We start from the raw sequence: 57,671 nt of genomic DNA on the forward strand, positions 1-57,671 counted from the left end.
TTTCAAAACCCTTGTTTAAATCAGATATGACTGAAATTTAATGGCTTTGTAAAATATCATAAACTTAATATAGTTAGTTTGTATAGCAAAATCTAAAATTTTTTTACATAAAAAGTGCCTGTTCTTTGGTTGGAAAACCAAAGAACAGGCACTTTTAGATTAATTAACTTTTAAGTATTTACTAATTTTACTTTGTTTATATCATCCCCTGAGCTTTAACGCGCGGCTGGCTATCAAGTTTATTCAGGGCAGACAGATAAGCTTTGGCACTGGCAACAAGAATATCAGTATCGGTGCCCTGCCCACTTACCAAATGGCCTTCACGAGACAAACGCACGGTAACTTCTCCTTGGCTTTCTGGACCGGCAGTGATGGCATTAACTGAATACAGTTGTAAATCTGCGCTGCTATGCGCTTCAGACTCAATGGCTTTGAATACGGCATCAATTGGTCCTGAACCATGTCCACTAGCACGTTTTTCGTTTCCATCCAGATTAAAGACGATTTCTGCCACCGGTTCTTCACCAGTTTCACTGCGAATACTCAGTGATACGTATTTGTAGCGATCAGGAGTACGGTTTACCAATTCATCAGATACCAGTGCATGCAAGTCTTCATCAAAAATTTCACGTTTTTTGTCAGCTAGTTCCTTAAAGCGGGCAAAAGCAGCATTCAGTGCTTCTTCACTATCGAGCTCAATACCCAGCTCCTGTAGTTTGGTGCGGAAAGCATTGCGGCCGGAAAGTTTACCCAAGGTCAGCCGGTTAGTACTCCAGCCAACTGATTCAGCAGACATAATTTCATAGGTTTCACGGCATTTCAGTATGCCATCCTGATGAATGCCAGATTCATGCGCAAATGCATTGGCACCAACAATGGCTTTGTTCGGCTGAATCGGATAACCAGTAACAGTAGAAACCATTTTCGAGGTTGGTACGATTTGCGTGGTATCAATATTGGTTTCCAGCTCAAAAACATCGTAGCGAGTTTTCAATGCCATAACCACTTCTTCCAGACTGGCATTGCCAGCCCGTTCACCCAGACCATTGATGGTACATTCCACTTGCCGTGCACCGCCGCTTACTGCGGCCAGTGAATTGCCAACGGCCAGCCCCAGATCATTGTGGCAGTGTGCCGACCAGATAACTTTATCACTACCCGGGGTTTTCTGAATCAGTTCGCGGAAGAATGCTTCTGTTTGAAATGGAATGGCATAACCAACTGTATCAGGGATATTGATGGTAGTTGCACCTGCCTCAATCACCGCCTGACAGATTTCTGCGAGAAAATTGATATCACTACGCAGTGCATCTTCACAGGAGAATTCTACATCATCGGTATATTCACGCGCTATTTTCACTGCCTTAACCGCAGTTTCCTTAACCTGCTGCGGTTTCATACGCAATTTATGTTCCATATGCAAGGGGCTGGTGGCGATAAAAGTATGAATACGTTTGCGTTTTGCTGGTGCAACTGCTTCGCCGGCCTTGCGTACATCACGCTCATTAGCGCGTGACAGAGAACATACGGTAGCATTTTGAATAATTTCAGCAATGCTATGAATGGCATCAAAATCCCCCGGGCTGGCAGCAGCAAAACCGGCCTCAATCACATCCACACCCAGTTTTTCTAACTGGCGTGCAATGCGGATTTTTTCTTCTTTGGTCATGGCCGCTCCCGGCGACTGCTCTCCATCGCGCAGGGTTGTGTCAAATATAATGACTCGATTATTGGTAGTAGTCATTCTTGGTCTCTCCAAGGTAGCGTTCTTGTATTGCATAAAGGCATTGATATCCAGAGGCTTGTCCTGCTTCTCAGCCATCAGAATAATTTTTTGTAACTGATTTAATGGCAATGAACCTCGCTTACGCCATTTATAGATAGCAGCGGTAGAGGCGGCACTATCTGGATAATGTTGTTTAAGTGCTTCGGCCAAAGCGTTTACACCACCAAAATAGGCAACTAAACGGTCTATATTCAACTGCATAACCGACCTTTTGTCCAATTTATTCATTTCATCAAGCTACAATATATTTTATTGAGCTAATATACGTAAAATTGGACAATAAAACAAGCTAAATTTATTTCTTTCTTTTATTACACACACTGAATTTAGACATTTTGTACAACAAATTGGCATAATAATTTATGCAGGCTTTAATAATTCAATGCATATAATTAAACCGCCGGATTATCTTGAGCAGGATAAACGGCGGCTATATGGCGGATAATCGTGTTTTTAATTGGCTAAATCTCCTTTCAGAGCAACACCAGCAATCACTCCACCCGCATGACATTCATATACTTTTGAACTGGCCATACTGTTTTTCTTATAATAGCTGACAATATTGGTTACTTTAGCAGCATTATGAGCTGTAGCCTGTTCTTGCAACTGTTTAACTGCTGACAAAAATGCCCAGCGACAGGCAGCTTCGTCTGATTTACCGACACTATTGGTTTTACGATTGGTAATCAGACCAGGCTTCACTACATGGCCTGAGCTTTTAGCAAAATAAAGTTTTACATTTGGATTCAGCACTTGAGCTGCTTCCGGCGCATTAAGTGCATCCTGAATGGGCAACATTAATTTGTCATCACGCGCATAGGCAGCAGATATACAAGCCAGCAGTGCTACCAATGCGATTGATTGAGAAAACTTCTTCATTCTTTACTCCTTTAATAAATAAAAAGTGTACTACATGATGAACCAAGACTGCCTGATTCTGCTTGCTTCTGCCGATGTATCCGGCCAGTATAGCAGTCTGAAACTGGATCAGGCAGACAAACAGCGTTTGCAACAGTATCCACAATTAGCCCAGCGTATTGACTGGCAAAGTAGCCGTTTTTTAAAACAGCAGCTTTCTGCTTCCTATGCTCAATTTTCTCTCACCCACAAAAAAGGCCACGCTGGCCTGATTGCCTGCTCCTCAGTACAGCATATACCGGGCATTGATATGGAGTATGCACAAGAACGCGATTTTCTGGCATTGGCACAGCTTTGCTACACTGCTAATGAACAGCGGTGGCTGACGCAGCAATCTGATTTATCCACCGCTTTTTACCAGTTATGGACGCTTAAGGAAGCGTTTATCAAAATCAGTCATGGGCAATTAACTGACATGCGTCGGTGGTGTCTGATACCAACTGGATATGATGCAATCCATATTCCAGCTTTAAATCCTCCGGTGCAGGCTTATAGCTGTGTCATTGATAAACACTGGCATATTAGTGCAGTTTATCCTGCTGGCTGCTCTGTAGCAGCACAAAACTGTACTTATGGATTTGGCCGCTGGCATGATTATGTTTTTAACTGGCATCGGTGGCCGGTTAGCCCAGCCGTTTAAATAAGAGAGAAGAATTTACCCCGCCAAACGCAAAATTATTATTCATGACAAATTCGGTATCGATAGTACGTGCGCTGTTGACAATATAGTCCAGTTCGCCACAACGGTTATCAATCTGGTTCAGGTTCAGGGTGGGTGCAAACCAGCCTTCATTCATCATCTGAATTGAGAACCATGATTCCAGCGCACCACAGGCACCCAGTGTATGCCCCAGATAACTTTTTTGTGAGCTGATGGGCACTTGTCCGAAAACATCCGCAGTAGCAAGGGTTTCGGCAATATCACCCTGTTCTGTTGCCGTACCGTGACCATTAATGTAGCCAACCTCAGCAGCCGGCAGATGTGCATCCTCAAGTGCCATTTGCATGCAACGGCGCATGGTAGTGCGTTCCGGACGGGTAATGTGAGAACCATCGCTGGTACAGGCAAATCCAACTATCTCAGCATAAATTCTGGCTCCACGGGCTTTGGCCATTTCATATTCTTCCAGCACCAGAATACCTGCCCCCTCTCCAATAACCAGCCCGTCACGACTGGCATCATAGGGACATGGCGACCGTTCTGGCGTATCGTTGCGCAAACTGGTGGCAAACAGTGAATCAAATACAAAGGCTTCAGAAACGCATAGTTCTTCTCCTCCTCCAGCCAGCATCATATCAATCTTGCCATACTTGATTGCTTCATAAGCATAGCCGATAGCCTGATTGCCGGATGCACAGGCACTGGAAGTAGGAATCACCCGCCCTGTTAGGCCAAAGAAAATTGACAGATTGGCAGCGGTAGTATGTGGCATGATGCGCACATAGGTATTGGCATTAAAATTCGCAGAACTGCCATTGAGGACAAGTTCACTGATGTCACGAATGTCCTGCGGGCTGCCAGTAGATGAACCACAGGCAACGCCCATGCGCCCGTCTTTTATTGATTCGTCCCCAAGCAATCCTGCATCTGCCAGTGCGTCTTCCGCTGCCTGGGTACACATCTGGGCTACTTTCCCCATGCTACGTAGCTGCTTGCGCGTCCAGTGCGCTGGCGGGCGGTAGCCGAGAATGGGCGCAGCCAGTCTGGTATTCAAGTCTTTATACCGTTCCCAACTGTCCATGTGGACTACTTTATTTTTGTAAGCCAGCAAGCCAGTTTTTACTGTCGGCCAGTCATGCCCCAGTGCGCTGACACCACTCATGCCTGTAATCACAACACGTCTCAACATAAACCTCCATTCACAGCCAATACCTGCCGGGTAATGTAAGCGGCCTGTTCGGATACCAGAAAAGCCACAGCATGAGCCACCTCTTCTGCCTGTCCCATCCGATTCATGGGGATGGCTTTGAGAATCTCGGCAACAGGTACATGTTCATCAATCATTTCTGTTTCAATCAAACCGGGCGCCACGCAATTGACGGTAATTTTACGTTTGGCCAGCTCTACTGCCAGTGCTTTGGCTGCACCAATCAGGCCAGCTTTAGATGCACTGTAGTTTACCTGACCCCGATTACCGGTTATGCCCGAAACAGACGCAACACAAACAATTCGCCCTGCTTTACGCCGGCGTATCATCGGCATCATCAGTGGATGCAGAACATTAAAGAAGCCATCCAGATTCGTACCCAATACCTGATCCCAGTCTTCATTACTTAGCGCAGGAAAAGCATTATCACGGGTAATACCCGCATTCAGTACCACACCATAATAAGCACCATGCTGTTCTATATCGGCCAGTAAAGTTTCCTGACAGGCCTGCCGGTTACTGATATCAAAAGTCAGTATGCGGCTGCGGCCACCAAGTGCGGCAATCTCTGCCGCCACTTTTTCAGCCTCTACACGCTGGTTGCGACAGTGCAGCACAATATCCCAGCCGGCTCGAGCCAACGTCAGAGCTATGGCTTTGCCAATACCGCGGGCAGAACCGGTGACCAGAATGGTTTTATCGTTATTCATCATCATGCGTTAATATATTCTCATTAGGGCTGTATACATTGAGCGCAGCCTCAGCCAGTAGCTGGTTTGGCGTGCGGGTTTCATCACATAGCCATAGCTGGCTATCAAAAACGCCAAAACCATTGGCATCCTGTAAAGAGGCCTGAATCTTAACCACCAATATAGCCGGTACGGGTAGTGTGGAAAAATAAAGCTGTAACTTTCTTGTTCCGAGTAAAAAGCCCAGCCGCACCGGTTCACCGGCATCACAAGCTAACGCTCCGGCCCAGGCGGCAACGCCTTGAGCCATGATTTCCATGGCTGCCCAAGATGGTAAGCAACCATCAGTAACCAGTATCTGCTGTGGTTTTACGCAGGCATAAGCTGTCAAACTTTGCTCATCGTAAGCGGCAATTTCATCCAATAACACCATCCTGCCACTGTGTGGCAGTAGAGCAGCTACATCATAAATTGGGGTTTGCATCATTACTCCCCATAATCAATGCTGTGTTATTGCCACCAAAAGCAAATGAGGTACTTAATGCTATGCGCGGACAGTCAGCAGCAAATGTTTCCTGAAAACTGGTCAGATGAATGGGTGCTAATGCCGGGTCAATATGCGCATTAGCCCGGTGCGGTGGTAACTCGCCAGCAGGATTGGTTTGCTGACTGATTACTGTCCATAAAAAAGCTGCTTCAAGGGCACCGGCTGCACCAAGTGTATGGCCGGTTAGTGCCTTGGTTGAAGCACAGGAAACTTTTGCACCCAATTCGCTGTGAATTGCCAGCGCTTCCATGGCATCATTCTGAATAGTACCGGTACCGTGCAGATTAACCCAGCCTACGGCACTTGCCGGTAACTGTGCTTTTTGTAAGGCCTGCTGAATCACCTTTCTGGCACCCGTAGCATCAGGTCGCGGGCTGGACATATGATAGGCATCACTGCTGGAACCATAACCTAATAATGGCAATCCCTTAGTCGAATCACGGGTCATCACGAATACAGCAGCCGCTTCACCAATATTGATACCATTGCGTGCAGCCGTAAATGGCTGACACTGCCCGGGTGATAAGACCTGTAATGCATGGAAACCATTAATGGTTAGCGCTGACAGCGTATCTACTCCGCCACAAATTACCGCATCACACATATCCATACGCAGTAAACGGGCTGCACTAATCAGTGCCCGTGCACCAGAAGTACAGGCCGTTGAGATACCATAATGTACATTGCTTAACTGATATACATGAGCGACAAAGTCTGCTGGCGAAGACATTAACTGCAGAGCCTGATTGTAACCACTGTTCGCCCAATCCTGCCGGATAAAACCGTGTTCAAGCGCAGCTCGGTTCTCATCACCACCTGTTGTTGATGTTCCCAGCACCACAGCTACACGGTCGGCACCATATTCGGCAATTGTGGTCTGGATATCGTCCTCAATCTGAAAAAGCGCATGCCATAACAACTGATTATTGCGGCTACAGAAATCAGGCCTTAAATCAGCCGGAAAAGGTCGCAGAGGTGACTGCACTGTACCGAATAAATACGATTGGCCACTTACCCAGTAATCGCTACTGGTGAGATAGCTGCCTTTCCTAGCTAACAGCGCACTGATATGCTCATGCACACCATAGCCCAGTGCGCTGACCATTGCCGGACGGCTTAAAAAAACCGGCTTAATCATTAGCCATCTCCCTGATTTGCCAATGCTGATTATGCCAACTGATATCAGCAATAGCACCGTCGGCACTGGAAGAAATCCTGACATCATTCAGCGTAGCGGGTACAGGCCAGTGATGCTGCTGGCCAAGATAGGCATAAACAGCAGTAAATAACTGCCGCGCTTGGGGATTGGGCGGCAGAAAACCATCGTTATGCCACTTACCCTGTTGCAGAATCTGTCTAGATACTGGTGCCCCCAGACTATCTACCTGTACAAAGCGCCATTGTTGTAGCGTCAGCGGTTCAATTAACAGCAGACTGTTGCTTCCATCTGCATCGGTAACCTGTAGGCTTAAAGTCTGCTTTAATACAGGTAAGGTATCAATTACTGGAACACTGTGGCAGCCATTTAAACCAAGCATCAATAGCAGCCAGATAAAACCTTTCTTTAATATCATTTAGCTTGACCACATATTTCTGCTAGCACAGCCAGACGGCGTTCGGAATTGGTTACATATGGATTGGTTTCATCCCATGCATAGCCAGCAAGAATGGAACTAATCATGCGTCTGATGTCAGGATTAGTATGTTCAGCATAGATTACATCCTGAAAAGCGGTACTGTACCAGCCATTGACATAGGTTTTAAATGTGTTGATACCCACCTGTAATGCCTCAGCATAATCCTGCTGCCAGTTTACTGCATCTCCTGAAAACTGCCGGTGCAATATATCCGCAGCCAGTTTGGCTGAATGCATGGCAATTGTCACCCCTGAAGAAAAGACCGGGTCGAGAAACTCGGAAGCATTCCCCAACAAGGCAAAACGCTGCCCATATAGACTTTTGACATTAGCAGAATAATTACGCAAAGTTCGAAATGGTACATCGTTATGCCATTGTGCATTAACCAGAATACGCTTGAGCATCGGCACTTCACTAACAAATTTTTGCAAAATTGCCTCTGCACCTTCTGCGCCGTGATTATTCAGACATTCCGGTAAACCCACCACACCAATAGAGGTACGGTTATTGCTGAATGGAATAAACCAGATCCATACATCACGCAAATCCGGATGAGTACATATCAGAATCTTATTGCGGTCAAATGCCGTATCAGTGACATTGTCATCAATATGGGTAAAATAAGCCATGCGCTCTGGTAATGAAGAAGGCTGTTCCAGATTCAGCAATTTTGCTAGTACCCGTCCATAGCCACTGGCGTCCAGTACAAATTGTGCCTGAATCTGATAAGGTATGCCCTGTGCATCCGTTACTGACAATACGGCCGCATCCTGCTCAAATTCAATACCATTTACACTATGCTCAAAACAGACCTTCACACCCTGCTTTTGCGCTTCACTGATAAGAATATGGTCGAAACGGGCACGCGTTACCTGAAAAGTTGTGCCCGGACCAGATGAAAATTTATCCGTAAAATCTATAGTGGTATAGCGATCACCCCAACTGAATGCAGCACCATTCTTAAATTGGAAACCATCCTTAACACCTGCATTAACCGCTTCCAACATCCCTGCTTCAGCGATAAATTCCATACAGTGTGGCAGCAGGCTTTCACCAATCACAAAACGAGGAAAAATCTGCTTTTCTAATACACAAACACGATAGCCTTTTTTATTCAATAAAGAACTGGCGATGGCGCCGGCCGGTCCGGCACCGATAATCACTACATCAAACTGATTCATTATACCCCCCCTTGTTGCTAGCTCTGGGCAGTAAGGCCAGTGCCAGTATCATGCTAAAAAATACGCCGAAGGCAACACTGCGACCAAAGCTGGCAATAGCCGGCGTCGCACTGAAACCAAGAATTGCAAATGAAATTATTGTCGTTGTTGCGGCCAGTAACACACCGGCCAAACGTTCTGCAACAGCCATCTGTTTGATTGACACATAAATGGCATAGTCCATACCAATGGCCGTTACCAGAAACAGACCAAAAATGGCAAACAAAGATAACGACCAGCCTGCATAAGCAAATATTGCTAAACAGAACAATGAAGACAGAACGGGTACGGCCAGCAGCTGCATACCTTTACGCCAGCCAAAAACATAAGCCAGTAACACAATGGCTACCAGATAAGAGGCCACTTTCAAGGCGATGGCTTGATTGCGCGTATGCGTAAACAACTGATTTAATGCTTGTAAATTATTGACAAAATAAATACCGTTATTTTTATCAGCCAGCTTTTGCAAGGCAGCAACATGACTTACCCCAGACAGGCTGACAATAGCCGCCACCTGTCCATTGGCCATCTTGCCCAGATATAAATCCTGCCAGGCTGTAGCCAGATCATTGTCAAGGCTCTGGGAGATGGTTTGCAGAGGCTGTTGCTGCAAACCGGACAAGTATGCCTGAATACTGTGTTCAGCGATTCCCAGACGGATTAAGTCCTGCCAGTTATCAGCATTGGCCATCAGGCTACCTACGTCCTGCTGGCGTTGTTTTTGTACGCTAAGCGGCGTAATCCACTGATCCAGAGATTGAAAACCAGTTAATTGCTTTTGCGCCACCAGAGTCTGTAATGATTGTCCCAGAGCATGGCTTTTGATTAACAGTTCATCGTCATTATCTGCCTGTAGTACAAAATACTGGCCAGCAGGCATGGTTTGGGTAAGTACACCAATTTTCTGCGCCTGTGCCAGCCATTCTGGCGACAGATTCACCCACTGGCGGATATCATCGTGGGTATCTAATCGTAACAGGCCACCGGTCAGCAGTAATAACACTATCAATAGTGGCCATCTTTTCTGCACCATCACCTGCCGGCAACTGATAATCAGGCTGCCCAGAGCCAGCATGGCATGCAAAGCCCGCGGATGAATGCGCGCCTGAGTAGTAGTAAAAAAAGCTGGCAAACACAGCAAACTGAATAAAAATGCACTAATCAGCGCAGCCGCAGAAAATATCGCCGTTTGTTGCAGTATCGGCAGCGGCGTAATCAGTAAAGCCGCATAACCCAATAGGGTAATAATCAGGCTCAATAAAAAGGCTTTACTGGCCATATGCAAAGCCTGCCAGCGCTGCCATTGCTGCTGAATGACTCCGCTGGCCAGCCAGTGCAAGGGGAAATCCAATAATACCCCCATCAGACTGGTTCCAACCACCAATGTCAGAATATGAATATGTCCGCAGAGCGCCACAGTTGCCGCCATGCCAAACAAGATACCCACAGCCAGAGGCAGCAATAAATACAAAATACGCAGGCTGCGGAAAAGCAGCAGCAGCAGCAGAAAAGTCAACCCCATACCCAGTATACTCATATACTGACTTTCTCGTTCTCCGATGGTTTTATTTTCTGCGGCAAAAATAGCGCCACCTGCCATCAGTACTTGCACATTTTGCTGTGCCAGAGAAGCCTGCGTATCATGAATCAGCGTAAGCAGACCATCAGGTACGTTAATCAGACCGGCTTTTTCCGGTAATCGCGCCCGTAATAAAATCCATGTTGTATTGCCATCATCAATATTCAGCCAGCCAGTTTGAACATTATAAAAAACCGGTCCATCCTGACTGGCCTGATGCATGATGATGTTACCCAGACCCAGCCAGTCCTGCTCAATAGGCAATACACTGCGTTCTGCAAACGGATTAACCAAAGCCTGTGCCTGTCTGGTAAAAGCATCTTTGGGCTGATTCATGATATTGCGCCAACTGGCTTCTGCTACCACTGCCAGACGCAACCTCTGCATATTGGCCTGCAAAGCAGCCACATCGGGTTCAATTTTGCCGGTAACAGTCTCAAATACACCGCTGGCCTGCCATTTTTTCTGAAGCATGTGTGCCGCAGCCATCGCTTTATCAGGCGAATCACTACCCAGTAACACCACAATGTCACGGTTCATGCGCTGGTTCATGCGCATTTTAGCTAACTGCTGTGCCTGTATGTTTTGCCCATCTGCCGGTAACAGGCTGGTCAAATCCGTATCCAAACGATTCTGTTGCAGCCAACTGCACAGTAATGCAGCCGCCACGCAAAGAATCAGCAGCAAATACAGCCACGCCCAGATGCGTTTACGGTAAAACGGCATTTTGTTCAAACCTGTTCAGGGCAGCATTGACCTTCAGGGCAGAAAATATAATCTCGGTACGGTCGCCCTGCACTTCAGACAGCGTGATTTTTTTTACTACACTATCACCCTGAATATCGATTCTGGTGAAAATCTGTTTCATCAATACGCTTTTCGGTAGCAGGTGCAATTGCCAGTTCTGGGCTGTGCCTTCTAATTGCAGAGTAAACTGGCTTTGTAAGCCACTGGTTTGCCCAGCAAGCAAATCGAGAAACAGCTTTACCTGATTTTTTTGCGCACCGGCCGACTGCTTGCTGGCCATCCACTGATTATTCGCATTGAGCTGCTCAATACCGGACTGGCGCACCCGCATGGTATCGGTAAAAGGTTTGTTCATCTGCCATAACAAACCGGCTTTTGGTACCAGCACAAACTGTCCTTGCGCTATAACCGGCTTGTTGGTACTGCGCAGATAACGCTGCTGGGTGAAATCGCCCTTAATACTTTGCGGTTGTTGTAGCTGGTTTTGCAAATCGGTTAAATCAAATGCCCATAAAAAACCACTTAACAAGCAGCACCAGCATACTAATAAACATTTTTTCAACATATTAATCTTCCCCTTCCAAGCCATTTTGCATAGCCTGTCTAACTGCCTGTAACCAGCTTTCCGGTGTCTGAAACTGGGTTTCCCGCGTGGCCATACACACGGCCACCTGCATACTGGAAGCTTTAGTTAGTTTTTCGCCACTGCGACAATCGCTGATGACATAATCAAATTTTAGGCAGCTCTCATATTCTTTTAAAATAACTTCAATGCGGATTTTTTGTCCGAAAACAGCCGGCCGCACATACTTTAGCTGCAATTGCACAATCGGCCAGCCATAACCATTAGCTTTCATGACATTGTAATCATAACCAATGGCACTTAAAAAAGCGCAGCGTGCCACTTCCAGATATTTGACATAGTGTCCATGCCAGACAATATCCATTGAATCAACATCAAAGAAAGGTACTTCCAGTACCGTACTGTGACGCAACTGCCTATGCTGCCCTGTCATCCTGATTCCAAAAGTCGAAAAAATTAAACCACTGTCTTGGTGCCTTGATGCAATAAGCACCCAGCAATTGAGCATACTGTCGAACATACTGCTCAATACACTGTTCCCGATGCTGCCGCTGCCAACGAACACTGGTAGCAAAACGCTGCAAGTACAAATGGTATTTACCCTGCTGTTTGATACAAAACAGTGTATTAACTGGTACTTTCAACAAGCCTGCCAATAACCACGGCCCTTGCGGCCAACGTGCCATTTGCTGTAGAAACGGTACGGCCACGGTTTTCTCTCCCCGTACCGGTACTCGGTCAGCAGCAATAGCCAGCCATTCACCACGCTGCACGCGCTCATTTAATTCCATCATCATTTTTGCATCCAATGATGTCACCTGAATCAGGCGAATCCGACAAGCACCGGCATCTTTTAATGCCTGATTGAATTTCACTGCATGACTGCTGTGAATCAACACATTCAAAACCAGATTCTGATGCTTTCTGACCAGAGCACGACAAATTTCTGTATTCCCCAGATGCGAACAGACAAATATCTGCCCAGTAGTCCCTGCAACTGGCTGTTCAATATCCTGATAAAGATCATCTGTGTCATGAATAATCAGGTCTTCATAACTGATACGCCCCTGCCAGACCGCAAAGCGGTCTACAATAGCCTGAGCAAAAGCATAAAACTGCCGGAAAACCGAACCTTTTCTGGCTAAAACTGGTGCCAGTTCAGTACAGCTTTGTGCAAGCAAATATTGATAGCGAGCCACATTACGGCGTGCTGCTGCCGCCGTCAGATAAAAATACGCTACCACCAGACAAATTATCGGCGACAAAATCCACGTCGGACAGTATTTAGCCAGATAACGGGTAAGCAACAAAGCTGTGTTACTGCCGCGTTCCTGCTGGTTTGCCCAGTGATGGATGGATTTAGTCATGTATTTTTCCTTTGCCTGCGGCGCCACAACAGGCTGGGTGCATGCAATAACATATTGATAAATAAACGCGCATGCATTTTGGAAATCAAGATATTGTCTTGCCAGACACGGAAATGCGAAATGCCATCAGGCGTATAAGTCACTGGCGTATCAATCCAGAAAAAAGCACAGCCACGCCAATGCAGGTGTACCAAAAGCTCAACATCAAAATCCATGTGATTGCCTATATGTTCGCTATCAATCACATCAATAGTCGGCGCCAGTGGATAAATGCGGAATCCGCACATCCCATCTCTGATATCCAGTGATAAAGTATTTACCGCCAGCCAGAAATTAGTAATCTTGCGACCATAAAGCCGTGCTTTGGGTGTATCGGCACCATATACCGGCCGGCCACAAACGACTGCCTGTGGCTGTGCTATGGCTGCTGCCACCAATTTTTGCGTATCTGCCAAACAATGCTGGGCATCAGCATCTACCTGCAATACATGAGTATAGCCATGCAAGGCAGCATACTTTATCCCATCCTTTACCGCTGCCCCCTTGCCCCCATTCAGGGCACGGTATATCACCTCAATATCAGGCTGTGCTAATTGTTGTAGTGCCGTTGTCGCTGCATCATCAGAACCATCATCCACAATCAGGCAATCTATTCCGAAAGCCTGCATTGCCTGTGCCACCTTACCTACGGTATGCACATGGTTGTAATGCGGAATCACTGCCAGCAATTTCATAATACATGACTCTCCCTATCAGGAATCACCAGCCGGCCAGAAGAAATTTTTTTGTCGTGCATGGTGCACTGAAAGGATATTTTCCGGCGTACACAATCACGTTTAAATACCAATTCCACAATATCAGCCGGCCGCAGAAAATGCTGGAATTTCAAGTTTTCCATCTGCAATGGTGCCTGAACTAACCATGAGCACTGTTGCAGTAACTCTATAATCCATTTTATCTGGATAACCCCCGGTACCAGATGAAAAACATCGAAATGGCCTCTGAAATACACCAGATCAAGTGGAATCTGTATGCGTAGCCAATATTCATTGTCTGCAACAGCTTTTTTATCTAAAACAACAGGATGGGTAACAGGCTGTAAAATAGCCTGTTGTACGTCAACTGGATTCAGCTTACTTTGGGCATTGCGGGGTAAAGCAGTTGTAAATCGCCAGTGACGCGGCAGCGCAATCTTTTCCTGACTTCCAGCCAGCCACTCTTTCAACTGAAGGATAACCTGTTTGCGCCCCTGCTCACGCCAAGCCTGAATACCGGCATTATTCAAAGCCACCCATGCGGCCAGATGAGTGCCCTCAGGATGCTTCAAAATGTGAATATCAGCCACCCACTCATGAGTCATGAGCTTATTTTCCAGTTGCATCAGGGAAATGCGTTTATCAGCCAGTTTAATGATGCGATCCAGCCGTCCCAATAGTTCAAAACCGTTTTCGTACTCAACTATTGCATCAGCCAGAATCTGTTCTGTCGTACAGCGCGGTGACTGAATAGCCAAGCCATTCTCATCAACTCTATGGCTGACATCCTGAAAAAACTGCCAGTAAGGCTGGTCACTTCGATAGCCTACTGCACCAGTTTCAGTACTACCGTAGATTTCTACTACATTAGGACAGATATGTTCGAGTAGAAAAGCCTTACTGGTTTGTGCCAGTACACCACCAGCAGAAATAACCGCAACGACATGTCCTTGCGCTAGAGAAATATCATGGGATAAGCGCAGAGTATGCAGCAGAGTGGGACTGCTAACCCAGATAACATTCCTGTAAGTCTGACTGGTCACCAGCAGCACTTCAGGAAAAAGCAGACGCTGCCGGTAAACAGGCAAGCCCAGATACAGACTGAGCATAATACGAAAACTTAAGCCATACATGTGCTGCACACTGACGCTACCCAGCACAACCGGCCGGTCTTGAATCATTGCACTCGGCAGTGTTGTGGCCAGTATCTGTGCTTCAAGGCATAACTCGTGCCAGTTTTTATTAATCACTTTGGCCACACCTGTAGAGCCAGATGTTTGCAGGACAACAGCAATATTATTCACAAAATGACAATTTGCTTCTGCGCAGCCAAGTGCAGCCCACCTTGACGCTGGCAATGCAGGTATAGCAAGTTTATCTGTAATCTCATCAGTCAGATAAATATCTACCGTCTGCTCCAGCCACAAGCAGTTATCATCAGACAGACTGGCCGGCAGATAAACATCAATATCTGCCTGCACACAAGCCAATAAAGCAATGGCAAAATAAGCAGCATCATCAAAATACAGGCCAGCACGCTTCACCGACTGATCAGATAAATACTGACTTAATGCGGTTATTTGTTGCATAGCCTGCTGCCAGCTCAAGCTGTCTGCACCAGTAGCAAATAAAGCCTGACTATGGGTACGTTCTGCCCAGAATTGTTCTGCCATCATCATATTTATATTTTTAATCTTAGCCGTCGGTACAGAAATTCTCCGCCAAACAATATTCCCATCAGCAGATAAGAAATCACGCCGGTATACACCGCCCAAGCGTGCCAGTATTGACCCAGAATCAGGCCTGAAGTAAACAGAATATTCATGCAGAAAAAACCACACCATATCTGCGTAACCCGTCTGGTATAGCGTACTCCGGTGTCAGGCAGGTCTGGATGCTGTAAACGGGCAAGACGTTCAATGATTGACTGCCGGCTAAACAAGCTGGCAGCAAACACCAGCAACAGCAGCATACTCACCATGACCGGATACCAGTACATGGCGGTAGTCGAATGCAACCAAGCCAACAGTACAAACACAAGCATCAGCGCACCCGACAATAATTTCTGTAATGTTTTTTTGTTAAACAAAGCCCGTAACAGCCAGATGATAGCCATCAGTACAGCAACCGGAATTACCCCAGTATATTTCTGGCCAAAATACCAGATAAACGGATACAGGATACTAACCAGAATAAGTACTGCATTAATGGCTGCATACAGCCTAGGCATTGTCTGCCTGTTTGGCCTTGTTCATCACTGCCTGAATCACATCAGCCACCGTACGCACGCTGCGAAAATCTTCTGCCTGTAATTTGTGCCCGGTCTGGCGTTTGATGTAATCAATCAAATCAATGGCATCAATACTGTCAATTTCCAAATCCGTAAATAAATCGGCTTCAGGCTTGATTCGCTCTGGTGCAATTTCAAACAGATTTTCCAATGCGTTTGCCAAAATGGCATAAATTTCCTGTTCAGTCATAAGCCGGCTTTCCCTTTTAAATAAAAACAGGTTATCTTCAGTGTTTACTTTGAATATAACTGGCTAATGAATTGACACTGAAAAAATGCTCACGCAGCTGACTGCTGTCGTTTTCCATTTGCAGGCCAAATTTTTTCTGGATTGCCAGTCCCAATTCCAAAGCATCTACAGAATCCAGCCCAAGGCCGTCATCACCAAATAAGGCCATATCATCACCGATATCATCTACTGTGATGTCTTCCAGCCCCAAACTGTCAATAATCAATTCTTTAATTTGAATAACTAAATCACTCATTCACTGCTTTCTTTTACTGCATTCATGCTGGAAATATTCCTGCAATTGCTGATTAAGTTTTCTTGCCGCTATGGGCAAAGGTTTGTGTTGTAACCACTGTTGTGGATCGATATCATCACCAACATAAAAATCATAATGAATTTTCTGTTTCGGCACCTGATACCAGGGTTGGTGCTTTTTCAGTGCCGGCGGATTCATCACAATCACTACCGGCGTAATCACACGGGCACTGCGCAACCCAATAGACACAGCGCCGCGATTAAAATTTATTTTGTTATCCCATCCAGTACGCGTACCTTCAGGAAAAATCAGCAGACTTTGCCCATCACGCAATACTGCATCTGCATCTTCAACAACTTGCAGCGATTCATCATTCGGTAAGAATCCACAGGCAAGTATTGGGCTTTTCATTACTGGGTTACGCAACAGATCTTTTTTAACAATACAATTAAGTGTGGGCACTTTAGCCAGCATAAACACCACATCCAGTAATGACGGATGATTTACCAAAATCAGTTGTCCGGGCTGTCCAAGGCGCTCAAAACCATGGTAACGAACAGTAATGACACCTGTAACACTTAAATAACGGATAAACGCAGCCCAAATATGCGCAACCAGCCGCCGTGCCCGTATCTGACTGGCCATACTGTTTTTTGCTGATGGCAAGATATAAGGCAACAGAATAATTTTAAACAGCAGCCCAAATACACCAAAAATCACAAAGCCCATTGCCGTTGCACACCAGCGCCACATCCAGTTGCACCAACCCATCAGCCAATCCGCCACTGCCAGACTCCCTGTTCAGCAGGTTGCCTGCGCACAGTCTGCGCGGTTACCTGTTGTACAATCCAATCCAGCGTACTACTGTAATAATTCAGTGTACCGGCCAGTGGTTTATCTGTATCCTCTGCCATCATCGGACTGTAGGTCAGACTTGCCTGTTCACCTGCGGTGAGGATTAACCCCAATGCCAGTGGAAATGGCGCACGCACTGCTGCTACGTTATATTCAGCCGCAATGGGTTCTTCCACTACTACCACCAAAACCTGCGATGCACCCTCTTCCAGCAAACCTACCGCTTCGGTAATGCCCATTTCCAGACCATTATATCGCGCGCTTAAAGCTATACATTCACTCATGTCCGCACGCATCAGCGACCACTGACCGACAATGGCATTATGCACAGACAAAGCAAATGAAGTCGGTGATAACTCTTCCTGTCGTATCAAGCTTTGCCACAATTGAAAACTGCGGTTAATCTCACCATCATGAGAAACAAAAACCACCGGACAGGATATATTTTCGGGCAACAGCGGCCATGACGCTGCAAACATCAAACGGGCAGCTGAGCTCAAACGACGTCTTTTCATGGCTGGTAAAAAAGAAACATCAATATCTCTGGCCGTTAAACCATTGATGTTCCTTCCCTGTGCTACCCATTGCTGCCAGTCTGCTAACGTCTGGTGAAAAGGACTAACCGCACGCCAAGCAGATATTGCAAACTTCATATATCCGTACAAAACATAATAAACTTAACATTATATGTAAATATATATCATCTAACAATTAAATATTTTCTTTAAGTGTTAATATAGTTCCTTTGAACTTACTATTAATATATATATTTAATTAAAAAAATGATCTATTAACTTTAAAAATATAATTAAAATCTATAGCATATAATAATATTATTGCACAATGCCATAATGTATTTAGCATGATTAAAATTTAACATAATTTAACCATACATGACTTCTGTATTTATGACTGAAATCGATAACAGAACACTGATCTATATACTTTTTCAGCAAAGCAGCAAATAAAGAATAATTTTGGGTGGGGGATACATTAACTTTCCCCAGAATAAGCTCTGGCCGCATTACGTTATATATCACCTTACGCGGCACTTTCATGTTTGTCTGTACAAATACCGGTAAACACACTGGCAATTATTACCAGCGATAATACAACGTTATTATCGTTGTGCTTACCTAAGCTAAACCGAAATATTCTATCGCGAAGCAAAACGTTATCGTCCTTCTGCCGTTCCATCCTTGACGCGAATATCGATTTTCGCGCCTATACCAGAATATAATTAAACAGACACAAGTATTTATTGCTGAACATCATATAGAGAGCAGGAATGAAGCGCATCTGAGATTTACCGGCTGAGCACAAAAGTCGCTGCCACTTCCTAAATACGCTAGGTTCAATAGGTCATACTATTTATGACAATAAAATAATAAATTATCTGATGCAACAGGCACAGATTTATCAGTATGCACCGCTTCTGATAACTGGATTAATATCCGTACAGTTCATATTTGTCTGGCAGGAAAACACTACTCCAGTGCATAGAAAAACTGAGCATCATGGGCTGACAGACGATGGTTAATCGCAGCTTCATAGCCTGAAAGCCATCTTCTGACAAATGAATCTCCCCTATTTCACACCAGCAAACCGAAGAAATGTCTCCCTGTCCTACCAGCCTTGGCTACAGTATTGCCGCCACAATACAGCAGGAAATTCACCTGCTACGGCAACAGACTGCGCAGCTGACACCATGCCGCCAGATTTAGCTTTTTCTAGCATAAAAATCAGCTATTGTTTTACCCTTATAAATAAACTCATTGTTTACTGCTAAGGTGCGCTAACACTGCCCTAACGGCATCATTTTCAGTTACAGACATTAATTATTGCTAGCTGTATTTTCAGCACTTATTTTTTAGTCCAGCCAGATTGCACTTAACATACGTCCGGTTTGCCCGTCACGCCGATAGGAAAAATAACGTTCGCGCTGTAAAACCGTACATTCTGTGCCGCCATAAACCTGATGTACACCCGCATCAGCCAGAGCTAGCCGCGCCAGCGCATAAATATCTGCTAGATAATGGTCATTACCAATATCGGTAAAGGCTGCCTGTGCCTTGGGCTGGCGCAGGCAAAATGCTTCCCATACTTCTATGCCAACCTCAAAGGCTTCCGGCCCGATTGCCGGCCCCAGATAAGCAAGGATTTCCAGTGGATTGACCTGCATGGCCTCTACCGTATTCTGTAATACCCCATTTGCCAGCCCACGCCAGCCGGCATGCGCCGCAGCCACTACAGTACCGGCACGGTCGCACAGCAATACCGGCAGACAATCCGCAGTCATAATGGCACAGGCTACTGCTTCGCCCTGACGGCAGAAGCTGGCATCGGCAGCTTCTGGCTTTCCAGTCTGCATTGCTGTTAATGCCGACACCGCATCGGTTACTTTAACACTGTGTATTTGATTCAAATAGGCCAGCGGTTTTGCCACCTGCTGCTGCACCAGTGCACGATTATGCTGTACAGCCTCAGAATGATCACCGACATGTGCACCAACATTTAATGCAGCAAATGGCGGTCGGCTCACGCCGCCCTGACGCGTAGAAATCAAGGTGTGTACATTAGCCGGTGCCGGCCATTCTGCCTTAAAAAAGGATTTTTTGTCCTGAGTCAGACCAAGTGCCTGATTCATGTCCCACTGGTTCATCGTACTGCCCTATTCGCGTACATAAATAACATCCACATCATAATCATCGTCATCCCAGTCTTCATCTTCCGCCTCAGTACCCAGACGCTGCTGCCACTCATCCGCGGTTTTAATGGCAGAATCCATGCCTGCCTGTAAACGCAGTACGGAGAGCAAATGATAAATATCACCCGGCAATGGTGCTTCAAACTGTATGGTTTCTTGTGTTTGCGGATGAATAAAGCACAGCCGATAGGCATGCAGTGCCTGACGCGCCAATGCTTTAACCGCTGCCTTGACTTCAGCTGTAGCCGGATGGCGCGGGTTGCCGTATAGCATATCTCCGGCCAGTGGATGGCCAGCAGCTTTCATATGCACGCGAATCTGATGGGTACGGCCGGTTTCCAATTGGCATTCGATATAACTGAAATCAGCATAACGCTCCAGTACCTTTACATGGGTAATGGCTTCCTTACCGCCAAAAGGCACAACGGCCATACGGGTGCGATTATGCGGATCACGCCCAATCAGGGTTTCAATTTTGCCATCAAAGGGTACGATGCCATCGGCTACCGCACGATAGGTACGTTTTACCGTGCGTGCCTGTAACTGGCGTACCAACTGTGTTTGCGCTGCCACAGTTTTGGCTACTACCATCAGGCCACTGGTATCCTTATCCAGCCGGTGCACGATTCCGGCTCGCGGCACCTGTGCCAGCGCCGGACAATAGGCAAGCAGCCCGTTGAGCAGCGTGCCCTGCCAGTTGCCCGCAGCTGGATGTACCACCAATCCGGCAGGTTTATTCAGTACCAGTACACAATCATCTTCATATATAATGTCCAGCGGCATGGGTTCGGGTGTAAAGGCTAGCTGGCTCTCATCCTGCTGAATGGCTACCTGTATGGTTTCACCACCGATTAACTTATACTTGGGTGGCACTACGCTACCGTTAACGGTAACATGGTTATCCTTTATCCACGCAGTCAGGCGGCTACGGGAGAATTCCGGCGCCAGTTTTGCCAGCGCTGCATCCAGACGCAAGCCGGCCAGTTCATTAGGTACTGTCCAATTTTTATAACTTTGTGCACCATCATCTGCCGCAAAGGGCAAATCATCGTTATAATCGTCATCATTCTCTAACAAAGAAGTGTCTTTCATGAAAAATTTGTTTTCGGCGGTGGCTTTAGGCTTGTTACTGAGTGCCTGTGCCAGCACAAGTACGGTCGATAAAGATTCCCAGATTACCCAGGACTGGTCTGTTCAGCGTCTGTACAATGAAGCACATGACGAGCTGATGCATCGTAATTATACGCATGCTGAGAAATTATACGAAATTCTACAGGCACGCTTCCCTTATGGTTCCTATGCGGAACAAGCGCAGCTGGATACAGCCTATGCTTATTATAAGGACGATGAAAACGACAAGGCACTGGCTGCAATTGAGCAGTTCCAGCGCCTGTATCCGCAGCATCCAAACATGGATTACGCGCTGTATCTGAAAGCACTGATTCAGCTGAACGAAGACAAATCCTTTGTCAACAAACTGGCTAAACAGGACTGGTCTGACCGTGATCCGAAAGCCAATCGCGAAGCCTATACTACCTTTGCTCAGCTGGTGCAGTATTTCCCTCAGAGTAAATACGCCGATGATGCCCGTGCCAAAATGCAGAAACTGCTGGAAGCGCTTGGTGGCAATGAACTTTCGGTGGCGCGCTATTACATGAAACGCGGCGCCTGGTTAGCCGCAGTAGGACGAGCACAGACAGTGGTTTCCCAGTACCAGAATACACCCAATGTAGAAGAAGCACTGGCAATCATGATTTCAGCATATGCGAATTTGGGAGAGCAGAAGCTGAGCGATGATACAAAACGTGTACTGGCACAGAATTTCCCAGATAGCCCTTATTTGCAGACACCATGGCAGGATCATAATGCCATTCCGTGGTGGCGTTACTGGAAGTAATTGCTGCGACAATCAGATATATTGTCTCAGACAGGCTAATCTTACGTTACGCTATCAGGCCAATATCAGTTGTATTGGCCTGATATTTTTGCATATTTTGCATATACAGTATTCACTATACTACCGGCAAGCTGCGCTGTACACAGACTTTAACCTCATATGAGCTAATAGTTTTTAGCACAAAACTCTATATTACGAACAATAAATTAAAACTAAAATATCAAGAGAGCCATTTAATGGTTTAAAACACCAAATACAAACTACCAAAACCTTTTTGTGGATAGCATATGAAAGCACTGATTTCAATTGACTACACCAATGACTTTATCGCTACCAATGGCGCGCTAACAACCGGATTGGTGGGACAATCAATTGAAGAAGAAATGGTGGATGTGGCCAGGACCTTTATTGAACAAGGCGATTTTGTGGTATTTGCCATTGATGCCCATCAAGCAAATGATCAGTATCATCCAGAAAATAAATTATTTCCGCCGCATAACATCATCGGTACAGAGGGGCAGGATTTATATGGTTCATTAAAACAACTGTACACAATAAACCAATCTAATCCACAAGTTTACTGGTTAAATAAACGTCATTATTCAGCGTTCAGTGGCACTGATCTGGATTTACGCCTGCGTGAAAGAAACATCACAGAAATACATTTAACTGGTGTCTGTACCGATATTTGTATTTTACATACCGCAGTTGATGCTTATAACCTTAATTATAAAATAGTCATCCATCAACATGCCGTTGCCAGCTTTGATACCACAGGACACAACTGGGCTTTAAAGCATTTTCAAAACACTTTAGGAGCAACCATAATCTGATTATTCTGATTAGCTCTTAACTCATCTTACTATCGATAAGGATTTTTGTCGTTCGTGGGTACTTTGTGTAACTACCTTCTAAAAGAATACAGCCTTAAAGTAGAAATTTCTCCATCAATCCACGAGAATCTAAATATGAAAAAATGGCTGAGCATCAAATTATCTTTAGTTTAAAAAAGCGCAAGCCGATGTTGCGGGTAAAGAACTATGCCGTAAATATGGAATGGGCAACTCAATTTTTTATAAATAGCGAAAAAAACACAACGGTATGAAAAGCTCGGATATCAATCGTTTCAAGGAGCTGGAAATTGAAAATCGTAAACAGATAATCGCCAAGCTGAGCTTAAAATCCCTGCTTCAAGAGGAAATCATAAAAAAGCTGTAGTGCCTATAACGACACCTAAAGCTTGCACGCAGGAACGACAAGCAAGCCATCTTCCTACTATTGCTATCAGCAGCTCTATTACAGGCTTAAGTAGCTGTGCTTGTTACTTCTCAGGGTAAAGCATAAAAACCGCATCTCCTATGTAGTCCACAGAAGTTATCCACACCCAATAAACAAAGTGAATGCTGGTCAATGGCTTTTATGAGTGGCCGCAGTCGAAATCAACATCATTTTAGAACTTTCAAGATAATAAATAATTTTAATCGAGAAACATTATGCATTGATATTGCAGTCATTTCACTGGCGGAGAGAATTGCCCCTCAATAAACTGTCTCAATCTATAGTTATCCATTAAAAATTCGGATGGATAACAGGCCAGAATTTAGCGGAAAACATTTACTAGCCGGGCAAAATCACGTGATATAACCATTAATCATATTCAATCAAGCAACCCATATCAAAATGGCATATTGAATGATTTAATCGTACGTATCCGACAGAGGTATTAGATTTATATCTTTTTAATAATCTGGCACAAGCAAGGAAAGAAACCGAGTAAGGGCTAACGATTTATAATACCAATTGAATATAAAACATTAAATTGAAATCGTAATTTTTAGTTATTTTGCATACTAAATATGGGATATTTATATTGGAGCAGGCCAGAAAATATATTTTTATACTTTTGGCAAATATTCACGTGCTAACCAGCGAATCTGCATCTGTGCATCTGGTAGTAATTGTTGTAATTCGGCTACCGCTGTTTCAACCAGTAACCGCCCGCACATGAAAATATCAATGGCAGCATAGTGGTGTTCCGGCCATGTATGAATGCTGATATGTGATTCCGCCAGTAACAGTACACCAGTTACGCCACCGCTGCCGCCAAAGGTATGAAAATGGCTGGTCAAAATATGCGCCTGCGCCACCTGTGCCACCTGAAGTAATACCTTTTCAATAGCAATAGCATCCTGCAACCAGCTACTATTCAGTTGATATACATCTAGCAGACAATGTTGTCCTATAGCATGATTAAGCTGCATTATTTATGCCACCGACCGCCGCTACCATAATAGCCGCCATGTGAAGAATTTACTGAGTTTGATTGATTATTAAATACAGCATAATTGCACCAAGTAAATATGATGACAATCAGGGCTGCTAAATAAAGGTTATATTTTTTGGCACTATCTGTAGATTCAAATATACCCCATTCCCGATAAGGAATTTTTACAAGCAATCCGTAAGTGATAAAATGAAATATTAATGGCGTGATGCCAAAATCATTATTAGCCAGCCCTCCTACAAATATCATAAAAAATATCGGAAAATTCAAAACAATAAATAAGGCCATCCAGAAGCTGGCAGTACGAACATCAATGTCGGGCTTCATGACAGTTTGCAAACGCCATTTTCTGATATTGCCTATAGTGAAATCTTTTGCCTTGATGCTTTGATGTTCGCGGACAATTTTAACGGCCTTATCAGCTGACAGTGGTTTTGCCTTGATGCTGATATTTTTATTACCCTGAAACCATGCGGCTACCAATGAGGCCGGAATACTGCTGACAACCGACCACGACTGTTCATTAGGGGTTAGCGTTGTGGATAATTTACGCTGTTCACAGCCATAATCGACGTAATACATACTGTCGCCCGGTGCTACCTGCCAATAAAAAGCACCAGCAGCATAGAGAACCTGAGCAGCATAATCATAAAGAAAAGGAATTTCGTCCTTTCTAAAATCAATTGGCTCTAATGGCCTGTTTAAGGTAGGCCAGTCATCGAGTGTTGAAGCCAGTGCCCATTGATTGTTTTCCAGCTCCAGCAGCCATAAAAAACCTTTTTTTGGGGAATAGAGCAGATATTCCGTCCAGCCAAGCGTTTCTGCTTCAGTTTCCTCATGCTCGGCTACCTGAATATATAAAGGTACGTCCTGCATGACTTTATTAACAGGTACTTCATACAGCACCATCGCGCCCAGTACCCACCAGCTTTCATTGCCAATCCGCGCTCTGCTGCCGATTTTAATGGTTAGGTGGCGCTCCTGGTGCTGGCGCATTTCACTAGTTGAATGCAGCTGGGCTGTTTCTTCCCCCATGTCCAGCTGGCTACGGCAATACTGGCACACAACATAATCAGCAACGCCACTTACCCAGCGGACTTCACCACCACAATTGGGGCATTTACCTCTTTTGGCGCTGCCCTTAACATGTCCGGCACGGGTGCGAATTTGCTCGGGAGTACGGGTATTTTGCAAACGCAGTGATTCTAATGCTATACCCTTACCGGCAAATACCTGTGGCTGAACCTTCCCGTCTGAATAATCCAGCGTGATAAAAGATGCACCATTGCGGCAATCGGCTACCTGAGCAGTTTCAGACTGAGGTAAGGGTATAGGCAACTCCCCCTCGGCCGCATACTGGCCACGCTGGATATTCCGGATATCTGCAACGGCATAACGGCGTTCTTTGTATTCGAAAAAGGTATTACCAATTTTCAGGCTGCTGAATTCAGGCAAGGCACGAAGATCAGACAGTGCTGGTTGCAGACGAGTGAAAACAAAGCGGTCGTTGGCTTCGGAAAGCCACGCACTGCTACCATCATGCATCAGCGCATGCCACTCATTCCACGATCCGGCATCGTAATTAACCTGCATGCGCCCGATCAGAGTAAATGGTTTGCCCTGCCACACACCGGTGGTACCGATTTGCAGTGGCGACAAATCATTTAAAACCGCAGAATGGCGGCCAGACTGAACCAATTTATTCTGATTAATTAATAAAACAGAATGACAATAACCACAAACAGCAGTTACCGCGGTGGCTGAATGAATGCCGATTTCAGCCCCGCAACTGGGACAGTTACTATGCAGTAGATAGGAAGAACTGTTCATACAGCTAATTAACCAGTGATTTTTTTGATAATCTCAGCCTTGGCTGTATCGTAATCATTCTGGCTAATCAGGTTTTGCTCCAGTAGGGTTTTCAGTTGTGCCAGTCTGGCAGTCAGGTCTGTGGCAGCAGTTTCAGCACCACCAGCAGGTGCAGCCGGTGTGGCTGTGGCACCGGTAATACCTGAGGTCATGACATTGGCTATATTCATTCCTGCCGCCAGCCCAGCGCCGATACCGGCAACACCGCCCTCATTCTGGGCAGCCAATGGGATGGCCTGTGCAGTCTGATACTGAGTATAACGTGCCATATCGCCAACTATACCCATACCCATGCGTTCATCCAGACGCTGTTGCAAGCTTTCGGGCAGGGTAATACTTTCTACGGTAAAGTTTTCCAGCTCCAGCCCGATGGCGGCAAATGCCGGTTGCAGCAAAGTAGTCATCTGCTGTGACAACATTAGCTGATTGGCGGCCATATCCAGAAAAGGAATATCAGAACTACCAAAAGCACTGGCTAACTGGGTAACGGCCAGATTACGCAACTGCTCTTCCAGTGTTTCAGTGCGATATTCCTCACATACGCCGCTTACTTCGCGAAAAAACACCGCCGGTTGGGCAATACGGAAAGAATACATACCAAACGAGCGCACGGAAACGGCGCCAAAATCACTGTCGCGAATGGTAACCGGCTGTGCTGTGCCCCAGCGTCTGGATAGCTGCTGGCGCATGTTGAAAAAGTACACATCGGATTTGAATGGCGACTGAAATAATTTACCCCAGTGTTTCAGGTTGGTGAGTAACGGCAGGTTCTGGGTATTCAGAGTAAACGTGCCGGTGCCAAACTGGTCAGCAATGGCTCCTTCATCCACAAACATGGCATTCTGGGATTCCCGTACTATCAGGGCAGCGCCATTCTGGATTTCCTGATCCTGTAACGGGAAACGCCACATTAATACCTCTGGGTCAGGATTTTCCCACTGGATAACGTCAATAAATTGTTTCTTGATGAAGCCACCCAAACCATTACTACCAAAAATTGAATTCAGTACCATTGTTCGTATCCAGATTTAAAAATTTGATTATTAACTTAATGCAGCAGCATTGAGAATGCCAATAGCTACAGACAGGCCAAAAAACAGAATGCCAACTGCGATATTATTGTTTGCCAGTTCCTGATTAGCTTTGGGAATAAGCAGGGTAGCAATAAAATACACCAGAATCTGCACAATCATGGCTGCCACGCCCCAGATAATGAAACTGATCAGGCTTACTGATTGCAGCATGCTGGAAATCAGGGTGATGCAAAAACCGATCATGGCACCACTAAGCGAAGTAGCACAGGCTATGTTCCCTTGCTTGATTAATTTTAGTTCGGCCATAGGGGTAATGCGCAGGTAGAAAACAATAAACCCAATGAGCAAAAGCAGGGCAACAGCGAAGTATTTTAAATACTGCAAGTACTGCCACAAGGTAATTGCCATATTTCATTTTCCTGATTATTTCTGCTCTTAAACATACCGTATAATAATAGTTTTGTATAGTATGTTTTTTACTTTAACCAGCAATAAATTAACAATTGAATCTGCACAGATTATCCTGTAGCCGGAGTAGCTTGGATTCAGGCTGTAATTAGGGGCTAGCAAGGCCGCTTTACAGTAACGGCAGGGCTTACTTGTGAAACTGGTACAAATCACTGTACCTGCAATATTAGAAATCAATAAAGGATAAATTGTGAATCCTGCATTAATTGTGTCGGTGTTTGTGGTAGCCAGTTGCGGGCTGGCCTATGAGTTGATTATGGCGGCACTGGCTAGCTATCTGCTTGGGGATTCGATACTTCAGTTTTCGTCGATCATTGGTGTATATATGTTTGCCATGGGTATTGGCGCTCATCTGACTCGCTATATTCATGACAGAGATGCATTAAGCCGCTTTATTGATATTGAAATTCTGGTGGGCATTGTCGGCGGTATTTCTGCGCTGCTTTTATTTGTGCTGTTTGGTTTTTCCGCTGCTCCGTTTCGTTCGGTACTGTATGGGCTGGTGCTGATTATTGGCATCATCACCGGTATGGAGCTGCCGCTGGTGATGCGAGTGCTCAATTTGCGTGAGGTTGAGTTTAAGGAAGTAGTTAGCCGAGTACTCACCTTTGATTATCTGGGTGCGCTGGCTGTTTCGCTGCTGTTTCCGCTGATTCTGGCACCGAAGCTGGGCATGGCCAGAAGTGCTTTGCTGTTCGGGATTCTGAATACGGTTGTGGCGCTATTAACTGCACGCCTATTTAAGAAAGATTTGCGCCGTTATCGGCACTTGTGCCTGCGTGGCAATATAGTACTGCTTATTCTGCTGCTTTTTTTCTGTTACGCCAATCAGATTACCAACAAGGCTGAAGAGCATTATTTCGGTGACCCAGTGGTGTATAGCACGGCTTCTCCTTATCAGCGGCTGGTAATTACCAAGTGGCATAATGATACCCGCCTGTTTATTAATGGTAATTTGCAGTTTTCTTCGGCGGATGAAGCACGCTATCACGAGGCACTGGTGTTACCAGCGATGGAGCAGAATCCAAAGGCTGCCAATATTCTGATACTGGGCGGCGGTGACGGGCTGGCGGCGCGGGAAGTGCTGAAATATTCACAGGTTAAACAGGTTACGCTGGTTGATCTGGATGCCAGCATGACCAAAGTATTCCGCACGTCGGCACAACTGCGCGAACTCAATCAGAATTCACTCAATCATCCGAAAATGCGCATTATCAATGCCGATGCTGCACAATGGCTGGAACATAATCAGCAAAAATTCGACGTAATTATTATCGATTTTCCTGACCCTGCCAATTTTTCTCTGGGTAAGCTGTATTCTGTACCGATGTACCGTATGGTAGCACGACATTTAAATCCACATGGCAATATTGTGGTGCAATCCACTTCACCCTATTTTGCGCCTAACGCTTTCTGGTGCATTGTCACCACATTGGAAGCGGCCGGACTGAAAACCCTGCCTTATCATGTTTATGTTCCTTCCTTTGGTGAGTGGGGCTATGTGATGGCCAGTCAGGAGGGAGAGTTTCTAATTCCCAATGATTATCGTGTACCAACCCGGTATCTGGATGCCAACAGTACACGCGAAATGTTTAATTTTCCGAAAGACATGCAGCGACGTACGGTTGAAGCCAATCATCTGAATACGCAAAAGCTGGTGGAATACTTTGAAGCAGACTGGCGTGCAGTGATGCGCTAAGGGAGTATTAAGGATGAAAATCAGTCGCCGCCGCTTTCTCGGCCATGCACTCGGTGTCAGCATGGTGGGATTAACCAGCTACGAGGCGTGGCGTTATTTTGTGCCCGGAAAACCGCCAATTAGTGTGGATTTTCCGGGCAAGGCGATTGGCCATGCTATTCGTGATGCACAAGTGCAGCCGCCTGCAAATATCCCCACACGCTACGCCAATACGGTAATTATCGGCAGCGGAGCCGCTGCCTTATCTGCCGCTTGGCAATTATCCAGACAGGGCATGCAGGACTATATCCTGCTTGATGGTGCGGAACGTAATGGCAATAATCGCGGCGAAAGTCAGTTTGGCGTGGATTACCCAACCGGCGCTCATTACCTGCCCCTGCCCTCGCCTGAGTCTGAACACATTCGTGAATTACTAGGCGATTTACAGCTTTACCAGCATGGTGTGTATGATGAGCGTGCCCTGCTGCAAGTGCCCAATGAGCGCTTATTTTATCAGCAGCACTGGCAGAATGAACTGCTGCCACGCCGTGATGCCGACAGTGAGCGCTTTTTTCGCTTTATCCATCAACTCAGCAATCAGAGCGGCGCCGATGGCAAACGCCTGTTTACTATTCCGCTGGATTTGTCCAGTACCGACAGCCACTGGCGCCGGCTGGAACAGATAACATTTGCACACTGGCTGCAACAGCAGGGTTATCATTCACCAACATTATTATGGTATCTGGATTATTGCTGCCGTGATGATTACGGACAGGGTATCAGCCAAGTCTGTGCCTGGGCAGGTTTGCACTACTTCTGTGCACGCGGTAATGAACAAAATGAGCATGGCTCAGTGTTGACATGGCCACATGGTTTGCATGAGCTGTCGCAACGGATACGCACATTCTGCCGCCTGCAACCACTGGAGAGCTGGCCGGAAAGCAGCCAGCCATTTAAGCAACCATATAGTATGAATGCCTTTGTGGCTTCGATTGAAGAACATGCACAGGGTGTGCGCCTGTTAGCCTGTACCGGACAGCAGAAATATTTCTGGCTTGAAGCGCGCCATGCCATCTGTGCCATGCCACTGTATATTGCTGCACATGTGGTTAAAAATATTCAACAGTATGGTTTTAAGCCCGAAAGCCATATGCCGCAGTATGCGCCGTGGATTGTGGCTAATTTCTTGTTACGCGGGATGCCACCAGAAAGCAGGGGCAGCAGGCTGGCATGGGACAATATTCTGTATCAGGGTGCGGGGCTGGGTTATGTAGTGGCCACTCATCAGCAAATCCGGCAAGGGCCACCGGCTTATACATCTTTTACGGCTTATACGGCACTGAATCAGGATACACCGGCCAATGTGCGCCGCTGGATGCTGTCTGCCTCTCCCGAGGAGATTTACCAGTGTGCCGCAGCGGAGCTGGAACAGATTTACGGAGTAGCCTTGCGCCAGCGCATACTACAGGCACGTTTAAGTCTGCGCGGCCACGCCATGGCGGTACCGCAGCCGGGCTATCTGGCCAATCAGGGCTTACAGGCACTGCGTTCTTATACAGGGCGTTTACAGTTTGCTCACAGTGATTTATCCGGTTATTCGATTTTTGAGGAAGCCTGCTACTGGGGCAAGCGTGCAGCAGTACAGATACTGGCACAACAATAATCAATCGCTACTTGGAAAAACAAAACTGCCTGTGGCCATACAGTTGGCAACAGGCAGTTTTATCTGGCCATCAGTTTTTTAGACTTCCAGATAATCCATGATACTTTGTGCCGCATCACGTCCTTCGGCTATGGCGGTAACCACCAGATCTGAACCGCGGGTAATATCACCGCCGGCAAAAATTTTCGGATTGGCGGTTTGCTGTTTATATTCGCCGCCCGTCTGAATGCGGCCACGTTCATCCACGGTTACACCGACAGTGCTTAACCACGGCATGCTGTGCGGAGCAAAACCAAACGCCACAATCACGGCATCGCAGGCAATCACTTCTTCACTGCCGGCAACGATTTCAGCACGTCGGCGCCCTCGTTCATCCGCTGCGCCCATACTGGTTTTCACCACCTGAATACCCGTAACGGCACCTTCTGCATTGGTTACTACGGCCTGCGGCTGCACATTGAATTTAAACTGCACGCCTTCTTCACGCGCATTATTGAATTCTTTTTTGGAACCGGGCATATTAGCGGCATCGCGGCGATAGGCACAGATAACTTCTCTTGCCTGCTGACGCAAAGCTGTACGCACACAATCCATGGCAGTATCACCACCGCCCAGTACCACTACGCGCTTATCGGCCATGGAAACATAATCTTTACTGGCAATATTCAGCAGATTTTCGGTATTGCCAGTCAGATACGGCAAGGCCAGATAGACACCGCTGGCGTCCTCATTCTCAATGCCGGCACGCAGCCCCTGATAAGTACCTACGCCCAAAAATACGGCATCGTACTGTTGTTCTAGCTGTTGCAAGGTGATATCTGTGCCAACATTCACGCCCAGCTTGAATTCAATACCCATATTGGTAAGTACATGGCGCCGGCGCATCATCACTTCTTTTTCCAGCTTGAAAGCCGGAATGCCAAATGTGAGCAGGCCACCAATTTCTGTCGCCCGTTCGTATACTGTAACGTCTACACCGTTGCGAATCAGCACATCGGCGCAGCCCAGTCCTGCCGGGCCGGCACCCACTACGGCCACTTTTTTGCCTACTTTTTCTACTGCGCTGATATCAGGGCGCCAGCCCTGCGCAAAAGCCTGTTCAGTAATGTATTTTTCGATGGCACCAATGGTAACCGCACCAAATTCAGCATTCAGAGTGCAATCACCTTCGCACAGACGATCCTGCGGGCACACTCGTCCGCACACCTCCGGCAGGCTGTTGGTAGTATGCGCCAGTTCCACCGCTTCGATAATTCGCCCTTCATTCGCCAGCCTCAGCCAGTTGGGAATATTATTGTGTAATGGACATTTATTCTGGCAGTACGGATTGCCACAAGCCAGACAGCGGTCGGCCTGCGCAATCGCCTGCGCGGTAGTAAATGGCTGATAGATTTCCGCAAATTCATGCTGACGCACAGTCAGCGGCTCTTTCGGGGGATCGACACGCGGGACATCGATAAACTGGTAAACATTTTCGCGTTGACTCATCTGGTGTTCCTTGCACTATTTCTAATTATTCCTGCATTGTCCGGCGGCCTTACTGGGTAACAGCGCGCAACTCGGTAACGGTACGCGGTTTATGTCCCAGCAGCGCATCTACATCATTGGCTTTCGGTTTAACCAGTACAAAGCGGTTAACATAATTGTCCCATTTGGCCAGAATGCGTTCCCCCAGCGGACTGTGGGTATTTTCCACATGCTCAGCAATCAGGCCACGCAGATTTTCCTGATGCATGGTTAGTGTGCTGATATCCAGCCCTTCCACCAGCTCGGGATTAATGCGCTGCCGGAAACCGCCATCTACATCCAGCACATAGGCAAAACCGCCAGTCATACCGGCACCAAAGTTGATTCCGGTTTTGCCCAGTACACACACCACGCCACCGGTCATATATTCACAGCCATTGTCGCCAATACCTTCCACTACCACCGTGGCTCCGGAATTGCGCACGGCAAAACGTTCACCGGCCTTACCGGAAGCAAACAGTTTGCCACCGGTAGCACCATATAGACAGGTATTGCCAATAATCGTGGTGTCTTCCGGCTGGAATGCTGTACCGCCGTGCGGATGAATCACAATCTTGCCGCCGGCCATTCCTTTGCCCACATAATCGTTGGCATCTCCAGTCAGATACAGATTCACCGTTCCGGCCAGCCATACGCCGAAACTCTGTCCCGCTGTACCATTCAGATATATATCAAAGCGCTGTGGTACATGGCCGCGATTGCCGTAAGCAGCAGCAATCTGGCCGGATAAAGTGGCACCCACCGAGCGGTCGGTATTATTGATGTCATAGCTTAAATCTACATCAGCCCCGCTTTGCACCGCATCCCCAATATCCTGCATGATGGTGCGGTTGAGGCGGCCGCTATCAAATGGTGGATTGGTCTGGGTACAGTAGCGCGAGCTGCCATCTGGTACTTTCGGTGAATACAGCAACTTGCTTAAATCCAGCGTGCTTTGTTTCGGCGTAATGCCGGATATGACTTCCAGCAGCTCGGTACGGCCGATTAAATCGGTTAACTGGGTTACCCCAAGCTGTGCCATGATTTCACGCACATCCTGTGCAATGAATTTAAAATAATTCATCGCTTTTTCCGGTAAACCATGGAAATGTTCTTGGCGCAGGGTATCATCCTGAGTGGCCACGCCGGTAGCACAGTTATTCAGGTGACAGATGCGCAGATAACGGCAGCCCAGCGCAATCATCGGCCCGGTACCGAAGCCAAAGCTTTCTGCGCCCAGAATCGCTGCTTTAACAATATCCAGACCGGTTTTGAGGCCGCCATCCACTTGCAGACGCACTTTGTGGCGCAGATTATTTTCCACCAGCGCCTGCTGGGCTTCGGCCAGCCCCAGCTCCCACGGGCTGCCAGCATATTTCACGCTGGTAATCGGACTGGCGCCCGTGCCACCATCATAACCGGATATGGTAATCAGATCGGCATAAGCTTTGGCTACGCCTGTAGCAATAGTACCAACACCCGGTAAAGACACCAGCTTTACTGAAATCTGTGCCCGCGGATTAATCTGTTTTAAATCAAAAATCAGTTGTGCTAAATCTTCAATCGAATAAATATCATGATGCGGTGGTGGCGAAATCAGGGTAGAACCGGGCACCGCAAAGCGCAGTTGCGCGATATACGGGGTAACCTTGTCTCCCGGTAACTGGCCACCTTCACCCGGTTTGGCACCCTGCGCCACTTTAATCTGAATAACATCAGCACTCATCAGATAGGCTGGTGTTACTCCGAAACGGCCGGAAGCCACCTGCTTAATCCGCGATACCCGTTCGGTACCATAACGGCGCGGATCTTCGCCGCCCTCACCGGAATTAGAAAAGCCGCCCAGCCGGTTCATCGCTGTGGCCAGTGCCTCATGTGCTTCCGGGCTTAATGCTCCTATCGACATGGCCGCACTGTCAAAGCGCTTATACAGATTCTCCGCCGCTTCTACCTGTTCCAGTGCTACCGGTGTGGCGGTTTCGGTTTTCAGATGCAGCAAATCGCGCAGCATAGAGGGAGGCCGCTTATTTACAGCATCGGCATAGCGGCGATAGTGGGCATAATCGCCACTGTTGACGGCTGCCTGCAAAGTATTTACCACTTCGGGGTTATAGGCGTGAAATTCACCCTGTGGCTTGTATTTCAGATAACCGCCGATTTCCAGCCCTCGGCTTTTCTGCCAGGCGCGTTTATGAAACCAGCGCAGTTCTGCGTCTAGCTGGGCAAAAGTTGCTCCCTCAATGCGGTTAAGCATATTTTTAAAGCACAGCTCCATCACCTCATGATGAAAGCCGATTGCTTCAAACAGACAGGCACAACGATAGGAAGAAATAGTCGAGATGCCCATTTTAGAGATAATTTTATACAAACCCTTATTGATGGCATTGCGGAAATTTATCATTACCTGCCGTAGTGGTTTGGTAATCGCGCCAATGCTCACCATTCTGGCCAGACTCTCATAGGCCAGATAAGGATACACTGCCGTAGCACCCAAACCTATCAATACAGCAAAATGGTGCGGATTACGTGCTGAAGCGGTTTCAACAATAATATTTGCATCACAGCGCAGATTGGTTTCCACCAGTCGCTGCTGAATCGCGCCAACACTGAGAACAGCCGGAATCGGCATGGCATCACGACTGACATTACGGTCTGAAATCACCAGCAGCACAGCCCCGTTTCTGACTGCGGCCACGGCCTCATCACACAGGCGCACCAGTGCCTCTTTCAGGCTGGTTTCATTCGGGTTATACACTGCATCCAGATGATGATGCTGATAGTATTCGGCTGATAATTGCAGCAACTGCTGCATATCGGAGTACAAGAGTACCGGCGATTTAAAATTCACCCGGTGTGACATTCCCTCAGCTTCAAAAAACACACTCATTTCGCGCCCGATACAGGTATTCAGGCTCATCACATGTTTTTCACGCAAGGGGTCTATCGGTGGATTGGTTACTTGGGCAAAATACTGGCGAAAATAATCAAACAACAGCCGAGGCCGCTGCGACAACACCGCAAACGGCGTATCGTCTCCCATCGAGCCTACCGCTTCCTGACCATTTTCGCCCAGCACCCGCACCACACTTTCCAGTTCTTCCAAGTCATAGCCGAACAGCTTCTGGTACACCAACAGTCTGTCTGCTGAAAAGCTGGATTCGCCTACTTCTTCATCTGGCAGTTTCTCAAATGGAACCAGTGATAGAACATTTCTGTCCAGCCACTCCTTATACGGATGGCGCGTTTTCAGTTCGGTGTTGATGTCAGCCGATTGCATCAGCCTACCCTCACGCGTATCGATCACCAACAGTTCACCCGGGCCAACACGGCCTTTCTCTACTACTTCATCCGGCGCGTAATCCCAGATACCCACTTCCGATGCAATGGTAATCAGCTTGTCCTGAGTAATCACATAGCGAGCCGGCCGCAGGCCGTTACGGTCGAGCGTACAGGCTGCATAGCGGCCATCGCTGAGCACAATACCCGCCGGACCATCCCACGGTTCCATGTGCATGGAATTAAAATCATAAAAGGCGCGCAAATCCTCATCCATGTCCGGATTGTGTTGCCAAGCCGGCGGCACCAATAAGCGCATGGCACGAAACAAATCCATACCACCATTCACAAACAGCTCCAGCATATTGTCTAGTGAGCTGGAATCCGAACCGGTTTCATTCACAAATGGTGCCGCCGTCTGCAAATCCGGAATCAGCGGAGTGTGATATTTATATGAGCGCGCCTTTGCCCAAGCCCGATTACCGGAAATGGTATTGATCTCACCATTATGCGCCAGATAACGGAATGGTTGCGCTAGCTGCCAGCGCGGCAGTGTATTGGTAGAAAAACGCTGGTGAAACAGACAAATCGCACTTTGCATGCGTAAATCAGCCAGATCAGGATAAAACCGCGGTAAATCCTTGGGCATGCACAGCCCTTTATAAATCATTACCTGATTAGACAGGCTGCAAATATAAAAATCACGGTGATTAATGCGCTTTTCAATACGCCGGCGGGTCATAAACAGCCGCCGTTCCAAATCCCGCGGCAGCCAGCCAGCGGGCGCATTGATAAATACCTGCTCAATATGCGGCATATCTGCCAGTGCAATGGCACCGAGCATTTTCGGATTGGTGGGTACAGGCCGCCACAATGAAATATTCAGCGTTTCACGTGTCAGCTCTTCCTCAATAATGGCCTTATATTCCTGTGTCAATGCTTCATCGCGCGGAAAGAAAATCATCCCCACGGCAAAATTCTTTGCCAGCGTAATGCCAGCTTCCTCCGCTACCGCCTGAAAGAATTTTTTCGGCATTTGCAGCAACAGGCCACAGCCATCACCCGTTTTGCCATCAGACAGAATCGCCCCACGATGCTGCATGCGTGACAGCCCCAATATTGCGGTACGCACCACCTTGTGGCTGGGTTCGCCTTCAATATTGGCAATTAATCCAAAACCGCAGTTTTCTTTTACCAGAGAGTGGTCGTATAAGCTGGACATCAGGAAACCTCGCTTGCTGCACTAACTGCAAAGCACAAATTAATTAGTCAAGATAACAAACATACAAAAATTTACCTATATGCGTCAAAAACTTTTTTGTCTAGTACAGTAAAAAAATCTCTATAATTTTATTGATTTTTAGTTTAAATCACTACAGTTATCCGGATTTGGGCATATTAAAACGGCATTAAGCTGAAAATATGCCATATTTCACTAAATTACACATTTATGGCAATAAGGCTTTAAAAGCCAAAAAAAAATTGCAGAAGGTACAAATAACGCCATCAGCAAGCTATTTAAATGAGAATAATAATCAATTAATATTTTAATTCAATAATATAACTCTACATTTAAAATAAATTTAAGCCCGACTATAAGTGCAAAAATAAGCTGCATTCTGCGTCACTTTTAATCTGAAAGATTGTCCGGCTGTAATTTGCAAAGTTTCGCCATCCTTAAAATCATGCCAGTCATTACATTGTGGAAGCAAAACTAACAGTACGCCGGAAATTTTTATAGTTTTCAGCTCCTGTGTCAGAAAAGTATATTCGCCGGGCTACATCACCGCCACGGTTACCGGTGATGTTATCGTTTTCAAGCTAATAAAAATTGCCTGCCCGTCAAAATACTTCTTTATGTGTATTATCCGGTTACGATACTTTTCTTATACTGCCCATTAATAAACAGGGAGATGCAAGCATCTCCCTGTTACAATTTTATTCGCTGACCACACCAGCGTGTTCTGCCTGAACATCAGCATGATAGCTGGAGCGTACCATTGCCCCGATTGCCCCGTGCTTAAAGCCCATCTCATAAGCACGTTTTTCAAATACCTTAAACTGTTCCGGCGTGACATAGCGCAATACCGGCAAATGGCTGTTACTGGGTTGCAAATACTGACCAATGGTAATCATTTCCACATCATGGGCGCGTAAATCCTGCATCACTTCCAGAATTTCCTCATCACGCTCACCCAACCCTACCATCAGACCAGATTTCGTCGCCACCTCCGGCCGTAACGCCTTATACTGTTTCAGCAACTTCAGCGAATGCTGATAATCCGCACCGGGTCGCGCCTGTTTATACAGTCGCGGAGCCGTTTCCAGATTGTGATTGAGGACATCCGGCGGTGTTTGTGCCAGAATATCCAGCGCCGTATCCAGACGCCCGCGAAAATCTGGTACCAGCACCTCAATCTGGGTATGCGGGCTGGACTCGCGAATGGCACTAATGCAATCTGCAAAATGCTGTGCCCCGCCATCGCGCAAGTCATCACGGTCTACCGAAGTAATTACCACATAGCGCAGATTCATCGCTTTCACCGAAGCGGCCAGATGTTTCGGTTCCTGCGGGTCAAGCGGATTGGGGCGACCATGTCCCACGTCACAAAACGGACAGCGGCGGGTACAGATATCACCCATAATCATAAACGTTGCCGTGCCCTTGCTGAAGCACTCACCTATATTCGGACAACTGGCTTCCTCACATACGGTATGCAGCTTCTGTTCACGAACAATATTTTTAATCTCAAAAAATTTTTGACTGCTGGGTAGCCGCGCCCGAATCCATTCCGGTTTTTTCAGTTTTTCTTCCAGCGGCACAACCTTAATCGGAATACGCGCAGTTTTTTCTGCACCCTTATGTTTTACCCCTTGGCTGTTATCTTGATTCATAGTACCACTTTCTGTGTAGATGGCCGCTCAGGCGGCGGTGCATTCAATTGCAAAGTCAGGTAGCTGGTTAAACGTTTGGCAACTTCAGCCAGCGCAGGACAAGGCTCTACCAGATCAGCAATCTGAGTCATGTGTAATCCGGCATAGCCACACGGATTGATATGTGTAAACGGGGTCAGGTTCATATTCACATTCAGCGCCAGCCCGTGATATACCGCACCCTGTTTGATACGCAGCCCCAGAGAAGCGATTTTGCGGCCGTTTACATAAACACCGGGGCGTTTCGGGTCATTCTCTGCCACAATGCCGTAATCGGCCAGCGTAGCAATAATACTGTTTTCCAGCCGGCTCACCAGCTCCCGTACGGTAATATGGCGTCGCTTAAAATCAATCAGCGTATACACCACCAGTTGTCCCGGGCCGTGATAAGTTACCTGCCCGCCACGGTCAATCTGCACCACTTCAATTTCATCATGCACCAGAATATGCTCCGGCTTGCCGGCCATCCCCTGTGTAAACACCGGCGGATGTTCTACAACCCATAATTCATCTTCCGTTTCAGCTGTGCGATTCGCCGTAAAATCCTGCATCGCCGCAAAAACCGGCTGATAAGCGCGCAAGCCCAGCTGAACCACCTTCATAGCACAACCTTCACCATGGGATGGCTACTTAAAGCACGATAAATATTGTCCAGCTGCTCCTGACTTTCCGCGCGGATAACCACCGTTGCACTAATATAATTACCCTTACTGCTCGGGCGGGTATTGATATCTGCTGCTGCCGTTGCCGGCGCATGCTGCTGTACTACATCCAATACCGTGGCCGCAAACTCAGGATGCTGCGCACCCATTACCTTAATCGGGAAATCCAGCGGAAATTCAATAATACTGGTTTTCAGATTATCACTCATATCTATACCTTTCCTGTGTGCACACGTTTGTACCATTTAAATCCCATGCAAAACAGGCTTATTCACGTAAAAAATTTTAATCCAAAGCTAACAGCGGTAATAAATTTATGCTAAGCAACAGCTTTCTGCGCTAAATAAGTCTGTAAACCCCGTTCACGCAGCACACAGCTCGGGCACTCACCACAACCGCCCTCCACCCCGTTATAACAGGTGTGCGTATGCTCGCGCACATAGTCCAGATAACCCAGCTCATCAGCCAGCGCCCAAGTCTGCGCTTTGTCCAGATACATCAGCGGCGTAATCAGCCTGAATTCATAATCCATCGCCAGATTCAGCGTTACATTCATCGACTGCACAAACACATTTCGGCAATCCGGATAACCGGAAAAATCGGTTTCACACACGCCGGCAATTACATTATGAATCCCCTGCCCCTTGGCAAAAATCGCCGCATATAATAAAAACAGCGCATTGCGCCCATCAACAAAGGTATTCGGCAGACCCTCAGCCGGCGCCTCAATCGCCTGCTGTTCATCCATCAGCGCATTATGGGTAATGCTTTGCAACAGCGATAAATCCATCACCGTTTGCGCCACACCTAAGTCCTGCGCTATCCAGCGCGCCTTTTGCAGTTCAATCGCGTGACGCTGGCCATACTGAAAAGTAATCGTCTGTACATTCTCGCGTCCGTAAGTCGCAATAGCCTGCAACAGGCAGGTAGTCGAATCCTGACCGCCGGAAAAAATCACCAGCGCTTGAGCATGTTGTTCCATTATTCAGATTCCTTAGTTTTGATTTCAGAAGCGGCCGAAAAACCCATTTTCCAACCGTCTGACGTGGGAAGTTTGCGAACCACGCAGTCACTTATTATAAAACATTTGCTCTCCCATACTGACAGTCTGACCACGAAAGCGTGTAAAAGAGGTAAAATAATCGGCTTTACTGCTTAAAATTCAAGTATTCAAACATGTTGGTATTGGGAATCGAATCATCCTGTGACGAAACCGGCGTAGCCCTCTACGACAGCACGCACGGACTACTGGCGCATCAACTGCATACACAAATTGCCATGCATGCCGAATATGGCGGCGTCGTACCCGAGCTGGCCAGCCGCGACCATATCCGTCGTCTCACCCCGCTTACTAATGCCTGCCTGCAACAGGCCGGCAAAACCTACCACGACATCGATGCCATTGCCTATACACAGGGGCCGGGTCTGGGCGGAGCCTTGCTGGCTGGCGCCAGCTTTGCTAACGCACTGGCGTTTGCGCTCAACAAACCCATCATTCCAGTACACCACCTTGAAGGTCACATGTTATCGCCGCTGCTTAGCGAAGAAAAACCGGCCTTTCCCTTTGTCGCCCTGCTGGTTTCTGGCGGCCATACCCAATTCATGGCGGTAAAAGGCATCGGCGACTATACTCTGCTGGGCGAAAGCATTGATGATGCCGCCGGAGAAGCATTTGATAAAACCGCCAAACTGCTCGGCCTGCCCTATCCGGGTGGCGCAAAACTGTCCGAGCTGGCCAAACTGGGGCAACCGGGTAGCCTGCATTTTCCGCGTCCGATGCTGCATTCACACGACCTGAATATGAGCTTTTCCGGCCTGAAAACCGCCGTACTCACCGCCGTAAACAAAATCCGCACAGAAACCGGTTGCGGCACAGAGCTGCCCGAACAAATCCGCAATAACATCTGCCGCGAATTTCAGGATGCCGTAGTAGACGTACTCACCAGCAAAGCCAAACAGGCACTAAAACAAACTGGCTATCAGCAGCTAGTGGTTGCCGGCGGCGTGGGCGCCAACTGGCAGTTGCGTCAGAGCCTGAGCAGCCTGCCCAAAGTGCGTACATTCTTTCCACCAATGGCCTACTGTACTGATAATGGCGCCATGATTGCCTTTGCCGGCGCCATGCATCTGGCCAGTGCCCAGCCGGCTGCCGGTTTCAACGTCAAACCACGCTGGCCGTTAAGCCAGATTGTCCAGTAACGCCTACCCCCCGATAGCACTATTCCATCACACTGATTCATATGATCGAAATCAAAAACCTCAGCTTACAGCGTGGCAGCAAACAGCTTCTGCACAACGCCAGCCTGACCATCTATCCCGGCCAGCGCATTGGCCTGATTGGCAAAAACGGTACGGGTAAATCCAGCCTGTTTGCCCTGCTAGAAGGTAAAATCAGCCACGACAGCGGAGACATCCGCTTGCCTAAACATTGGCAGCTGGCGACCGTCAAACAGGAAACACCGGCACTGAACACCCCTGCGCTGGAATACGTCTTACAGGGCGATGGCGAATTACAGGAGCTACAACAGCTACTGCAACAGGCAGAAGCCTGCAACGATGGCCTCAAACAAGCAGAATATCATGCACGGCTGGACGAAATCGGTGCCTACAGCGCTCCGGCTCGTGCTGCCAAACTGCTCAACGGCCTTGGCTTTTCACAGCATGAACAGCAGCAGCCGGTAAAATCATTCAGTGGTGGCTGGCGTATGCGCCTGAATCTGGCACAGGCCTTGATGTGTCGTACCGATTTACTCCTGCTGGACGAACCCACTAACCATCTGGATCTGGAAACCGTGCTGTGGCTGGAACAGCATCTGGCCAGTCTGAACACTACCCAGATCATCATCTCGCACGACCGCGACTTTCTCAACGCCACCACCACCCAAACAGTTGAACTGGCACAGCAGCAACTTACGCTCTATGGTGGCAACTATGATTTTTACCAGCAGGAACGTGCACAGCGGCTGGCACAGCAACAGGCCGCCTATCTCAAACAGCAGGCACATATCCAGCACCTGCAATCCTTTATCGACCGCTTCAAGGCCAAGGCCACCAAAGCAGTACAGGCACAAAGCCGCATCAAGGCACTGGCACGGCTCGAACGCATTGCACCTGCACACTTGGACAGCGAATTCTCCTTTGAATTTGCTCAGCCCGACCACCTGCCCAATCCCCTGCTGAAACTGGAACACATCAACCTTGGCTATGGCGACAAAACCGTTCTGCACAATATCGACCTGTCGGTAGAATCTGGTGTCCGCTATGGCCTGCTGGGCGTAAATGGCAGTGGTAAATCCACTCTTATCAAAGCCATATCCGGCAGCCTGCAACCGATAAGCGGCCAGATTGTACGCGCCGAAAAGCTCAAAATCGGCTACTTTGCCCAACACCAGCTCGAAACCCTGCGTGCTGACCAGAACCCGATCTGGCACATTCAGCAACTGTCACCCGAAGTACGCGAACAGGAAATCCGCAACTTTCTTGGCAGCTTTGCCTTTATCGGCGATATGGCCTTACAGCCAATAGCTCCCTTTTCCGGTGGTGAAAAAGCACGTCTGGCACTGGCCATGATTGTGTGGCAGAAGCCCAATCTGTTACTACTGGACGAACCGACCAACCATCTTGATCTCGACATGCGCCATGCCCTGACACTGGCTCTGCAAAGCTTTCAGGGCGCACTGATAGTCGTATCCCACGACCGCAGCCTGCTCGAATCCACCACCGATGCCCTGATTTACCTCGAGCAGGGCGAACTCAAACATTTCGATGGCGACCTGAGCAACTACCGCCAGTGGCGTTTAACTCAGCAACAGCACAACGGTGAACAGCCACAGAACCCCAGCGATAGCCTTAATCGCAAAGAACAGAAACGCATCGAAGCTCAACAGCGACAAGAACGCGCCCGTCTGGCCAAACCTTTACTGAAAAACATCGAACAAGCCGAGCGCGACATGGAAAACTGGCAACAGCAGCAGCAACAATGCGAAGCATTTCTTGCCAGCGAACAGGCCTACCTTGACGAAAACCGGGAAAAATTACAACAAATCATTACCCAATTGGCCGAGCTCAAAGTAAAATTAACCCAAACTGAAGAAAAATGGCTTGAATGGCAACAACAAGTAGAAGAAATCAACCTGAACACGTGAATTAATGATGTATAAGGTTCAATAATGACATACAACAAATTCCTTCCCATACTGATATTGACCGGCAGTCTATTCATGGAGCACAGTGCCTATGCTAAAGTTTATACCTGTCTTGAAAATGGCGAAATTGTCTATACCTCCAAACCAAAGGGTAACTGTGCAGTAGCTAGTCTGCCACCCATCGGCAGCTACAGCGACAGTCGTCGCAGCAGCCCCTCCGCGGCTATACGCAGCCGGCCGCGTCCGGCAACCCGGGTAGCCACCGCCTATAGCGGCCCGCAACCCACAGTCAATATCGTTCCCAAAGGCAGCGACAATACCCGTCGTGCTATTTTGCAGCAGGAACTGACCAATGAACGCAACGCTCTGGCACAGGCGCAACAGGCTCTTAACCGCAGTCGCACCGGCAAAGGCGGCAACATTACCGAGCTGCAAAGTGCCGTACTTGACCGGCAGCAAAACATTCAAGCCATCCAGCGAGAACTTGGCCGCATGTAAAACCCAAACAAAGGATAAATCATGAAAAAACGCTTAATTTTTGTTGCCCTGTCCACCTTGATCAGTACTTCTGCACTGGCTCAGGTATACGAATGTACCGACAGCCGCGGTAACCACAGCTATACAGAAATTCCCAAAAACAAGAACTGTCATCCGGCCAGCAATTTGGGCATAAATTTCTCAACAACTTCCGCCTACAAACCCGCCCCAAGCTACAGCACAACCATCGCTAAAGAAACAGACTCAACTGCCAGCAACCAGCCCAATCCGGCTGCTATCGCCACGGCTCGCAAAAATCTCGCCGATGCCCAGAAAGCTCTGGAAGAAGGCAAAAAAGTACGTCTGGGCAGCGAACGCAATTACGCGCGCTATCAGGAACGTATCAAAGGCCTCGAAGATATTGTTAAAACCCGACAACAGGAGCTGGATAGCGCCATGAGTAACAACAAATAATTGTGCTACAACCCCGTTTAGTCTAAAAATATCGGTATAGGTATAGTAGCAGGGCTTAATCCATAACCCTGCTACTACCGTTAACCACATTCAGAAACTTACCTGCACCGCTTCATCACCTAGCAATGTGTACAGGCTATCGAATAAAGCTGCCTCAGGCTTAATTAACCAGCTTTTATCCGCGCGTAACTCACCATAAGCCTGCTGATGCTGGCAGCAGAATTTCAGTGGCACATGTGCTTGCTGCTCACAATAAGGCCGTAACAGCGCCGCCAGTTGACTGACAGGGGTATCCGCAGCGATATGCAATTGTAGACTGCGCGCATAGCGGGCACTGGCTTCAGCAAGCGTAAACGCATCATCAGCAGTAATGCGCAAGCCATCGCCGCCATTGTATTCATCTACCGCAACCTTGCATTCCATAATCAATACCTGATCAGACTTCAGACTGGCACCATACTCTTCCAGCGCCTGCCCAGCTACCACTACCTCTTGCTTGGCACTGCCATCTTCCAGTTGCACGACGGCAAATTTACCGCGTTTACCCATGATATAACGCACCCCGGTGACGAAACCGGCCACTTTCTGCTTATTATTGGATGGTTTAAGTGCTGCCAGTTTACTGCTCACCAGTGCGCGTACCTTATCAGCGTAAGGTTCGAAAGGATGGCCGGAAAAATAGAAGCCCATAGCCTGCTTTTCTTCCGCCAGTTTTACCGCCAGTGACCATGGTGCCACTTCTTCCATTTGCAAAGGCTCTATGGCATCTTCCACCATATCAAATAAGCCACCCTGATTAGCATTGGCGGCCACCTGTTCGGCGTTATCCATCGCCAGTCCAATATTGGCCAGCAACTGAGCACGATTCGGATTCAGTTCATCAAATGCACCGGCTCGTACTAAAGCTTCTATAGTGCGGCGGTTCAGATGCTGGCGGTCGACGCGCTGGCAGAAATCAAACAGATCAGTAAACGCACCACCTGTTTCACGAGCACGCACAATTGCTTCTACCGCCCCCTCACCAGTACCTTTAATCGCACCCAGCGCATAACGAATCTGCTTGTTATTATTTGGTGTAAACCGATAAAACGATTCATTGATACTGGGTGGCAGGAAAGTAATACCATTTTCAATACCATCATCAACAAAGATTTTCAACTGGTCCGTATTGGTTAACTCACTGGACATCGTACCGGCCAGATATTCAGCCAGATAATGACATTTAAGCCAGGCCGTCTGATACGACACCAGCGCATAAGCCGCAGCATGCGACTTGTTGAAACCATAACCAGCGAATTTCTCCATATAATTGAAAATCTCGTTGGCCGTTTGCTTGTCTATACCTTTTTCTGCCGCCCCAGCTTCGAAAATGGCACGGTGCTTCACCATTTCCTCCACCTTTTTCTTACCCATGGCACGCCGCAGTAAATCGGCACCACCCAGCGTATAGCCACCGCAAACCTGTGCAGCCTGCATCACCTGTTCCTGATAGACCATCACCCCATAGGTGGAATCCAGTACTGGTTCCAGATTAGGATGCAGATATTCCACCTTTTCTTCACCGTGCATACGCCGGATAAAGTCGGGAATCAGATCCATCGGCCCCGGGCGATACAAGGCCACAAACGCGATAATTTCCTCGAATTTGGTCGGGCGTGCTGTCACCAGCATCTTCTTCATCCCCACCGACTCAAACTGAAATACCGCAGTAGTATTGCCTCTGGCAAAAATATTGGCGTAAGTAGCCGCATCATCTAGCGGAATATGGTTTACATCAACCCTCTGTCCAGTAGTCTCGAAAATAAACTTTTGCGTCATTTCGATAATGGTTAAATTGCGCAGCCCAAGAAAGTCGAATTTCACCAGACCAATCTGCTCAACATCATCTTTGTCAAACATAGAAACCGGAGACGCATCATCACCACTTGCCTGATAAATCGGGCAGAAATCAGCAATTTTTCCGGGAGCCATCAACACCCCGCCGGCATGCATACCCAAACCGCGAGTTAGGTCTTCCAGCTTCAGCGCCAGCGTCAGCAACTCTTCTGCCTCTTCTTCGCGCAATAGCTGCTGAATCTGCGGTTCGGCTTCCTGCGCCTTGGTCAGACTTAACGGCTTATTGGCTTCTACCGGTATCAGCTTGGACAAACGGTCACACAAGCCGAAAGGTAAATCCAGCACACGCCCAACATCACGTACCACAGATTTAGACGACATCGTACCAAAAGTCACAATCTGGCTTACCGCAGGTACACCATATTTATGGCGGACATACTGAATCACACGACCACGGTTTTCCTGACAAAAATCGATATCGAAGTCCGGCATCGAAACCCGCTCCGGATTCAGAAAACGTTCAAACAGCAGGTTATAACGCAGCGGATCCAAATCAGTAATTTTCAACGAATACGCCACCAGCGAACCAGCACCGGAACCACGCCCGGGACCCACCGGACAACCGTTCTGCTTGGCCCAGTTAATAAAGTCCTGCACAATCAGAAAATAACCGGGAAACTGCATCTGGATAATAATGCCCAGCTCATAATCCAGACGCTGCTGATATTCAGGCATTTTTTGTGCCCGCTCAGCTTCATCCGGATACAGAAAAGCCATGCGCTCCTGCAATCCCTCATTACTCAGATGTATCAGCAGGTCATCCAGCGTCATACCCTCTGGTGTCGGAAACAGTGGCAAATAATGTTTACCCAGAGTCAGCGTCAGATTACAACGCTGCGCAATCGCTACCGAATTGGCCAGTGCTTCAGGAATATCAGCAAAGCGCGCCACCATTTCCTCTGGTGTCACAAAGTACTGACTAGGCACAAAATCATGCGGACGACGCTTGTCTGCCAGCACATAGCCACTGGCAATACATACCCTTGCCTCGTGTGCCTGAAAATCTTCAGCATCCATAAACTGCACCGGATGTGTGGCCACCACCGGCAACTGCCGCTCGGCAGCAAGTGCCACACTGCCCGCCACCACGGCTTCCCACTCCGGCCGTTCCGGCAAGCGCTGAATTTCCAGATAAAAACGGTCGCCAAACCATTGCTGATATTTAGCACAGACCTGTGCAGCCAGTTCTGGCTTATGCGCCAGCAAAGCCTGCCCAATTTCACCATACTGTGCGCCTGACAAACAAATCAGTCCGCTGTTATCCCCTTCCGCCAGCCATTGCTGCCGAATAAGAGGCTGATGCGGATGGCGGTCTTCGCCTACATAAGCATCTGTCAGCAATTCATTCAGACGCAGATAACCCGCATGATTCTTTACCACCAGCATCAAACGAAAAGGCTTGTCCGGCTGCTCCGGATTTTCCACACGCACATCTACCGCCATAATAGGCTTGATACCAGCATTACGGCAGGCCTTATAAAACTTCACCATGCCAAACACATTCATCAAGTCACTGATACCGAGTGCCGGTAGCCCCAAAGTATTGGCGCGCTTAACTGCTTCTTTAATCCGCACAATACCATCCTCAATAGAAAACTCAGTATGCAGACGCAGCGGAATATAGGGAAAATTGTTGGACATAGCATTTTCATACCAGAACAATGATTGTCTGGTTTATCGGAAATAAAAAAAAGAAAAAATGGTAGACTGAACAGATACCTTTATCAGCCGCATACTGACTAATACGAATAGTACTATTCAGCGTATCAGCCAATACACAGGCACAGCATTACAACGCTAATTTTACCTGATTTAGTCAGTTGCACAGCAATAATCTGGCGTAAAACTGGTTGGTTTATGGCTCGGCAGCAGTAAAGCGGGCGTAACAGCATCAGCAAACAGACTAAATAACACAGATTCACATAATAGAAGAATATTCAGTAATCAAACCAACCATACTACCTTACACTTTAATTGAGTGTCCGAATCAGACAATTCAAATACTACCGTGTTAAATTGAATTACATTATTACCTTGAAATATCACCCGCCCGCTCGTGCCGACAATGTGCATCAATCAGATAAAGACACCACGTCCTTGAAAGTAGTAATTGCAATCAACACTGCACAGCCCTAATTAGCTGAATCATCACAACCATAATAAACCACACATCAATGCTAAGTAGTTGTAGCAGGTATTATGACTGCGGATAGCACAATCAATCCGCATAGAGCTCATCATTCAACAGGAAGAATCTATATAACCGCATTTCCAACACATAAACCAGCAGTAATCCATATTGCACGATGAAGAATTTTCCCTTGCAGATGCAGTGACATTTAAGCCCGCAACTTGGGTTAATCCATCGAATTCATATTCAGATAACGCATATGAGTCATTCTCTAAATATAAGAATAATACGAAAATAGAATCAAAAAATTAAATGCTTTTATCCACCTTTATCTTGTCTGTATAGTACTAACAAAAGTAGGCAAATTCCAAGTTCCACCTATAAAACCACGGCATATTCCGGTTATTTTTTCTGAAGAGAGCAAAAACTGCTGTCCGTCCCATGTCCAGCTAGCCCTATTCCAACAATCACCAAGCCCTCGCTCCTTAAGCGATGCCACTATTTCCCCTTTGTTATAGTAGCTACCCGAATTAGTAACAAATTTAATTTGATTATCATGCGGTTTAACTGTGGTAGGTATAACCCAGAATGCCCGACCATCATTATATGCTGCAACCCAGCAAGAAGCCTCAAGTAAATTATGGCGTTTATCTAATTTAATCAGCTGAAATAAAGGCTGAAACGCTGTCATGCTGCTATCTTCTGCATCATTGGATAAATCAAAAGAATCACAATCTGCTTCCTTGTCAAAACGTTCTTTAAATCGAGGGAATATTTTTATTACTTCAACAAGAGTAAGTTTTTTACTTTGTTCTGATGTGCTCACTGATGCCTTTTTAATAACAGGGGCAGGCACAGGTGCATATACATGAGATTCATTTTTATTCCCTTGTTTAACCACAGCACCAACTGTACCAATACGGCCTTGTGCTTCATCCATCTTTAACATAACTGCATTAAAACCAGAATTCGATAACATCCATTTTTTGCCGTTCTGATGAAAAATAACCGTATTATTCTTACCTTTTAAAGCCTGAATGATTTGTGAAATTTGATGCTGTGACAGCCTGTATGCTTCATCTTTTTTATTTTTTAACTTGCCTAAAAACTGATGATTAATTGAAAGTGCAAATGTATCGTCTTCTTGTTGTTCATCCTGCTGATCATTAGTCTTAATATAAGCTGTAAACAATTGATTGGCTCCTGCTTTACGTATTAACAATATTGAAACATCAGAATCTCCATTTTCACTACTATAGCCAACAGCACGACAAGTAAGTGTATTATCGCAGACAACCTGCCAATCCTTATAATTAAATTCTGTTACCTTTGCAGCATACACATTATTCTGCGTAGTGACAGTGATGAATAAGAGCAGTAATAAACAAGAATAAAAGCGCATGACATCAGACCTCGGTAAAATTCATAACTATCATTTAATAACAGCATATATCATCAATATTGCACATTGCGCATACTTTTAATAATTCATAGTAACTCGCTTTTTAATGACAACCTGTTACATACCATTCGCAGACTTATAAGCTCGTAAACTTAAACGACCATTTATTATCAGTGCAGCCTTAATTAATTCTTCTTAACCAGTCTAAGCACAAACTGAATTTTCCAAAAACAGGAAAATTCCGGTTAATCCAGATTTTTATGAAAAAAAAGCATCTTTTAGCAGCATTTTGCCGCATAAAACAAACATAATAAATCTCAATCAGGTTTCACAACCAGAATACCATCACAATGAATATCGCCCGTGCTCCGGATACACCGAACACACCATCCAATGAAAAACAGGCTGCCTGAATCATCAGGCAGCCTGTTCAAATAGGTTTCCCCCACACGTGCCGCATTGGACGCCATCCGCTTGAACCTTGAGGACAAGGCTGGCAGTATCGAATGGTTTCGGGTTCATTCACAGGGAATGCTCACGCCCACCACTACCCAACCGCCAAAAAAAGCGAATTATTGGTTCAAAGGAATATATGTCCTTACGAACACAGCAGGGGAAGAAAGAACTATTTTACCACAAGTGTGAGTGTACTTTCACACAACTGGATCATGTCCTGCATCTTACGATCAAAATCTCCGACGACCAAATCGCCATGCATCGTAAGTTTAAGTAAATCGTGCGCCAGATTCAGCGCAGCCATAATCACAATTTTATCTGTTTCAACAATCCGTCCGGAACTCTGAATGGCAGCAATTTTTTCATTCAGCATCTTTACAGCCTGCATCAATGTTTCATGCTCACTTCTGGGCGTACCTATATTAAAAGGACGGCCAAGAATCTCCACACGAACCTGTTGAATTTCATCCATTAAGAATCCTCCTGCACCAGTGGTAAGCGTTGTAGCAAGCGCTGTAATTCATCACTGGATGCCCGTAATACCGCAGTATAACGTTTTTTTTCAGCAATCAGTTCATCAATCGTAGATTGCATGCTTTCCTGTAAATGAAACTTATCCTGCTCATGCTGTTTACGCATCCGTTCACGTTCTGCCTGAAAATTTTCACCCTGTTGTTGCAACTGTTTTTTTACAGTTGATAACTGCTGGGTCAACTGATGCTTTTCAGCTAAAAGAGAATTAAAATGTATAACCAGCCGTTTAACGCTGTCTTCCAATTGTTCTAGTTGATTTTCCATTCCCTACCCGCTTCCATCCGTAAAATACGCAGCATGGTTGCCTGATTTAGCCATCCGCCAGTCAAATTGTTATTTGTTATAACACTTAAATTATTATTCCGCTCTGGGCGCCCGCTCCATCAATATTTCTGCCAGCGCCCGCACTTCTGTCCGACCCTCAAACAGCTGCTGCAAAATAGTGGCAATCGGCATATCCACTCCCAGTGAAGCAGCCTGTCGGCACACTTCTTCGACAGTATATACACCTTCGGCAACATGTCCAAGTTCCGTTAACGCTTCAGGCAACGATTTTCCTTCAGCCAGCAGCAAACCTACCCTGCGATTGCGCGACAGCGAGCCCGTACAGGTAAGAATCAAATCCCCCATACCAGACAAACCCATCAAAGTAGCTGCCTGTCCACCCAGAGCCTGATTCAGGCGTGAAATTTCTGCCATGCCGCGTGTCATTAATGCCACCCGTGCATTAATACCATAGTTCAGCCCATCGGCAATGCCCGTGGCAATAGCCATAACATTTTTCACAGCACCGCCAACTGCTGCACCAATCACATCAGCATTGGCATACAGACGCAAAACTGTATTATTCAGTGTCGCTGCCAGCGCCTGAATCCAGACAAAATTTTCCGAAGCCAGCGTAACTGCACAAGGTAACTGCTGTGCCAGCTCCTGCGCAAAACTCGGACCAGACAATACCCCGATACACTTATTCGCCGACATCACTTCTGCCAATACCTGTTGCGGCAACAAGCCGGTTTGCTGCTCAAACCCTTTGCAGGCTGCAATTACCGGCACCTCACCCAAGCCAGCAGCCACCAGTTTTTGCGCACTCTCACGCAACGCAGCCACCGGTGTGGCAATAATAATCAGATCTGCCGGTGCAAACTTATCAACAACAGAAAGATTCTCCGGTAAAACAAAATCAGACAGATACCGCCTGTTTACCCGTTCCTGCTGCAATTGTTGCACATGCCGGGCATTATGTGTCCATAGCCATACCTTATGCGAATGCAAGGCAAAATGAATGGCAAGCGCCGTTCCCCACGCACCAGCACCCAGTACACCAATATTCATGACAAATATTCCCTTTAACAAACTAGCGGCAGATAACTGCCCTGTCCTTTGACCACTAACTAAACGTTAAACCACATGCAAAAATGCCATACCATTTTTAAAATATCAAGGCATCAGCAGCACATATAGATAAAACATAACTACTGGCAGCACACTGTAATCAAAAATTCAATTAAGCTGCACCATACTACGCAACGGCAATCAATCCAAGCAGAACATACCGCAAATCAGCCAAACCAGTACACAACATACTAACGCAGCAAACAGCATTTATCACAGCAAGCCATGTCATTTAAACATAATCAGTCAATACAAAAACACAGGCTGCCTGCTCGTCAGGCAACCTGTGTGCATAGCGAATTTCAAGAATGATTAATCCTCAAAGCGCTTAAACGCCAGCGAACCATTCGTACCACCAAAGCCAAATGAATTGGAAATAGCCGCACGAATCGGCAAATCACGTGCTTCATTGGCACAATAATCCAAATCACACCCAGCCTCAATATCCTGCTCAAAGATATTAATGGTTGGCGGAGATTTTTGCGTATGGATAGCCATTACCGTATATACCGCTTCCACACCGCCTGCGCCGCCTAACAAGTGGCCAGTCATAGATTTGGTTGAATTCACAACCAGCTTTTTAGCCCGTTCGCCCAAAGCCAGTTTCAATGCATTGGTTTCATTCACATCACCCAGTGGTGTTGATGTACCATGTGCATTCACGTAATCGATATCTTCCGGATTCAGGCCGCCATCTTTCAGCGCACGTGTTACGCCCAGTGCCGGACCTTCCGTATTTGGTGCAGTAATATGATAGGCATCCGAGCTCATACCAAAGCCCACCAGCTCGGCATAGATTTTGGCACCGCGCTTACGTGCATGTTCATACTCTTCCAGCACCATCACACCAGCACCCTCGCCCATAACAAAGCCGTCACGCTCCTTGTCCCAGGGTCTGGATGCTGTAGCTGGATCATCATTGCGGGTTGACAGCGCTTTCATGGCAGCAAAACCACCCACACCTAACTCACAGATAGCGCCCTCAGCACCACCAGCAATCATAATATCTGCATCGCCATATTTAATCAGGCGAGCAGAATCACCAATACTGTGTGCACCAGTTGTACAGGCAGAAACCATGCCATAGCTTGGTCCCTGATAGCCTTTCAGAATCGTCACATGGCCGGCAATCAGATTAATCAAAGAACTAGGAATAAAAAATGGATTAATTTTGCGCGCACCATGCTCTAGAACAGACCGCGCAGTAGCCTCAATCGCAGGCAGACCGCCAATACCGGATCCAATATTTACCCCTACCCGGGTTTTATCCAGACCCGGTATGTCATCCAGTCCAGCATCAGCAATGGCTTGCAAGGCAGCAGCCACACCAAAATGGATAAAAGAATCCATCCGTCGTGCTTCTTTCGCACTGATGTACTGAGTAACATCAAAATTCTTAACTTCACCGGCAATCTGGCAAACTAAAGACGAAGCATCAAAATGGGTAATAGTGCCAATGCCGCTTTTACCTGCAAGTAGATTTTGCCATGCTGTGGTTATATCATTACCCACAGGAGATACCTGACCCAGGCCGGTAATGACTACTCTTTTTTTACTCATAATTTGCTCGTAAGAAAAAAACCTCTACCGAATCAGGCGAAAAAAATACACCTTAATTTCGACAGAGGAATTTGAATTTGACCAACACTACACGGAATTAATTCAAGTGAGCGCCAACAAAGTCAATAGCTTGTTGTACGGTAGTAATTTTTTCGGCTTCTTCGTCTGGAATTTCGCAACCAAAAGCTTCTTCCAGAGCCATTACCAATTCAACGGTGTCCAGAGAGTCAGCACCCAAATCTTCCTGAAAAGAAGATTCATTTTTTACTTCAGCTTCACTCACACCTAATTGTTCTGCAACAATCTTTTTTACACGTTGTTCGATATTGTTATCCATTGACAGATCTTTCTTTGCTTTGCCCAGCACTAGTGCGGACAGGGTTAATTGAATTAATCAACTTTTTGGTTGTTGATATTATTGTACCTAATAAAAATAGAGTTTTCCATTCAAATTGCCTTTTGCCGTATTTTCCATGGACTTCAGCGATTTTCAACGCATTTTTACTTATCACCGGATACAAATTAAACAGCAAGCGGCAGCCATATTAGCACAGCCTGATTTTTAGCTACAAGCTATATGATTTATATTGAATCAATATTAACAATAGTTTTATACAAAAAATTCATAATCAAAGCCAGCTCTGCTGCCGTATTTTCCTGTGTGCCGCCACCAGTATGCCCACCCGTATCCGGCGCTGCCAGCCATACCCGCTGTTTTAGCGCACACAAACGCGCATAAAATTTCAGCGCATGTGCCGGATGTACACGATCGTCATGCAGATTGGTCGTAATCAGTGCCGGCGGATAGTGTTGCGAATCACCCAAATTATGATAGGGAGAAATTCGGCTTAATGCTTGATTTTGAATAGAATCATCAGGATTTCCATACTCATCCATCCATGAAGACCCTGCCGATAGATAAGAATAGCGCAACATATCCGTTAACGGCACCTCACACACCATCGCACCCATACTCTGCGGTTGCCGGCAGAAAGCTGCTGCCACCACCAGACCACCATTACTGCCGCCCTGAATCGCCGTATGTACCGCACTGGCGCGCTGATGACTATACAAATCGTGCAGCACTGCCAGCAAATCATCAATACTGACATGCTTATGAATCCCGCGTGCAGCCTGATGCCATACCGGCCCAAACTCACCACCGCCGCGAATATTTGCCAGTACAAAAGCATAACCTTTCGCCAACCAGTGCCGGCCAATACTGCCCAGATAATAAGGCAGTTGCGGCATACCAAAGCCGCCATACACATAAACAATAGTTGGCGTATCCTTATCCATATTTTTACCAACATGAAAATAAGGAATAAATGTACCATCCTGCGCAACCGCACTAAACTGCTGCACCTGCATTCCAGCAGGGTCAAACTGCCGTGGCTGCCGGCGCATAACACACAACTCTCCTAAATGCACATCCAGCGTATATAGCGTTAGTGGTTCCAGAAAGCTGCTGATGGCCAGATACACCACATCACCACCCCATGGCTGATCAGTGATTTCCAGCGCCCCGGCAGGCAGATTTGGCACAGTAACCTCCTGCCAGCGATTTTCTGCAAAACGCCAAGCCAGCAAACGACTATGCACATTATCCAGTATCGACACCAGCACAAAACGTCGTGTGGTTTCAATACTTTCAATGGCCTGAGTAGCTGCTGGCTGAAAAATCACCTCAGCCACACCCAGCTCACCCTTATGCAGCTTCACTGCCACCAGACTGCCAGCCGGATAAAACCGGTTTGCACGCTGCCAGTCGCTGCGTAACTGCACCAACAATTGCCCATACAGATAGCCCATCAGCTCACAATCATCCGGCAACGCCAGCGGCTTAACGCTCAAATCCGCCATTACCTGATAATACTGCTTGTGATAAAACCCGCTCGCGGCCTCAACCAAATCAATCGGCGCCCCCTGACTATCCAGATAACGCCATGCATTAACCATCATGCCGTCGGCAGGCATTTCCAATACCGGTACCGCCTCCGCAAAAGACTGTCCACGCTGCATCAGCCATACCTGCCGCGGATAGCCTGCCTGAGTTAACTGCCGCTCGTCCCATGCCGGAGATATCCACACACTTTCTGTATCACGCCAACTGATAATGCTTTTACTTAACGGAAAATGAAAACCACCCTCAACCACCCTGCCTTCAGCCAGATTGAACTCAACTGTATATGCCGCATCCGCACCACCAGCACTCAAACTGATTAACACATGCTCTGGAGCCTGCACATAATGCGCTACCCCTTGCAAATACACATCATCATCAAGCAGAGCATCAAAATCAGCAACTGAAAACAGAATCTCCCACTCGGGCAAACCGGCACGGTAACTGGCTGCTGAACATACCCGGTACACACCTTTCGGAAACTCAGCCGACTGATAAAAATGATACATGCGCGCACGATGTTCCTGACAAAAAGGAATCTGCTGCTCATCCCGCAATACTGTCACGATATCATCACGCACTGCCACATACTCAGCACCCGTAGCAAACTCAGCCTGAGCAGCAGAATTTGCCTGCTGAATAAAAGCCTGCGTCTCCTCACTATTTAGGTCTTCTAAATATGCAAAAGGATCAGTATTCATCATTTAAACTCATTTCCAGAAATTTACACCATCAACAATCAGCCAGCCAGACAAGCCACTACACCAGCATAAGGCACAACCAACACTTTGCCTACACCAGCCTGCTGCATATCCGACGCCAGCACCGCATTATCAATACAAACAAAAAGGGCAGCCCTTATAGGCTGCCCTATTATCCAAGTAAAACCAACAAGATAAATTGCAATCTGCTACACACTTCCATTAGCATACATACATCATATGCAAAAATATAAGTTGTTGATTTTAAATATGGTGCCGACAACGAGAATCGAACTCGTACGACCTGTGGTCACCACCCCCTCAAGATGGCGTGTCTACCAATTTCACCATGTCGGCAATTAACTGTAAAAACTTTCTATTCCGGTATCAATGGCTTCTGTGCTGGTTTCGCCGGTACGACTGGTGCACTGGCCACCGCCGGATTCGCCGGTACAACCACCTGCTGTTGCTTCACATTGCTGAAGTCCAGACCGCTATGCCGGTGCGTGGATATATAGCCTAGCGCCAGACAGCTAATAAAAAATATAGTGGCAGCAATTGCAGTACTGCGGCTGAGGAAATTTGCATTGCCCGCTGCACCAAAAACACCCTGAGCACTACCGGAACCAAATGCTGCGCCCGCATCCGCACCTTTGCCCTGCTGCATCAGCACCAGCACAATGACACTCAGCGCCGCGAAAATATTCACGATTAAAATAAGGGTTTTAAATGCTTCCATGATATCAACTTTTATCAAGCAGGCGCATATGCAGCCTGAATAATAGCGGCAAAACTGTCAGCCTGCAAAGAGGCACCGCCAACCAGAGCACCGTCAACATGTGACGCAGCCAGAATTTCAGCCGCATTGCTTGCGTTGACACTACCGCCATAAAGGACGCGGATTTTAACATCTTCCCCACATAAAGACAAGATTTGCTGATAAATTAACTTATGCATAGCCTCAATCTGTGCCACAGCAGGAACTTTGCCCGTACCAATCGCCCATACTGGTTCATACGCCACCACAACTTCTTTCAAGCCCAGTTGCGCCAGCAATGCCAGTTGCGCACTAACCACCTGTTGCTCCTGCCCGGCTTCCCGTTCAGCCAGTGTTTCACCCACACACAGAATCGGCAGTACGCCCGCCGCAACACTATTCTGTACCTTGGCCAGCAATTCTTCATTGTCTTCCAGAAAATACTGCCGCCGCTCAGAATGGCCAATCAGCACAAACTGTGCCCCCACATCCGCCAGCATTTGGGCATTTACTTCTCCAGTAAAAGCACCATTGGC

General features: G+C 47.0%; 50 protein-coding genes, 1 tRNA gene, 1 other RNA gene and 1 pseudogene (1 of these 53 only partly in view). 9 read left to right on the forward strand and 44 right to left on the reverse strand.

Annotated elements, in window-relative coordinates; genetic code table 11:
* Positions 1 to 196: 196 nt before the first annotated feature.
* Complete coding sequence (locus MJ764_RS05605; RefSeq protein WP_239325394.1) at positions 197 to 1,987, reverse strand: 2-isopropylmalate synthase; 1,791 nt, start codon at positions 1,985 to 1,987, stop codon at positions 197 to 199.
* 252 nt (positions 1,988 to 2,239) lie between these two features.
* Positions 2,240 to 2,665, reverse strand: a complete 426-nt coding sequence (locus MJ764_RS05610; RefSeq protein WP_239325396.1) for an excinuclease ATPase subunit — start codon at positions 2,663 to 2,665, stop codon at positions 2,240 to 2,242.
* A 34-nt stretch (positions 2,666 to 2,699) separates the two neighbouring features.
* Here MJ764_RS05610 and MJ764_RS05615 point away from each other — a divergent pair, with 34 nt between their 5' ends.
* Positions 2,700 to 3,344 carry a 4'-phosphopantetheinyl transferase family protein gene (locus tag MJ764_RS05615; protein WP_239325397.1) on the forward strand — a complete coding sequence of 215 codons (645 nt, stop codon included), beginning with the start codon at positions 2,700 to 2,702 and terminating at the stop codon, positions 3,342 to 3,344.
* On the opposite strand, the gene MJ764_RS05620 is transcribed toward MJ764_RS05615, so the two are convergent.
* The 19 genes from MJ764_RS05620 to rluD all read right to left on the reverse strand — a co-directional run bounded on the left by MJ764_RS05620 (position 3,328) and on the right by rluD (position 21,125).
* Complete coding sequence (locus MJ764_RS05620; RefSeq protein ID WP_239325399.1) at positions 3,328 to 4,554, reverse strand: beta-ketoacyl-ACP synthase; 1,227 nt, start codon at positions 4,552 to 4,554, stop codon at positions 3,328 to 3,330. The genes MJ764_RS05615 and MJ764_RS05620 overlap by 17 nt on opposite strands.
* Positions 4,548 to 5,282, reverse strand: a complete 735-nt coding sequence (gene fabG, locus MJ764_RS05625) for a 3-oxoacyl-ACP reductase FabG (protein ID WP_420853932.1) — start codon at positions 5,280 to 5,282, stop codon at positions 4,548 to 4,550. Before fabG ends, MJ764_RS05620 begins: the two co-directional genes overlap by 7 nt.
* The gene (locus MJ764_RS05630; protein WP_239325400.1) at positions 5,275 to 5,748 is read right to left on the reverse strand and encodes a hotdog family protein; all 474 of its coding nucleotides are present in this window, start codon (positions 5,746 to 5,748) and stop codon (positions 5,275 to 5,277) included. Before MJ764_RS05630 ends, fabG begins: the two co-directional genes overlap by 8 nt.
* Entirely contained in the window at positions 5,726 to 6,946 is a 1,221-nt protein-coding gene (locus tag MJ764_RS05635; RefSeq protein WP_239325401.1) for a beta-ketoacyl-ACP synthase, read from the reverse strand. The genes MJ764_RS05630 and MJ764_RS05635 overlap by 23 nt, the downstream gene beginning before the upstream one ends.
* Positions 6,939 to 7,382: a hypothetical protein gene (locus tag MJ764_RS05640; protein ID WP_239325403.1), complete on the reverse strand. Its 444-nt coding sequence runs from the start codon at positions 7,380 to 7,382 to the stop codon at positions 6,939 to 6,941. The genes MJ764_RS05635 and MJ764_RS05640 overlap by 8 nt, the downstream gene beginning before the upstream one ends.
* Complete coding sequence (locus tag MJ764_RS05645) at positions 7,379 to 8,626, reverse strand: NAD(P)/FAD-dependent oxidoreductase (RefSeq protein WP_239325404.1); 1,248 nt, start codon at positions 8,624 to 8,626, stop codon at positions 7,379 to 7,381. Before MJ764_RS05645 ends, MJ764_RS05640 begins: the two co-directional genes overlap by 4 nt.
* Positions 8,613 to 10,970 (reverse strand): MMPL family transporter, encoded by a 2,358-nt coding sequence (locus MJ764_RS05650; RefSeq protein WP_239325406.1) that lies wholly within the window; start codon positions 10,968 to 10,970, stop codon positions 8,613 to 8,615. Before MJ764_RS05650 ends, MJ764_RS05645 begins: the two co-directional genes overlap by 14 nt.
* Positions 10,954 to 11,556, reverse strand: a complete 603-nt coding sequence (locus MJ764_RS05655; RefSeq protein WP_239325407.1) for an outer membrane lipoprotein carrier protein LolA — start codon at positions 11,554 to 11,556, stop codon at positions 10,954 to 10,956. Before MJ764_RS05655 ends, MJ764_RS05650 begins: the two co-directional genes overlap by 17 nt.
* A 1-nt stretch (position 11,557) precedes the next feature.
* The gene (locus MJ764_RS05660) at positions 11,558 to 12,007 is read right to left on the reverse strand and encodes an acyl-CoA thioesterase (RefSeq protein ID WP_239325409.1); all 450 of its coding nucleotides are present in this window, start codon (positions 12,005 to 12,007) and stop codon (positions 11,558 to 11,560) included.
* Entirely contained in the window at positions 11,991 to 12,941 is a 951-nt protein-coding gene (locus tag MJ764_RS05665) for an LpxL/LpxP family acyltransferase (protein ID WP_239325410.1), read from the reverse strand. The genes MJ764_RS05660 and MJ764_RS05665 overlap by 17 nt, the downstream gene beginning before the upstream one ends.
* The gene (locus MJ764_RS05670; RefSeq protein ID WP_239325412.1) at positions 12,938 to 13,675 is read right to left on the reverse strand and encodes a glycosyltransferase family 2 protein; all 738 of its coding nucleotides are present in this window, start codon (positions 13,673 to 13,675) and stop codon (positions 12,938 to 12,940) included. The genes MJ764_RS05665 and MJ764_RS05670 overlap by 4 nt, the downstream gene beginning before the upstream one ends.
* Positions 13,672 to 15,375: an ApeI family dehydratase gene (locus MJ764_RS05675; RefSeq protein ID WP_239325414.1), complete on the reverse strand. Its 1,704-nt coding sequence runs from the start codon at positions 15,373 to 15,375 to the stop codon at positions 13,672 to 13,674. Before MJ764_RS05675 ends, MJ764_RS05670 begins: the two co-directional genes overlap by 4 nt.
* Positions 15,376 to 15,377: 2 nt before the next feature.
* Positions 15,378 to 15,926, reverse strand: a complete 549-nt coding sequence (locus tag MJ764_RS05680; RefSeq protein ID WP_239325416.1) for a COG4648 family protein — start codon at positions 15,924 to 15,926, stop codon at positions 15,378 to 15,380.
* A complete protein-coding gene (locus MJ764_RS05685) occupies positions 15,919 to 16,176 on the reverse strand; it encodes an acyl carrier protein (protein WP_239325418.1) in 258 nt (85 codons plus the stop codon). Before MJ764_RS05685 ends, MJ764_RS05680 begins: the two co-directional genes overlap by 8 nt.
* Positions 16,177 to 16,213: 37 nt before the next feature.
* Positions 16,214 to 16,471: a phosphopantetheine-binding protein gene (locus MJ764_RS05690; RefSeq protein ID WP_174829047.1), complete on the reverse strand. Its 258-nt coding sequence runs from the start codon at positions 16,469 to 16,471 to the stop codon at positions 16,214 to 16,216.
* Positions 16,472 to 17,242: a lysophospholipid acyltransferase family protein gene (locus MJ764_RS05695; protein ID WP_239325508.1), complete on the reverse strand. Its 771-nt coding sequence runs from the start codon at positions 17,240 to 17,242 to the stop codon at positions 16,472 to 16,474.
* Positions 17,242 to 17,979: a beta-ketoacyl synthase chain length factor gene (locus MJ764_RS05700; RefSeq protein ID WP_239325419.1), complete on the reverse strand. Its 738-nt coding sequence runs from the start codon at positions 17,977 to 17,979 to the stop codon at positions 17,242 to 17,244. The genes MJ764_RS05695 and MJ764_RS05700 overlap by 1 nt, the downstream gene beginning before the upstream one ends.
* A gap of 1,217 nt (positions 17,980 to 19,196) precedes the next feature.
* The gene (pgeF, locus tag MJ764_RS05705; protein WP_420853928.1) at positions 19,197 to 19,988 is read right to left on the reverse strand and encodes a peptidoglycan editing factor PgeF; all 792 of its coding nucleotides are present in this window, start codon (positions 19,986 to 19,988) and stop codon (positions 19,197 to 19,199) included.
* 9 nt (positions 19,989 to 19,997) lie between these two features.
* The gene (rluD, locus tag MJ764_RS05710; protein ID WP_239325421.1) at positions 19,998 to 21,125 is read right to left on the reverse strand and encodes a 23S rRNA pseudouridine(1911/1915/1917) synthase RluD; all 1,128 of its coding nucleotides are present in this window, start codon (positions 21,123 to 21,125) and stop codon (positions 19,998 to 20,000) included.
* On the opposite strand from rluD, the gene MJ764_RS05715 reads away from it, so the two are divergent.
* A complete protein-coding gene (locus MJ764_RS05715; RefSeq protein ID WP_239325423.1) occupies positions 21,124 to 21,930 on the forward strand; it encodes an outer membrane protein assembly factor BamD in 807 nt (268 codons plus the stop codon). The two genes, rluD and MJ764_RS05715, sit on opposite strands and share 2 nt — an antisense overlap.
* Before the next feature lie 287 nt (positions 21,931 to 22,217).
* On the forward strand, positions 22,218 to 22,763 hold the full coding sequence (locus MJ764_RS05720; RefSeq protein WP_239325425.1) for a cysteine hydrolase family protein: 546 nt from the start codon (positions 22,218 to 22,220) through the stop codon (positions 22,761 to 22,763).
* A 1,062-nt stretch (positions 22,764 to 23,825) separates the two neighbouring features.
* Here MJ764_RS05720 and speD read toward each other — a convergent pair.
* The 4 genes from speD to MJ764_RS05740 form a co-directional block, all read right to left on the reverse strand.
* Positions 23,826 to 24,191 carry an adenosylmethionine decarboxylase gene (gene speD, locus MJ764_RS05725; RefSeq protein WP_239325427.1) on the reverse strand — a complete coding sequence of 122 codons (366 nt, stop codon included), beginning with the start codon at positions 24,189 to 24,191 and terminating at the stop codon, positions 23,826 to 23,828.
* The gene (locus MJ764_RS05730; protein WP_239325429.1) at positions 24,191 to 26,044 is read right to left on the reverse strand and encodes a DUF4178 domain-containing protein; all 1,854 of its coding nucleotides are present in this window, start codon (positions 26,042 to 26,044) and stop codon (positions 24,191 to 24,193) included. Before MJ764_RS05730 ends, speD begins: the two co-directional genes overlap by 1 nt.
* Positions 26,045 to 26,052: 8 nt before the next feature.
* Positions 26,053 to 27,063, reverse strand: coding sequence for an SPFH domain-containing protein (locus MJ764_RS05735; RefSeq protein WP_239325512.1), 1,011 nt, complete (start codon positions 27,061 to 27,063; stop codon positions 26,053 to 26,055).
* Between the two features lie 63 nt (positions 27,064 to 27,126).
* The gene (locus MJ764_RS05740) at positions 27,127 to 27,525 is read right to left on the reverse strand and encodes a DUF350 domain-containing protein (RefSeq protein WP_239325431.1); all 399 of its coding nucleotides are present in this window, start codon (positions 27,523 to 27,525) and stop codon (positions 27,127 to 27,129) included.
* Between the two features lie 250 nt (positions 27,526 to 27,775).
* Between MJ764_RS05740 and MJ764_RS05745 the strand changes: the two genes are divergently transcribed.
* Complete coding sequence (locus MJ764_RS05745) at positions 27,776 to 29,284, forward strand: polyamine aminopropyltransferase (RefSeq protein ID WP_239325433.1); 1,509 nt, start codon at positions 27,776 to 27,778, stop codon at positions 29,282 to 29,284.
* 13 nt (positions 29,285 to 29,297) lie between these two features.
* Positions 29,298 to 30,926: an FAD-dependent oxidoreductase gene (locus tag MJ764_RS05750; protein ID WP_239325435.1), complete on the forward strand. Its 1,629-nt coding sequence runs from the start codon at positions 29,298 to 29,300 to the stop codon at positions 30,924 to 30,926.
* Between the two features lie 78 nt (positions 30,927 to 31,004).
* Here MJ764_RS05750 and MJ764_RS05755 read toward each other — a convergent pair whose 3' ends face one another.
* From MJ764_RS05755 to queC, 7 genes and pseudogenes are all read right to left on the reverse strand, one after another.
* Positions 31,005 to 32,414: an FAD-dependent oxidoreductase gene (locus tag MJ764_RS05755; protein ID WP_239325437.1), complete on the reverse strand. Its 1,410-nt coding sequence runs from the start codon at positions 32,412 to 32,414 to the stop codon at positions 31,005 to 31,007.
* A gap of 49 nt (positions 32,415 to 32,463) precedes the next feature.
* Positions 32,464 to 36,930: a glutamate synthase large subunit gene (gltB, locus tag MJ764_RS05760; protein ID WP_239325439.1), complete on the reverse strand. Its 4,467-nt coding sequence runs from the start codon at positions 36,928 to 36,930 to the stop codon at positions 32,464 to 32,466.
* A 361-nt stretch (positions 36,931 to 37,291) separates the two neighbouring features.
* A pseudogene (locus MJ764_RS11625) lies at positions 37,292 to 37,474 on the reverse strand (pyrimidine/purine nucleoside phosphorylase); the annotation flags it as partial.
* 172 nt (positions 37,475 to 37,646) lie between these two features.
* On the reverse strand, positions 37,647 to 38,603 hold the full coding sequence (gene lipA, locus MJ764_RS05765; RefSeq protein WP_239325441.1) for a lipoyl synthase: 957 nt from the start codon (positions 38,601 to 38,603) through the stop codon (positions 37,647 to 37,649).
* Entirely contained in the window at positions 38,600 to 39,244 is a 645-nt protein-coding gene (gene lipB, locus MJ764_RS05770; RefSeq protein WP_239325443.1) for a lipoyl(octanoyl) transferase LipB, read from the reverse strand. Before lipB ends, lipA begins: the two co-directional genes overlap by 4 nt.
* Positions 39,241 to 39,513, reverse strand: coding sequence for an HP0495 family protein (locus MJ764_RS05775; protein WP_420853929.1), 273 nt, complete (start codon positions 39,511 to 39,513; stop codon positions 39,241 to 39,243). The genes lipB and MJ764_RS05775 overlap by 4 nt, the downstream gene beginning before the upstream one ends.
* 110 nt (positions 39,514 to 39,623) lie before the next feature.
* Positions 39,624 to 40,286 carry a 7-cyano-7-deazaguanine synthase QueC gene (gene queC / locus MJ764_RS05780; RefSeq protein WP_239325445.1) on the reverse strand — a complete coding sequence of 221 codons (663 nt, stop codon included), beginning with the start codon at positions 40,284 to 40,286 and terminating at the stop codon, positions 39,624 to 39,626.
* 194 nt (positions 40,287 to 40,480) lie between these two features.
* Here queC and tsaD point away from each other — a divergent pair, with 194 nt between their 5' ends.
* Genes tsaD through MJ764_RS05800 form a run of 4 tightly spaced genes read left to right on the forward strand, consistent with a single transcriptional unit; the run spans position 40,481 to position 44,400 of the window.
* A complete protein-coding gene (tsaD, locus tag MJ764_RS05785; protein WP_100090710.1) occupies positions 40,481 to 41,503 on the forward strand; it encodes a tRNA (adenosine(37)-N6)-threonylcarbamoyltransferase complex transferase subunit TsaD in 1,023 nt (340 codons plus the stop codon).
* 41 nt (positions 41,504 to 41,544) lie between these two features.
* Positions 41,545 to 43,449 carry an ATP-binding cassette domain-containing protein gene (locus MJ764_RS05790; RefSeq protein ID WP_239325447.1) on the forward strand — a complete coding sequence of 635 codons (1,905 nt, stop codon included), beginning with the start codon at positions 41,545 to 41,547 and terminating at the stop codon, positions 43,447 to 43,449.
* A 24-nt stretch (positions 43,450 to 43,473) separates the two neighbouring features.
* Complete coding sequence (locus MJ764_RS05795; RefSeq protein ID WP_239325449.1) at positions 43,474 to 43,947, forward strand: hypothetical protein; 474 nt, start codon at positions 43,474 to 43,476, stop codon at positions 43,945 to 43,947.
* A 21-nt stretch (positions 43,948 to 43,968) separates the two neighbouring features.
* Positions 43,969 to 44,400 carry a DUF4124 domain-containing protein gene (locus MJ764_RS05800; protein WP_239325451.1) on the forward strand — a complete coding sequence of 144 codons (432 nt, stop codon included), beginning with the start codon at positions 43,969 to 43,971 and terminating at the stop codon, positions 44,398 to 44,400.
* 90 nt (positions 44,401 to 44,490) lie between these two features.
* On the opposite strand, the gene dnaE is transcribed toward MJ764_RS05800, so the two are convergent.
* The 12 genes from dnaE to tpiA form a co-directional block, all read right to left on the reverse strand.
* Complete coding sequence (dnaE, locus tag MJ764_RS05805) at positions 44,491 to 47,937, reverse strand: DNA polymerase III subunit alpha (RefSeq protein WP_239325453.1); 3,447 nt, start codon at positions 47,935 to 47,937, stop codon at positions 44,491 to 44,493.
* An 818-nt stretch (positions 47,938 to 48,755) separates the two neighbouring features.
* Positions 48,756 to 49,829, reverse strand: coding sequence for a DUF1176 domain-containing protein (locus MJ764_RS05810; RefSeq protein ID WP_239325454.1), 1,074 nt, complete (start codon positions 49,827 to 49,829; stop codon positions 48,756 to 48,758).
* A 438-nt stretch (positions 49,830 to 50,267) separates the two neighbouring features.
* Positions 50,268 to 50,448, reverse strand: a non-coding RNA gene (gene ssrS / locus MJ764_RS05815) — 6S RNA.
* 6 nt (positions 50,449 to 50,454) lie between these two features.
* A complete protein-coding gene (locus tag MJ764_RS05820) occupies positions 50,455 to 50,757 on the reverse strand; it encodes a cell division protein ZapA (RefSeq protein WP_239325456.1) in 303 nt (100 codons plus the stop codon).
* A complete protein-coding gene (locus tag MJ764_RS05825) occupies positions 50,757 to 51,083 on the reverse strand; it encodes a hypothetical protein (RefSeq protein ID WP_239325458.1) in 327 nt (108 codons plus the stop codon). Before MJ764_RS05825 ends, MJ764_RS05820 begins: the two co-directional genes overlap by 1 nt.
* A 93-nt stretch (positions 51,084 to 51,176) precedes the next feature.
* A complete protein-coding gene (locus MJ764_RS05830) occupies positions 51,177 to 52,154 on the reverse strand; it encodes an NAD(P)H-dependent glycerol-3-phosphate dehydrogenase (protein WP_239325460.1) in 978 nt (325 codons plus the stop codon).
* Positions 52,155 to 52,526: 372 nt separating this feature from the next.
* Positions 52,527 to 53,774: a beta-ketoacyl-ACP synthase II gene (gene fabF, locus MJ764_RS05835; RefSeq protein ID WP_239325462.1), complete on the reverse strand. Its 1,248-nt coding sequence runs from the start codon at positions 53,772 to 53,774 to the stop codon at positions 52,527 to 52,529.
* 97 nt (positions 53,775 to 53,871) lie between these two features.
* Positions 53,872 to 54,111: an acyl carrier protein gene (gene acpP, locus MJ764_RS05840; protein WP_025331393.1), complete on the reverse strand. Its 240-nt coding sequence runs from the start codon at positions 54,109 to 54,111 to the stop codon at positions 53,872 to 53,874.
* Positions 54,112 to 54,356: 245 nt separating this feature from the next.
* Positions 54,357 to 56,381: a prolyl oligopeptidase family serine peptidase gene (locus MJ764_RS05845; protein ID WP_420853931.1), complete on the reverse strand. Its 2,025-nt coding sequence runs from the start codon at positions 56,379 to 56,381 to the stop codon at positions 54,357 to 54,359.
* Positions 56,382 to 56,649: 268 nt separating this feature from the next.
* A tRNA-Leu gene (locus MJ764_RS05850) sits at positions 56,650 to 56,735 on the reverse strand.
* Between the two features lie 19 nt (positions 56,736 to 56,754).
* On the reverse strand, positions 56,755 to 57,117 hold the full coding sequence (gene secG / locus MJ764_RS05855) for a preprotein translocase subunit SecG (RefSeq protein ID WP_239325464.1): 363 nt from the start codon (positions 57,115 to 57,117) through the stop codon (positions 56,755 to 56,757).
* A gap of 14 nt (positions 57,118 to 57,131) precedes the next feature.
* A protein-coding gene (gene tpiA / locus MJ764_RS05860) for a triose-phosphate isomerase (protein ID WP_239325466.1) crosses the window boundary here: on the reverse strand, positions 57,132 to 57,671 show its 3' portion. It continues 216 nt past the right edge of the window; 540 of the gene's 756 nt are visible here — the last part of the coding sequence; the start codon falls outside the window, past its right edge; it ends in the stop codon at positions 57,132 to 57,134.

The organism is Snodgrassella gandavensis (assembly GCF_914768025.1).
Classification (GTDB): Bacteria; Pseudomonadota; Gammaproteobacteria; order Burkholderiales; family Neisseriaceae; genus Snodgrassella; species Snodgrassella gandavensis.

Excerpts from the sequence above, each read along its gene's own strand:
- lipA (WP_239325441.1), bottom strand. The coding sequence starts at position 38,603 with ATGAATCAAGATAACAGCCAAGGGGTAAAACATAAGGGTGCAGAAAAA.
- MJ764_RS05795 (WP_239325449.1), top strand. The coding sequence starts at position 43,474 with ATGACATACAACAAATTCCTTCCCATACTGATATTGACCGGCAGTCTA.
- MJ764_RS05670 (WP_239325412.1), bottom strand. The coding sequence starts at position 13,675 with ATGAAATTGCTGGCAGTGATTCCGCATTACAACCATGTGCATACCGTA.
- MJ764_RS05715 (WP_239325423.1), top strand. The coding sequence starts at position 21,124 with ATGAAAAATTTGTTTTCGGCGGTGGCTTTAGGCTTGTTACTGAGTGCC.
- lipB (WP_239325443.1), bottom strand. The coding sequence starts at position 39,244 with ATGAAGGTGGTTCAGCTGGGCTTGCGCGCTTATCAGCCGGTTTTTGCG.
- MJ764_RS05800 (WP_239325451.1), top strand. The coding sequence starts at position 43,969 with ATGAAAAAACGCTTAATTTTTGTTGCCCTGTCCACCTTGATCAGTACT.
- MJ764_RS05645 (WP_239325404.1), bottom strand. The coding sequence starts at position 8,626 with ATGAATCAGTTTGATGTAGTGATTATCGGTGCCGGACCGGCCGGCGCC.
- MJ764_RS05620 (WP_239325399.1), bottom strand. The coding sequence starts at position 4,554 with ATGTTGAGACGTGTTGTGATTACAGGCATGAGTGGTGTCAGCGCACTG.
- MJ764_RS05830 (WP_239325460.1), bottom strand. The coding sequence starts at position 52,154 with ATGAATATTGGTGTACTGGGTGCTGGTGCGTGGGGAACGGCGCTTGCC.
- MJ764_RS05610 (WP_239325396.1), bottom strand. The coding sequence starts at position 2,665 with ATGAAGAAGTTTTCTCAATCAATCGCATTGGTAGCACTGCTGGCTTGT.
- MJ764_RS05630 (WP_239325400.1), bottom strand. The coding sequence starts at position 5,748 with ATGATGCAAACCCCAATTTATGATGTAGCTGCTCTACTGCCACACAGT.
- MJ764_RS05615 (WP_239325397.1), top strand. The coding sequence starts at position 2,700 with ATGATGAACCAAGACTGCCTGATTCTGCTTGCTTCTGCCGATGTATCC.
- fabF (WP_239325462.1), bottom strand. The coding sequence starts at position 53,774 with ATGAGTAAAAAAAGAGTAGTCATTACCGGCCTGGGTCAGGTATCTCCT.
- MJ764_RS05675 (WP_239325414.1), bottom strand. The coding sequence starts at position 15,375 with ATGATGATGGCAGAACAATTCTGGGCAGAACGTACCCATAGTCAGGCT.
- MJ764_RS05825 (WP_239325458.1), bottom strand. The coding sequence starts at position 51,083 with ATGGAAAATCAACTAGAACAATTGGAAGACAGCGTTAAACGGCTGGTT.
- dnaE (WP_239325453.1), bottom strand. The coding sequence starts at position 47,937 with ATGTCCAACAATTTTCCCTATATTCCGCTGCGTCTGCATACTGAGTTT.
- MJ764_RS05700 (WP_239325419.1), bottom strand. The coding sequence starts at position 17,979 with ATGAAGTTTGCAATATCTGCTTGGCGTGCGGTTAGTCCTTTTCACCAG.
- queC (WP_239325445.1), bottom strand. The coding sequence starts at position 40,286 with ATGGAACAACATGCTCAAGCGCTGGTGATTTTTTCCGGCGGTCAGGAT.
- tsaD (WP_100090710.1), top strand. The coding sequence starts at position 40,481 with ATGTTGGTATTGGGAATCGAATCATCCTGTGACGAAACCGGCGTAGCC.
- MJ764_RS05685 (WP_239325418.1), bottom strand. The coding sequence starts at position 16,176 with ATGACTGAACAGGAAATTTATGCCATTTTGGCAAACGCATTGGAAAAT.
- MJ764_RS05790 (WP_239325447.1), top strand. The coding sequence starts at position 41,545 with ATGATCGAAATCAAAAACCTCAGCTTACAGCGTGGCAGCAAACAGCTT.
- MJ764_RS05755 (WP_239325437.1), bottom strand. The coding sequence starts at position 32,414 with ATGAGTCAACGCGAAAATGTTTACCAGTTTATCGATGTCCCGCGTGTC.
- MJ764_RS05695 (WP_239325508.1), bottom strand. The coding sequence starts at position 17,242 with ATGGGTTGGTGCAACTGGATGTGGCGCTGGTGTGCAACGGCAATGGGC.
- pgeF (WP_420853928.1), bottom strand. The coding sequence starts at position 19,988 with ATGAACCAGTGGGACATGAATCAGGCACTTGGTCTGACTCAGGACAAA.
- MJ764_RS05635 (WP_239325401.1), bottom strand. The coding sequence starts at position 6,946 with ATGATTAAGCCGGTTTTTTTAAGCCGTCCGGCAATGGTCAGCGCACTG.
- MJ764_RS05640 (WP_239325403.1), bottom strand. The coding sequence starts at position 7,382 with ATGATATTAAAGAAAGGTTTTATCTGGCTGCTATTGATGCTTGGTTTA.
- MJ764_RS05775 (WP_420853929.1), bottom strand. The coding sequence starts at position 39,513 with ATGAGTGATAATCTGAAAACCAGTATTATTGAATTTCCGCTGGATTTC.
- MJ764_RS05605 (WP_239325394.1), bottom strand. The coding sequence starts at position 1,987 with ATGCAGTTGAATATAGACCGTTTAGTTGCCTATTTTGGTGGTGTAAAC.
- MJ764_RS05845 (WP_420853931.1), bottom strand. The coding sequence starts at position 56,381 with ATGATGAATACTGATCCTTTTGCATATTTAGAAGACCTAAATAGTGAG.
- MJ764_RS05810 (WP_239325454.1), bottom strand. The coding sequence starts at position 49,829 with ATGCGCTTTTATTCTTGTTTATTACTGCTCTTATTCATCACTGTCACT.
- fabG (WP_420853932.1), bottom strand. The coding sequence starts at position 5,282 with ATGAATAACGATAAAACCATTCTGGTCACCGGTTCTGCCCGCGGTATT.
- MJ764_RS05730 (WP_239325429.1), bottom strand. The coding sequence starts at position 26,044 with ATGAACAGTTCTTCCTATCTACTGCATAGTAACTGTCCCAGTTGCGGG.
- MJ764_RS05680 (WP_239325416.1), bottom strand. The coding sequence starts at position 15,926 with ATGCCTAGGCTGTATGCAGCCATTAATGCAGTACTTATTCTGGTTAGT.
- MJ764_RS05690 (WP_174829047.1), bottom strand. The coding sequence starts at position 16,471 with ATGAGTGATTTAGTTATTCAAATTAAAGAATTGATTATTGACAGTTTG.
- MJ764_RS05750 (WP_239325435.1), top strand. The coding sequence starts at position 29,298 with ATGAAAATCAGTCGCCGCCGCTTTCTCGGCCATGCACTCGGTGTCAGC.
- MJ764_RS05655 (WP_239325407.1), bottom strand. The coding sequence starts at position 11,556 with ATGTTGAAAAAATGTTTATTAGTATGCTGGTGCTGCTTGTTAAGTGGT.
- speD (WP_239325427.1), bottom strand. The coding sequence starts at position 24,191 with ATGCAGCTTAATCATGCTATAGGACAACATTGTCTGCTAGATGTATAT.
- rluD (WP_239325421.1), bottom strand. The coding sequence starts at position 21,125 with ATGAAAGACACTTCTTTGTTAGAGAATGATGACGATTATAACGATGAT.
- MJ764_RS05820 (WP_239325456.1), bottom strand. The coding sequence starts at position 50,757 with ATGGATGAAATTCAACAGGTTCGTGTGGAGATTCTTGGCCGTCCTTTT.
- secG (WP_239325464.1), bottom strand. The coding sequence starts at position 57,117 with ATGGAAGCATTTAAAACCCTTATTTTAATCGTGAATATTTTCGCGGCG.
- MJ764_RS05740 (WP_239325431.1), bottom strand. The coding sequence starts at position 27,525 with ATGGCAATTACCTTGTGGCAGTACTTGCAGTATTTAAAATACTTCGCT.
- acpP (WP_025331393.1), bottom strand. The coding sequence starts at position 54,111 with ATGGATAACAATATCGAACAACGTGTAAAAAAGATTGTTGCAGAACAA.
- MJ764_RS05665 (WP_239325410.1), bottom strand. The coding sequence starts at position 12,941 with ATGACTAAATCCATCCATCACTGGGCAAACCAGCAGGAACGCGGCAGT.
- MJ764_RS05660 (WP_239325409.1), bottom strand. The coding sequence starts at position 12,007 with ATGACAGGGCAGCATAGGCAGTTGCGTCACAGTACGGTACTGGAAGTA.
- MJ764_RS05720 (WP_239325425.1), top strand. The coding sequence starts at position 22,218 with ATGAAAGCACTGATTTCAATTGACTACACCAATGACTTTATCGCTACC.
- gltB (WP_239325439.1), bottom strand. The coding sequence starts at position 36,930 with ATGTCCAGCTTATACGACCACTCTCTGGTAAAAGAAAACTGCGGTTTT.
- MJ764_RS05650 (WP_239325406.1), bottom strand. The coding sequence starts at position 10,970 with ATGCCGTTTTACCGTAAACGCATCTGGGCGTGGCTGTATTTGCTGCTG.